48 protein-coding genes and 2 pseudogenes are annotated in these 56,817 nt (G+C 64.1%); 20 read left to right on the top strand and 30 right to left on the bottom strand.

The annotated features are described in order from the left end of the window. Window positions 1-144: 144 nt before the first annotated feature. Window positions 145-2,340 carry a catalase/peroxidase HPI gene (gene katG / locus NKI35_RS08105; protein WP_352739432.1) on the bottom strand — a complete coding sequence of 732 codons (2,196 nt, stop codon included), beginning with the start codon at window positions 2,338-2,340 and terminating at the stop codon, window positions 145-147. A 140-nt stretch (window positions 2,341-2,480) separates the two neighbouring features. Between katG and NKI35_RS08110 the strand changes: the two genes are divergently transcribed. After that, window positions 2,481-3,389: a hydrogen peroxide-inducible genes activator gene (locus NKI35_RS08110; protein ID WP_352739434.1), complete on the top strand. Its 909-nt coding sequence runs from the start codon at window positions 2,481-2,483 to the stop codon at window positions 3,387-3,389. A 107-nt stretch (window positions 3,390-3,496) separates the two neighbouring features. Here NKI35_RS08110 and NKI35_RS08115 read toward each other — a convergent pair whose 3' ends face one another. The 5 genes from NKI35_RS08115 to hisS all read right to left on the bottom strand — a co-directional run bounded on the left by NKI35_RS08115 (window position 3,497) and on the right by hisS (window position 10,189). Continuing rightward, window positions 3,497-4,600: a calcium:cation antiporter gene (locus NKI35_RS08115; RefSeq protein ID WP_352739436.1), complete on the bottom strand. Its 1,104-nt coding sequence runs from the start codon at window positions 4,598-4,600 to the stop codon at window positions 3,497-3,499. 96 nt (window positions 4,601-4,696) lie between these two features. Beyond that, window positions 4,697-6,457: an AMP-binding protein gene (locus tag NKI35_RS08120; RefSeq protein ID WP_352739438.1), complete on the bottom strand. Its 1,761-nt coding sequence runs from the start codon at window positions 6,455-6,457 to the stop codon at window positions 4,697-4,699. Window positions 6,458-6,688: 231 nt separating this feature from the next. Beyond that, window positions 6,689-7,390, bottom strand: coding sequence for an ATP phosphoribosyltransferase (hisG, locus tag NKI35_RS08125; protein ID WP_352712733.1), 702 nt, complete (start codon window positions 7,388-7,390; stop codon window positions 6,689-6,691). Beyond that, entirely contained in the window at window positions 7,387-8,505 is a 1,119-nt protein-coding gene (locus tag NKI35_RS08130) for an ATP phosphoribosyltransferase regulatory subunit (protein ID WP_352739440.1), read from the bottom strand. The genes hisG and NKI35_RS08130 overlap by 4 nt, the downstream gene beginning before the upstream one ends. A 178-nt stretch (window positions 8,506-8,683) precedes the next feature. Beyond that, window positions 8,684-10,189: a histidine--tRNA ligase gene (gene hisS, locus NKI35_RS08135; protein ID WP_352739442.1), complete on the bottom strand. Its 1,506-nt coding sequence runs from the start codon at window positions 10,187-10,189 to the stop codon at window positions 8,684-8,686. 203 nt (window positions 10,190-10,392) lie between these two features. Between hisS and NKI35_RS08140 the strand changes: the two genes are divergently transcribed. Further along, window positions 10,393-10,635: a hypothetical protein gene (locus NKI35_RS08140; protein ID WP_023732340.1), complete on the top strand. Its 243-nt coding sequence runs from the start codon at window positions 10,393-10,395 to the stop codon at window positions 10,633-10,635. 127 nt (window positions 10,636-10,762) lie between these two features. On the opposite strand, the gene NKI35_RS08145 is transcribed toward NKI35_RS08140, so the two are convergent. Next, complete coding sequence (locus tag NKI35_RS08145) at window positions 10,763-11,401, bottom strand: DNA-3-methyladenine glycosylase I (RefSeq protein WP_023670545.1); 639 nt, start codon at window positions 11,399-11,401, stop codon at window positions 10,763-10,765. Window positions 11,402-11,610: 209 nt separating this feature from the next. Here NKI35_RS08145 and NKI35_RS08150 point away from each other — a divergent pair, with 209 nt between their 5' ends. Both NKI35_RS08150 and NKI35_RS08155 read left to right on the top strand, forming a co-directional pair. Continuing rightward, window positions 11,611-12,357, top strand: coding sequence for a L,D-transpeptidase (locus NKI35_RS08150; RefSeq protein WP_352739445.1), 747 nt, complete (start codon window positions 11,611-11,613; stop codon window positions 12,355-12,357). 271 nt (window positions 12,358-12,628) lie between these two features. Continuing rightward, the gene (locus NKI35_RS08155; protein ID WP_352514657.1) at window positions 12,629-13,549 is read left to right on the top strand and encodes a bifunctional 5,10-methylenetetrahydrofolate dehydrogenase/5,10-methenyltetrahydrofolate cyclohydrolase; all 921 of its coding nucleotides are present in this window, start codon (window positions 12,629-12,631) and stop codon (window positions 13,547-13,549) included. A gap of 4 nt (window positions 13,550-13,553) precedes the next feature. Here NKI35_RS08155 and glcF read toward each other — a convergent pair whose 3' ends face one another. The 4 genes from glcF to NKI35_RS08175 form a co-directional block, all read right to left on the bottom strand. Beyond that, on the bottom strand, window positions 13,554-14,879 hold the full coding sequence (gene glcF / locus NKI35_RS08160; protein WP_352739447.1) for a glycolate oxidase subunit GlcF: 1,326 nt from the start codon (window positions 14,877-14,879) through the stop codon (window positions 13,554-13,556). A 4-nt stretch (window positions 14,880-14,883) separates the two neighbouring features. Then, window positions 14,884-16,095, bottom strand: a complete 1,212-nt coding sequence (locus tag NKI35_RS08165) for an FAD-binding protein (RefSeq protein ID WP_352739449.1) — start codon at window positions 16,093-16,095, stop codon at window positions 14,884-14,886. Between the two features lie 217 nt (window positions 16,096-16,312). After that, window positions 16,313-17,809: an FAD-linked oxidase C-terminal domain-containing protein gene (locus NKI35_RS08170; protein ID WP_352739451.1), complete on the bottom strand. Its 1,497-nt coding sequence runs from the start codon at window positions 17,807-17,809 to the stop codon at window positions 16,313-16,315. A 256-nt stretch (window positions 17,810-18,065) separates the two neighbouring features. Further along, window positions 18,066-19,388, bottom strand: a complete 1,323-nt coding sequence (locus NKI35_RS08175; protein ID WP_352739453.1) for a DUF3422 family protein — start codon at window positions 19,386-19,388, stop codon at window positions 18,066-18,068. Between the two features lie 205 nt (window positions 19,389-19,593). Here NKI35_RS08175 and NKI35_RS08180 point away from each other — a divergent pair, with 205 nt between their 5' ends. The 3 genes from NKI35_RS08180 to NKI35_RS08190 are packed head-to-tail and all read left to right on the top strand — an operon-like array spanning window position 19,594 to window position 22,363. Next, the gene (locus NKI35_RS08180) at window positions 19,594-20,391 is read left to right on the top strand and encodes an FCD domain-containing protein (protein WP_352739455.1); all 798 of its coding nucleotides are present in this window, start codon (window positions 19,594-19,596) and stop codon (window positions 20,389-20,391) included. A 12-nt stretch (window positions 20,392-20,403) separates the two neighbouring features. Then, window positions 20,404-21,540, top strand: a complete 1,137-nt coding sequence (locus tag NKI35_RS08185; RefSeq protein ID WP_023815110.1) for an alpha-hydroxy acid oxidase — start codon at window positions 20,404-20,406, stop codon at window positions 21,538-21,540. 55 nt (window positions 21,541-21,595) lie between these two features. Next, window positions 21,596-22,363, top strand: a complete 768-nt coding sequence (locus NKI35_RS08190) for a metallophosphoesterase family protein (protein ID WP_352739457.1) — start codon at window positions 21,596-21,598, stop codon at window positions 22,361-22,363. On the opposite strand, the gene NKI35_RS08195 is transcribed toward NKI35_RS08190, so the two are convergent. Together NKI35_RS08195 and NKI35_RS08200 are read right to left on the bottom strand one after the other, a co-directional pair. Continuing rightward, a complete protein-coding gene (locus NKI35_RS08195; RefSeq protein ID WP_280110155.1) occupies window positions 22,360-22,491 on the bottom strand; it encodes a hypothetical protein in 132 nt (43 codons plus the stop codon). The genes NKI35_RS08190 and NKI35_RS08195 overlap by 4 nt on opposite strands. 286 nt (window positions 22,492-22,777) lie before the next feature. Further along, entirely contained in the window at window positions 22,778-23,476 is a 699-nt protein-coding gene (locus tag NKI35_RS08200) for a type 1 glutamine amidotransferase (protein ID WP_023729095.1), read from the bottom strand. 86 nt (window positions 23,477-23,562) lie between these two features. On the opposite strand from NKI35_RS08200, the gene NKI35_RS08205 reads away from it, so the two are divergent. The 4 genes and pseudogenes from NKI35_RS08205 (at window position 23,563) to NKI35_RS08220 (ending at window position 27,602) form a co-directional block, all read left to right on the top strand. After that, the gene (locus tag NKI35_RS08205; protein ID WP_352739460.1) at window positions 23,563-24,210 is read left to right on the top strand and encodes a hypothetical protein; all 648 of its coding nucleotides are present in this window, start codon (window positions 23,563-23,565) and stop codon (window positions 24,208-24,210) included. A gap of 31 nt (window positions 24,211-24,241) precedes the next feature. Then, on the top strand, window positions 24,242-24,976 hold the full coding sequence (locus NKI35_RS08210) for a 16S rRNA (uracil(1498)-N(3))-methyltransferase (protein WP_023729093.1): 735 nt from the start codon (window positions 24,242-24,244) through the stop codon (window positions 24,974-24,976). 114 nt (window positions 24,977-25,090) lie between these two features. Further along, window positions 25,091-26,464 carry a glutamate--cysteine ligase gene (locus NKI35_RS08215; RefSeq protein WP_023670558.1) on the top strand — a complete coding sequence of 458 codons (1,374 nt, stop codon included), beginning with the start codon at window positions 25,091-25,093 and terminating at the stop codon, window positions 26,462-26,464. Between the two features lie 90 nt (window positions 26,465-26,554). Further along, window positions 26,555-27,602, top strand: a pseudogene (locus NKI35_RS08220) (DUF937 domain-containing protein). A gap of 233 nt (window positions 27,603-27,835) precedes the next feature. On the opposite strand, the gene NKI35_RS08225 reads toward NKI35_RS08220, so the two are convergent. Beyond that, on the bottom strand, window positions 27,836-28,126 hold the full coding sequence (locus NKI35_RS08225) for a DUF1127 domain-containing protein (protein WP_023670560.1): 291 nt from the start codon (window positions 28,124-28,126) through the stop codon (window positions 27,836-27,838). Window positions 28,127-28,304: 178 nt separating this feature from the next. Between NKI35_RS08225 and NKI35_RS08230 the strand changes: the two genes are divergently transcribed. Then, window positions 28,305-29,261, top strand: coding sequence for a LysR substrate-binding domain-containing protein (locus NKI35_RS08230; protein ID WP_023695095.1), 957 nt, complete (start codon window positions 28,305-28,307; stop codon window positions 29,259-29,261). 6 nt (window positions 29,262-29,267) lie between these two features. On the opposite strand, the gene NKI35_RS08235 is transcribed toward NKI35_RS08230, so the two are convergent. Next, a complete protein-coding gene (locus NKI35_RS08235) occupies window positions 29,268-31,466 on the bottom strand; it encodes a bifunctional diguanylate cyclase/phosphodiesterase (protein WP_352739462.1) in 2,199 nt (732 codons plus the stop codon). 91 nt (window positions 31,467-31,557) lie between these two features. Here NKI35_RS08235 and xseA point away from each other — a divergent pair, with 91 nt between their 5' ends. Together xseA and NKI35_RS08245 are read left to right on the top strand one after the other, a co-directional pair. Continuing rightward, complete coding sequence (gene xseA / locus NKI35_RS08240; protein WP_352739464.1) at window positions 31,558-33,231, top strand: exodeoxyribonuclease VII large subunit; 1,674 nt, start codon at window positions 31,558-31,560, stop codon at window positions 33,229-33,231. A gap of 8 nt (window positions 33,232-33,239) precedes the next feature. Further along, window positions 33,240-34,359: pseudogene (locus NKI35_RS08245) on the top strand (DmpA family aminopeptidase). Between the two features lie 33 nt (window positions 34,360-34,392). Here the strand turns inward: NKI35_RS08245 and NKI35_RS08250 are convergent. The 7 genes from NKI35_RS08250 to NKI35_RS08280 form a co-directional block, all read right to left on the bottom strand. After that, complete coding sequence (locus NKI35_RS08250) at window positions 34,393-34,635, bottom strand: DUF768 domain-containing protein (protein ID WP_023670565.1); 243 nt, start codon at window positions 34,633-34,635, stop codon at window positions 34,393-34,395. 621 nt (window positions 34,636-35,256) lie between these two features. Next, window positions 35,257-36,150: a sugar phosphate isomerase/epimerase family protein gene (locus tag NKI35_RS08255; protein WP_352739466.1), complete on the bottom strand. Its 894-nt coding sequence runs from the start codon at window positions 36,148-36,150 to the stop codon at window positions 35,257-35,259. A gap of 65 nt (window positions 36,151-36,215) precedes the next feature. Then, window positions 36,216-37,154 carry an ABC transporter substrate-binding protein gene (locus NKI35_RS08260; protein ID WP_023670567.1) on the bottom strand — a complete coding sequence of 313 codons (939 nt, stop codon included), beginning with the start codon at window positions 37,152-37,154 and terminating at the stop codon, window positions 36,216-36,218. Between the two features lie 76 nt (window positions 37,155-37,230). Next, complete coding sequence (locus NKI35_RS08265) at window positions 37,231-38,223, bottom strand: ABC transporter permease subunit (protein WP_023710139.1); 993 nt, start codon at window positions 38,221-38,223, stop codon at window positions 37,231-37,233. Beyond that, entirely contained in the window at window positions 38,220-39,716 is a 1,497-nt protein-coding gene (locus tag NKI35_RS08270; RefSeq protein WP_352739622.1) for a sugar ABC transporter ATP-binding protein, read from the bottom strand. The genes NKI35_RS08265 and NKI35_RS08270 overlap by 4 nt, the downstream gene beginning before the upstream one ends. 44 nt (window positions 39,717-39,760) lie before the next feature. Further along, a complete protein-coding gene (locus NKI35_RS08275; protein WP_023704481.1) occupies window positions 39,761-41,140 on the bottom strand; it encodes an FGGY-family carbohydrate kinase in 1,380 nt (459 codons plus the stop codon). Continuing rightward, window positions 41,137-41,919, bottom strand: a complete 783-nt coding sequence (locus NKI35_RS08280) for a DeoR/GlpR family DNA-binding transcription regulator (RefSeq protein WP_352739469.1) — start codon at window positions 41,917-41,919, stop codon at window positions 41,137-41,139. Before NKI35_RS08280 ends, NKI35_RS08275 begins: the two co-directional genes overlap by 4 nt. Before the next feature lie 193 nt (window positions 41,920-42,112). On the opposite strand from NKI35_RS08280, the gene NKI35_RS08285 reads away from it, so the two are divergent. From NKI35_RS08285 to NKI35_RS08295, 3 genes are read left to right on the top strand one after another with little or no spacing between them, the layout of a single operon-like run. Next, window positions 42,113-43,156 (top strand): class II aldolase/adducin family protein, encoded by a 1,044-nt coding sequence (locus NKI35_RS08285; protein ID WP_352739471.1) that lies wholly within the window; start codon window positions 42,113-42,115, stop codon window positions 43,154-43,156. Further along, window positions 43,140-44,429 carry an FGGY-family carbohydrate kinase gene (locus tag NKI35_RS08290; RefSeq protein ID WP_031196131.1) on the top strand — a complete coding sequence of 430 codons (1,290 nt, stop codon included), beginning with the start codon at window positions 43,140-43,142 and terminating at the stop codon, window positions 44,427-44,429. Before NKI35_RS08285 ends, NKI35_RS08290 begins: the two co-directional genes overlap by 17 nt. After that, window positions 44,426-45,277, top strand: coding sequence for a TIGR01459 family HAD-type hydrolase (locus NKI35_RS08295; RefSeq protein WP_352739473.1), 852 nt, complete (start codon window positions 44,426-44,428; stop codon window positions 45,275-45,277). The genes NKI35_RS08290 and NKI35_RS08295 overlap by 4 nt, the downstream gene beginning before the upstream one ends. A 74-nt stretch (window positions 45,278-45,351) precedes the next feature. Here NKI35_RS08295 and NKI35_RS08300 read toward each other — a convergent pair whose 3' ends face one another. The 4 genes from NKI35_RS08300 to NKI35_RS08315 are packed head-to-tail and all read right to left on the bottom strand — an operon-like array spanning window position 45,352 to window position 49,284. Next, window positions 45,352-46,533, bottom strand: coding sequence for a hypothetical protein (locus NKI35_RS08300; protein WP_352739475.1), 1,182 nt, complete (start codon window positions 46,531-46,533; stop codon window positions 45,352-45,354). A 30-nt stretch (window positions 46,534-46,563) separates the two neighbouring features. Continuing rightward, entirely contained in the window at window positions 46,564-47,574 is a 1,011-nt protein-coding gene (locus NKI35_RS08305) for a succinylglutamate desuccinylase/aspartoacylase family protein (protein ID WP_352739477.1), read from the bottom strand. Between the two features lie 2 nt (window positions 47,575-47,576). Further along, entirely contained in the window at window positions 47,577-47,921 is a 345-nt protein-coding gene (locus NKI35_RS08310; RefSeq protein WP_023670576.1) for a RidA family protein, read from the bottom strand. A 37-nt stretch (window positions 47,922-47,958) separates the two neighbouring features. Continuing rightward, window positions 47,959-49,284, bottom strand: coding sequence for an alanine racemase (locus NKI35_RS08315; protein ID WP_352739479.1), 1,326 nt, complete (start codon window positions 49,282-49,284; stop codon window positions 47,959-47,961). Between the two features lie 71 nt (window positions 49,285-49,355). Here NKI35_RS08315 and NKI35_RS08320 point away from each other — a divergent pair, with 71 nt between their 5' ends. Further along, a complete protein-coding gene (locus NKI35_RS08320) occupies window positions 49,356-50,297 on the top strand; it encodes an amidohydrolase family protein (RefSeq protein WP_023707958.1) in 942 nt (313 codons plus the stop codon). On the opposite strand, the gene NKI35_RS08325 is transcribed toward NKI35_RS08320, so the two are convergent. Genes NKI35_RS08325 through NKI35_RS08340 form a run of 4 tightly spaced genes read right to left on the bottom strand, consistent with a single transcriptional unit; the run spans window position 50,271 to window position 54,780 of the window. Continuing rightward, window positions 50,271-51,242 carry an ABC transporter permease gene (locus NKI35_RS08325; protein WP_023748645.1) on the bottom strand — a complete coding sequence of 324 codons (972 nt, stop codon included), beginning with the start codon at window positions 51,240-51,242 and terminating at the stop codon, window positions 50,271-50,273. The two genes, NKI35_RS08320 and NKI35_RS08325, sit on opposite strands and share 27 nt — an antisense overlap. Next, window positions 51,239-52,204 carry an ABC transporter permease gene (locus NKI35_RS08330; RefSeq protein ID WP_352652688.1) on the bottom strand — a complete coding sequence of 322 codons (966 nt, stop codon included), beginning with the start codon at window positions 52,202-52,204 and terminating at the stop codon, window positions 51,239-51,241. The genes NKI35_RS08325 and NKI35_RS08330 overlap by 4 nt, the downstream gene beginning before the upstream one ends. Beyond that, window positions 52,201-53,700: a sugar ABC transporter ATP-binding protein gene (locus tag NKI35_RS08335; protein WP_352739624.1), complete on the bottom strand. Its 1,500-nt coding sequence runs from the start codon at window positions 53,698-53,700 to the stop codon at window positions 52,201-52,203. Before NKI35_RS08335 ends, NKI35_RS08330 begins: the two co-directional genes overlap by 4 nt. Window positions 53,701-53,727: 27 nt before the next feature. After that, on the bottom strand, window positions 53,728-54,780 hold the full coding sequence (locus tag NKI35_RS08340; protein WP_352739481.1) for an ABC transporter substrate-binding protein: 1,053 nt from the start codon (window positions 54,778-54,780) through the stop codon (window positions 53,728-53,730). 236 nt (window positions 54,781-55,016) lie between these two features. Here NKI35_RS08340 and NKI35_RS08345 point away from each other — a divergent pair, with 236 nt between their 5' ends. Both NKI35_RS08345 and NKI35_RS08350 read left to right on the top strand, forming a co-directional pair. Beyond that, a complete protein-coding gene (locus NKI35_RS08345; protein WP_023670582.1) occupies window positions 55,017-55,817 on the top strand; it encodes an IclR family transcriptional regulator in 801 nt (266 codons plus the stop codon). A 247-nt stretch (window positions 55,818-56,064) separates the two neighbouring features. Further along, window positions 56,065-56,346, top strand: a complete 282-nt coding sequence (locus NKI35_RS08350) for a hypothetical protein (RefSeq protein ID WP_352739484.1) — start codon at window positions 56,065-56,067, stop codon at window positions 56,344-56,346. Window positions 56,347-56,817 lie beyond the last annotated feature (471 nt).

Consider the following 56,817-nt stretch of genomic DNA (forward strand, 5'->3'; position numbering starts at 1 on the left):
GTGTTGTTCTCTGGCCGCTGGTGCCGGCGCCCGCATGGCCGGGGGCCGCAGCCTGGCCCCTAATCTCCAAAACCGATTTTTACCCAGCCGCCAAAACCCCCGGGGGGCGCCCCTGCCCCCCCCCCCTTCGTTTGGGAGGTTGTATCAGGCAGCGATGTCGAAACGGTCGGCGTTCATCACCTTGGTCCACGCCTTGACGAAATCGCCAACGAATTTCTGCCCGGCATCCGCCGACCCGTAGACCTCGGCCAGCGCGCGCAGCTGCGCATGCGAGCCGAAGATCAGGTCGGCGCGTGTGGCGGTCCACCTGACTGCCCTGGTCTTGCGGTCGCGTGCTTCATAGACCTCATGCGAGCCCGGCTCGGAGGCCGGATCCCAGATGGTGCTCATCGAGAGCAGGTTGACGAAGAAGTCGTTCGTCAGCGTGCCCGGCCTGTCGGTCAACACACCATGCTTCGAGCCGCCGGTGTTGGCGCCGAGCACGCGCAGGCCACCAACCAGCACCGTCATCTCCGGCGCCGTCAGGTTGAGCAGTTGCGCCCGGTCGACCAGCATGGCTTCGACCGACATCGGCGGTTTGCCCCTGACAAAGTTGCGGAAGCCGTCAATTTTCGGCTCGAGCGCCGCAAAGGAATGGACGTCGGTCTGCGCCTGCGAGGCGTCGGTGCGGCCGGGCGTGAAGGGAACCTTCACCGCATTGCCGCCATCCGTTGCGGCTTTCTCGACCGCGGCGACGCCGCCGAGCACGATGAGGTCGGCCAGCGAGACCTTCTTGCCGCTTGCGTTGAACTCGTTCTGGATGGCTTCGAGCTTCGCCAGCACGCTAGCCAGTTCGACAGGCTGGTTGACCTCCCAGTCCTTCTGCGGCGCCAGGCGAATGCGCGCGCCATTGGCGCCGCCGCGCTTGTCGGAGTTGCGGAAGGTCGAGGCCGAGGCCCAGGCGGTCGAGACCAATTGCGAAACGCTGAGGCCCGAAGCCAGGATCTTGGCCTTCAGCAATGCAATGTCCTGGTCGCTGACCAGCTCATGGTCGACGGCCGGAACCGGATCCTGCCAGATCAGCTCTTCCTTCGGCACCAACGGGCCGAGATACCGCACGACCGGCCCCATGTCGCGATGGGTGAGCTTGTACCAGGCACGGGCGAAGGCATCGGCGAACTGCTCCGGATGCTCATGGAAGCGGCGGGAGATCTTCTCATAGGCCGGGTCGGCCCGCAGCGCGAGGTCGGTGGTCAGCATTGCCGGCGCATGACGCTTCGAGGGATTGTGCGCGTCCGGCACCGTAACCGCGCCAGAGCCGCCCTTCGGCGTCCACTGATGGGCCCCGGCCGGGCTCTTGGTCAGCTCCCATTCGAAGTTGAAGAGATTGTCGAAGAAGTTGTTGCTCCACTTGGTCGGCGTCGTCGTCCAGGTAACTTCGAGGCCGGACGTGATCGCATCGCCGGCAATGCCGGTGGCATGCTTGCTCGACCAGCCGAGGCCCTGCGCCTCGATGCCCGCGCCTTCCGGCTCGGCGCCGACCAGTGTTGCATCACCGGCGCCATGGGTCTTGCCGAAGGTGTGGCCGCCGGCGATCAGCGCCACGGTTTCCTCATCGTTCATTGCCATGCGTCCGAAGGTCTCGCGGATGTCGCGGGCCGAGGCCAGCGGATCCGGCTTGCCGTTCGGCCCTTCCGGGTTGACGTAGATCAGGCCCATCTGCACCGCGCCGAGATGGCCGTGCAACTCACGGTCGCCGGAATAGCGCTTGTCGTCGAGCCACTTGGTTTCCGAACCCCAGTCGACATCCTGCTCGGGCTCCCAGACATCGGCGCGGCCACCGGCGAAGCCAAAGGTCTTGAAGCCCATCGATTCCAGCGCGACGTTGCCGGTGAGAATCAACAGGTCGGCCCAGGAGATCTTGCGGCCGTATTTCTGCTTGACCGGCCACAGCAGCCGGCGCGCCTTGTCGAGATTGGCGTTGTCCGGCCAGCTGTTCAGCGGCGCGAAACGCTGCTGGCCCGCACCGGCGCCACCCCGGCCGTCGCCGATGCGATAGGTGCCGGCGCTGTGCCAGGCCATGCGGATGAACAGCGGCCCGTAATGGCCGAAATCGGCCGGCCACCAATCCTGCGAATCCGTCATCACCTTGTGCAAATCCTTGATCACCGCGTCGAGGTCGAGCGTCTTGAACTCCGCGGCGTAGTCGAAAGCTTCGCCCATCGGGTCCGAAAGGCTCGACTGCTGGTGGAGAACGCCGATGTCGAGCTGGTTCGGCCACCAGTCGCGGTTGGTCCTGGCGGAGGTTCCATGCGCGACCGGGCATTTGCCGGCGCTGTTGTCGTCGGTCATCGCGTCCATCTTGGCCTCCGAATTGCTGATTTATGTGTTGGTTTTTCCGGGCCGGCCGGGAGCCGCGCCACTCTGGAATAGTTCCAGACTAAGCCGTCTCTTCGATAAAAACAAATTGCCTTTCCTGTTTGTTGCGATAGGTTTTCCTTATGATTGGCCTGACGGTGCGGCAGATGCAGTATTTCGAGGCTTTGGCGCAAACGCTGCATTTCGGCCGCGCCGCAAAACTCGCCGGTGTCAGCCAGCCGGCGCTGTCCGCGCAGATCGCCGAGATGGAGCAAAGGCTGAACTGCCGGCTGTTCGAGCGCGGCGGCAAGACGGTGCGGATGACGGAAGAGGCGGAAGCGCTGCTGCCACGCATCGAGCGCATCCTGCGCGACATCAGTGATGTCGAGACGACGGCCCGGCGCGGCCGCCCGGCCATGGAAGGCCGCTTCCGGCTGGGCATCATCCCGACCGTGGCACCCTATCTGCTGCCGCATGTATTGCCGGAACTGAAACGGCATTTTCCGTCCCTGCAACTCGAACTGCGCGAAGCAGTCACCGCATCGCTAGTCGAGGACACGGCAACCGGACGGCTCGACGCCTTCATCGCCGCGCTGCCGCTCGACCAGCCCGGCCTGGTCACCGAGGAACTGTTCGCCGACCGCTTCTTCCTCGCCGTGCCATCCGGAGATCCAGCCTTCGCCTCGCCACCGGTGCCGCCGGAAAGCCTGGCGCTGGAGCGGTTGATGCTTTTGGAGGAAGGCCACTGCCTGCGCGAACAGGCGCTGGCCCTGTGCGGCAGCGTGCGTCCCGTAGCGATGGCAAGCTACGGCGCCACCAGCCTGACGACGCTGCTGCAGATGGTGGCGCATGGTCTCGGCGTCACGCTTATCCCGGAAATGGCGGCGAAGCCGGCCAGCGCCATGCCGGACCTCAAGATCGTGCCCTTCCAGGAGCCAATGCCGCAACGCACGATCTGCCTCGCCTGGCGCCGCAACAAGGTGCGGCATGATGAGTGCGTCGAGTTGGCGAAGATCATTCGCGGGCTGGATGGGGTGGTGATGGGGGTGTGAGTCGTTCGGGTCTTAGATGGCGCCTTGGGAACCCCGAAAAGAAACTCAAATCAGGCGCGTTCGAGAATACCCGCCTTGACGGCTGGTCGCCAGATCGCACCAAAGCCTCAAGGGATAAATACCAGAAATACATACGCGAAAAATACCACGGCATGGACGATTCCGGTCAGGAAGGTCGTCCTTTCGTTGCTAAAGCTTACGCCGCATATGAAAAGCGCTAAAACCAAAAGTACTGCGTCAGCTTCCGGGAGCCCCAGGGTCAACCCTCGTCCCGTAAGCAGGCTGGCTGCTGCGACCGCAGGTATCGTCAAACCAATCGTGGCGCAAGCCGAACCCATTGCGACATTCAGGCCGCGCTGCAGCTCATTGTTGAGTGAAGCGCGAACCGCCGAAATGGCTTCCGGCATCAAAACCAGACCCGCGATCATTGCCCCCACAATGCTGTCAGCCTGGGTCACCTGGTAAGCAACGAGCGCATTTTCAACACTTGCGGCAACCTGCTCGGCGAGCATGACAATTCCGATCAGTCCGATTGCCAGGAGCAGAGCGCTGGAAGAGATGCTTTTGTGAGGGGCGGTTCGCGCCGAAAGGTCGTGTGCCAGTCCTTCGATGAAGTCGTCCCGGTGCCGGACGGTTTGCGCGAACACAAAACTTGCATAGAGCAGCACGGAAAGTACGCTCACAAGGCCAAGCTGAGCTGCCGAAAATGTGCCGGGATCGGTGGTCCGTGTATAGGTCGGCAGGATAAGCGTCATGACGGTCAGTGCGGCCAGAACCGCCAGATATGCGCTTGTCCCTTGCCGGACAATTGCCTGCTTGCGATGACGCCAGCCGCCAAACGTGAGACACGTCCCCACAACGCCGGTGGAGGCAATCATCACCGTCGAGAAGACGGACTCACGTGCAAGCGTGGGGTTGTTCTCTCCATGCAGCATCATGGAAACGATGATCGACACCTCGATTGCCGTTACGGCAAAAGTCAGCACCAATGTGCCGTAGGGTTCCCCCACACGGTGGGCCACCGCCTCGGCGTGATCGAGCACCACGAAAATAGTGATGAACATGATCGCACTCGAGAGCGCTCCGACGAGAATCCTGACGCTCGGCGAACCTTCGTCCACCGGTAGCCCGCTGGCTCTGACCGCAACGGCCAGTGCCAGCGCGGCCAAAGGCATCGCATAGGAAGTCGCTGATCGTGCGAAACCAGTCATTCAAGCCCCAATGCGTTCGGCGAACCTTGCGGAAGCCTGTCGAGCACCCCAGTGTCGTTTCGAAGCCGGGCAGTCCCGTCCCCCGGCGTTCAACCCTCAAGCCGTCTTCTGCACCACCAGCCCCAGTTCCTCCACCATCGCCTCGCGCATCAGAAACTTCTGCGGTTTTCCCGTCACCGTCATCGGCAGTTCGGTGCGGAAGCGGATGTAGCGGGGGATTTTGTAGTGGGCGATCTGGCCGGCGCAGAAATTCTTGATCTCCTGCTCGGTGGCGATCTGGTTGGGCTTCAGCACGATCCAGGCGCACAGCTCCTCGCCATATTTGGCGTCGGGAATACCGAACACCTGCACCTCCTTGACCTTGGGATGGCGGTAGAGGAATTCCTCGACCTCTCTGGGATAGACGTTTTCGCCGCCGCGGATAACCATGTCCTTGACCCGGCCGACAATGTTGCAATAGCCCTCGGCATCTATGGTGGCGAGGTCGCCGGTGTGCATCCAGCCATCGGCGTCGATCGCCTCGCGGGTTTTTTCCCCGTCGTCCCAATAACCCTTCATCACGGAATAGCCGCGTGTGCAAAGCTCCCCGGGCGTGCCGATTGCGACGGTGGCGCCATCGGCGTCGATGGCCTTGACCTCGACATGCGGGTGGATGCGGCCGACCGTGGAGACGCGCTTTTCCAGCGGATCGTCGACGCTGCTCTGGAAGGAGACAGGACTCGTCTCCGTCATGCCATAGGCTATGGTCACCTCTTCCATATGCATCAGCGTCACCACCTTCTTCATCACCTCGATCGGGCATGGTGAGCCCGCCATGATGCCGGTGCGCAGGCTGGAGAGATCGAAGCTGGTGAAGTCGGCGTGGTCAAGCATGGCGACGAACATGGTCGGCACGCCGTAGAGGCCGGTGCAGCGTTCCTGCGCCACCGCCTTCAGCGTCGCGCCGGCGTCAAAACCCTCGCCAGGAAACACCATGGTCGCGCCCTTGGTGACGCAGCCCATCGTGCCCATCGACATGCCGAAGCAGTGGTAGAGCGGCACCGGGATGCAGAGCCGGTCGTCGACGGTGAGCTTGATCGCAGCGGTGACGAAATTGCCATTGTTGACGATGTTGGTGTGGGTCAGCGTCGCGCCCTTGGGCGCGCCCGTCGTGCCCGAAGTGAACTGGATGTTGATGGCTTCGCCCGGCTTCAGCCCTTCGGAGATGCGGTCGAGGCTGTCATGCTCGTCACGGCCGGCCATCGACAGCACGTCGGCGAAATTGAACATGCCGGGCGAGTTGTCATCACCCATGCGGATGACGATCTTCAGCGCCGGCAATTTCTGCGCCTTGAGCTTGCCGGGGGTGGCCTTGGCGAGCTCCGGCGCCAGCGTCTCGATCATGCCGAGATAGTCGGAGGTCTTGAAACTGGCGGCGGTGACCAGCGCCTTGCAGCCGACCTTGTTGAGGGCATATTCGAGCTCGGTCAGCCGGTAGGCCGGGTTGATGTTGACCAGGATCAGGCCGATGCGAGCGGTGGCGAATTGGGTGACCAGCCATTCCCAGCGGTTGGGCGACCAGATGCCGACACGGTCGCCTTTTTCGAGGCCGAGCGCCAGGAAGCCGGCGGCGAGCGTATCGACCGTGTCCGACAATTCGCTCCAGGTGAAGCGCTTGTCCTGGCCGACGAAGACGGCAGCATCCTGCGTGGCGTATCTGCCGACCGTGTCGGAGAAAAGCTGAGGGATCGTCTTGTCGAGCAGCGGCACCGAACGGTCGCCCGACACATGTGCCCGGCCGTCGAGCGGAGCGATGAACGCCCTGCCGCGCCCGCGCAGATTGGTGGCGTTCTTGAGCTCGTCGAGATTAATCGCCATCGCCGTTTCCTCCCGATGAGTGAGCCTAGCAGCCTGATGGGGTGGTGGAAAGTACAGGCGGTTCCCCTCCCCCTCGAGGGGAGGGTGCCTCGCGAAGCGAGGCGGGTGGGGTCCTCGGCGAAGTGCTCGACTTCCTTGGTCACGGTCGACCCGGCTTGGGTGGTCTCGCGTCGAGCACTGCCGGAGCGACCCCACCCGTCCATCCGCCTTTGGCGGCAGTCCACCCTCCCCTCAAGGGGGAGGGAGCGCGCTCATCTTCGCGGCTATTTCCCGCACTAGCGCCTCATCCGCAGCAGCACGATCTTTCCTGGCAGCCACGAGGCAGGCCTGCGACTTCAGCACAACCCCATCGGCCAGCACCTTGAGATGGTTGGCGCGCAGGGTCGAGCCGGTGGTGGTGATGTCGACGATGACGTCGGCGAGGCCTGCCGCCGGTGCGCCTTCGGTGGCCCCGAGGCTTTCGACGATGCGGTAGACCTGGATGCCGTGCTTTTGCGAGAAGAACTGCTGCGTGAGCCGCCAGTATTTGGTTGCGATCCTCAGTCGCCTGCCGTGGCGCTGGCGGAAATCGGCGGCGACATCGTCGAGATCGGCCATGGTATCGACGTCGAGCCAGATGCCGGGCACCGCGACCACGACATCGGCATGGCCGAAGCCGAGGCGAGCGACGATTTCGGCGCGCGCCTCCCAGTCGGCGAGGTTTTCGCGCAGCAGGTCCTCGCCGGTAATGCCGAGGTCGACCGAACCTTGCCCAATCTCGCCGGCGATTTCGGACGCCGACAGGAACGCCACCTCGATGCCCTCGGCGCCGTCGATGCGGGCGCGGTACTGGCGCTCATCGCCGGGCAGGCTGACGGCAAGCCCGGCCCTGGCCAGTAACTCCAAGGCCTGCTCCTTGAGCCGGCCTTTCGATGGGATCGCCAGCGTGATCATTGCGGCTCTCCCCGCAGCGCTTCGATGCGGTCGAGCCAGACAGAGAAGCCGACGCCGGGGATCGGCGTCTTGGCGCCGAGCAGGGTCAGCAGCCGGTCGTAGCGACCGCCGCCGGCCAGCGGCCGCTCGCCACCAAGTGCTTCGATCTCGAAAACGATGCCGGTGTAGTAATCCAGCGGACGGCCGAAGGCAGCGTCGTAGCGGATCGTCTTTGCAGGCAGGCCATGTGCCTCGATGGCTTTGGCGCGGGCGGCGAATTTTTCCAGCGCCGCGCCCAGCGAAAGCCCGGCAGAGGCCGCAAAACTTTCGAGCGCAGCACTCGCGCCGTCGAGCGGCACGTCAATGGCGAGGAAATCCCTGAGTGCTGCAAAGGCCTCGTTCGACAGCCGCACGCTGCGCAATTCGGCCTTTTCGATCAGCCGCCGGGCAATGTCGACTGGCGCGCGTCCGCCGGATGCCAAAAGGCCGGCCTCTTCCATGCCGCCGGCAATGTGGGCGGAAAGCGCTTCGAGATCGCCATCGAGCACCAGGGCCGCGACTTCGCCGTCAAGCTCACCGTTGCGTGGCGGGTTGGCGAGATCGGACAACGCTGCCTGCAGCATCGGCGCCGAACCGAAGGCACGCGCAAGTCGCATGCGCCAGCCGCGCGGCAGGCCGAGGGCCGCCAGCACCGCCTCGAAGATGGTCTGGTCGCCGAGCGTGATCGCAAGAGGTTGCGCCGGCAGCACCAGCTGCAGCAGCGCATGCGCATCGACCAGCGAACGCGCATCGGCCTCGGCCGTATCGCGGTCACCGAGATCCTCGATGCCGGCCTGAAAGAACTCGTTGCCGCCCTCGCGGCGCTGGCGGAACACTTCGCCGATGTAGGAATAGCGACGCGGCGTGCCCGCCTGCGAGGCGATGTGGTCGAGGCAGACGGGGATGGTGAATTCGGGCCGCAGACACAGCGTCTTGCCGGTCTCGCTTTCGGTGAGAAAGATGCGGCGGCGCAGATCCTCGCCGGCCATATCGAGGAATGGGTCGGCCGGCTGCAGCACCGCGACCTCAACCGCATGGGTGTTGCGGGTGGCGAAGAGCTTAGTGATTTCGGATGCGATGGCGGGATAGCGAGTCATCGGCTGGTTGGGTGCGAGGCACCCCCCTCTGGCCTGCCGGCCATCTCCCCCTCAAGGCGGGAGATTGGCAGCTTTAGCGTCGGATCGTTTCCTGCAGCGATGAAGATTTGCGAAAGCGCCGATGACATCCAATCTCCCCCCTTGAGGGGGAGATGGCCGGCAGGCCAGAGGGGGGTGTTCAAGCGCCACCCTTCGCACGGTCGGCCGCCTGCGCCGCCAGAATCTTCTTCACCTCGGCGACCAGCTCGCTCTCCGCCACGGTCACCTGCGCTGGCCTTGCGGCCCGCCATTCGGCGTTGTCGGTGATCTCGGCTGACATGCGTGCGCCTTCGATCAGATCCTTGATCTGCAGCTCGCCCTTGGCGCGCTCGTCGCCGCCCTGAATGATGGCAACCGGGCTGCCGCGGCGGTCGGCATATTTCAACTGCGCCTTCATGCCGGCGCCGCCGAGATACATTTCGGAGCGGATGCCGGCCGCGCGCAGGCCGGCCACCATCTTCTGGTAGCGGCCGAGGCTTTCGGTATCCTTGTCCATCACCAGCACGACGACCGGCGCGATCACGTCTGTGGTGTCCAGCTTGCCGAGGTTCTTCAGCGCCGTCATCAGGCGGGAGACGCCGATCGAAAAGCCGGTCGCCGGCACCGGCTCGCCACGGAAGCGCGAGACCAGCCCGTCATAGCGGCCGCCACCACCGACCGAACCGAAGCGCACGATCTGGCCGTCTTCGTTGGGGATTTCGGCCAGAAGCTCGGCCTCGAAAACCGGGCCGGTGTAGTATTCGAGGCCACGCACGACGGAGCGGTCCATGGCGATGCGATCTTCGCCATATCCGGCCGCCCTGACCAGGGCTTCAATCGTCGCGAGCTCGCCGACGCCTTCTTGGTAAGTCGGGTTCGAGCTCACTATGGAAACCTGGTCGACCTGTGCGTTCCTTGCCGTGGCGAGGAGAACTGCTTCAGCTTGCCCGTCGTCCAAACCAGCGCCCTTGGCGAAGTCGCCCTCGCCTTCCTTGCCGCCATCCCATCGGCCCGGCCCAAGCAGAAGCTTCACGCCTTCCGGCCCGAGCTTGTCCAGCTTGTCGATGGCGCGCAGCACGGTCAGCCGGCGGCCGGCATTGTTGTCACCGCCAAGGCCGATCGCCTCCAGCACGCCATCCAGCACCTTGCGGTTGTTGACCCGGATGACGTAGTCGCCACGCTTGATGCCAAGCGCTTCCATCACGTCGGCCATCATCATGGCCATCTCGGCGTCGGCTGCGACGCCCGGCGTACCGATCGTGTCGGCGTCGAACTGCATGAACTGGCGGAAGCGGCCCGGGCCGGGCTTTTCGTTGCGGAACACCCAGCCGGAGCGGTAGCTGCGATAGGGTTTCGGCAGCTTCTCAAAATTCTCGGCGACGTAGCGCGCTGTCGGCGCAGTCAAATCGTAGCGCAGCGACAGCCACTGCTCGTCATCGTCCTGGAAAGAAAATACGCCCTCATTAGGCCGGTCCTGGTCGGGCAGGAACTTGCCCAGCGCATCGGTGTATTCGATCAGCGGCTGGTCGGCCGGCTCGAAACCGTAGAGCTCATAGACCGAACGGATCGTCGCCATCATCTTTTCGACGGCACGGATGTCGTCCGCACTGCGGTCGGCAAAGCCGCGCGGCAGCCGCGCTTTCGTCTTTTCCGATTTGTCGGCCATGGGATGGGTCTTTTCGCTAAGTAATCGATGACTTATTTGGAGTCGGCGTGTCCTAACCGAAGCGGCTTGGTGCGGCAAGGGTTTGCGCTTTTTCCTTCTCCTCCGAAACAAAACGCACCAAAAGGAAACAATTCCGCCATCGGCGCGGCATCGTGCCGACACAATCAGAGCCGATAAGCGCGCCGAAACAAAGGGTTGGGGCCATGACTGCGGCACACAAGTTCGACATCAGAGACGACGGCTTGCATGAAGTTCGACTGCGGCCGGCCGAGAACCGTGCGCCGGTGACGGCGAGCCTCGGTCCGTTCGAGGTCACCGCCGACGAGCGCAAGCGTTCCACCATGCGCGAGGCGCTGATGACTGGATTGCTGGTGATTTATCCGACCTTTGCGGCACTGGCGGCGATTGTCGCCGGGCTTTTTCTGACGGGCGCCAGCGGGACGTGAGTTCCTTACCCTCCCCCTTGTGGGGAGGGTCGACGCGTAGCGTCGGGGTGGGGGTGCGGCGCCAAGATACCCCCACCCGCGCCCTTGGCGCGACCTCCCCACAAGGGGGAGGTAGGGGGACAGCGCCCTACTTCGGCCTCTTAAAGGCCTTGCGTTCCTTCTCCACCTGCTCCCGGCACACGCAGCCTTCGAGATGGTCGTTGACCAGACCCATCGCCTGCATGAAGGCGTAGACCGTCGTCGGGCCGACAAAGGTCCAGCCGCGCTTTTTCAACTCCTTCGAAATCCTGATCGAGACCCCTGTCGTCGGGTTGGCGCGTAGATGCGCCATGTCCACCACCGCCGGCCGCTCCTTCGGCCCCGGCTCGAACTTCCAGAACCAGGCGGCCAGCGAGCCGAACTCGTCGACCATTTCGCACGCCCGTTTGGCGTTGTTGATGGTCGAGACGATCTTGCCGCGGTGGCGGATGATGCCGGCATTGGCGACCAGGCGCTCGACATCCTCGTCGGTGAAGGCAGCGACCTTGTCGAAGTCGAAACCGGCGAAGGCCTCGCGGAAATTCTCGCGCTTGCGCAGAATGGTCAGCCAGGACAGGCCGGACTGAAAGCCTTCGAGGCAGATCTTTTCGAACAGCCTGCGGTCGTCGGCGACCGGCCGGCCCCATTCATGGTCGTGGTAGTGCAGATAGTCCGGCAGATTGCCGTGCCAGAAGCAGCGCGTGATCCCGTCGGAGCCGGTAAGCAGTCCGGTGTTGTCTTGCGCCATGGCCAATCCATCCGTTAACGCGCTTTCGCGCTGCATTTACCGCGGCTTTACCAGATTCCTGAACCCGGCGGTAACCACACCAAAAGGTTTACTGACAAAGCGGCATTTTACGCATTCCGATTCATGTTTCGGTTGTGGCTTCGCGCCAAGGATCGCGCAACCGGGGGCAAGTTCCGCCTCCGTCCGTTCGACGATCAAGGTGCGTTCCGATGAAGATCTTTTTGCGTTCCGTGCTCGGCGCCGTGGCCATTCTGGCCGCCGGCGTCACCTCGTCTGCCGCCAACGACCGCTATGCCGACAGGCCGCCGGTGATGGTGAGTCCCGACCTTTCCGCACCCTGGGTGCTGCAGCTCGGCCGCGCGCCCGGCATTGTGCGGCAGAGCAGCCGCCAGGTGATCCAGCAGCCGCGCATTCGCTATGCGCAGCCGGCGCGGCCTGACCGGGTGCGCACCGCTTCCCTGCAGGCGCCGGCCAAGCGCGTGGTGATGCGGCCGCAGATCAATCCGCTCTATCTGCCGCAGGAAGTCGCCTATGACGGCCCGCAGAGGCCGGGCACGATCGTCATCGATACGACGCAGAACTTCCTGTTCCTGGTCGAGAAGAACGGCAAGGCGCGGCGCTATGGCGTCGGCACCGGCAAACCTGGCTTCGAATGGTCTGGCACGCACAAGATCACCAACAAGCGCGTCTGGCCGGACTGGCGCCCGCCGGCGGAGATGATCAAGCGCGAGGCCGCCAAGGGCCGCTACCTCCCGACCTATCTGGCCGGTGGCGAAGAGAACCCGCTCGGCGCCCGCGCGCTCTATCTCGGCACGACGGAATACCGCATCCACGGCACCAACCAGCCATGGACCATCGGCGGCTCGGTGTCTTCCGGCTGCATCCGCATGCGCAACGAGGACGTGGTTGACCTTTACGAGAGGGTCAATGTTGGAACGACCGTGGTCGTGATATAGTCGGCTACCGAATCATCTGGTCCAGAAGGTTAGAGCTTCAGGATCGGGAAGAGTTTACGGGGGACGGGCCGTGTGGGGATGCGGCCAGTCAGGAAAGGGCAGCCCGGGAAACCGCGCTGCCCTTTCTCTTTGCGGCTATAGCTGAGCCAGGCTGCGCCAGAACGTCGCGCCAGGGGGATGACGGTTCGCTTTCACGCTGCCTTGCCGCATTTCCCCTGCTATAGGGACGGCCAAACTCCCCTGCGCCAAACTCCGCTGCAAAGGTCCAGCCATGTCTCCGCCAGACGATAGCCGCTATCTCCGGGGCGGCCCGGTCGCCCAGCGCATCATGGCATCCGTGCGCGAGGATGCCGCCATCGCCACCGCCGAAGGTTTTCCGCCCAAGCTGGTGTCGATCACCGTCGGCGATACCGCTGCCGTCGATGTCTATGTGCGCAACCAGCGCGCCAAGGCCGCCCTTGCCGGCATCGGTTTCGAGGAGCGGCGGTTCCCCGCCGACATCAGCGCCGGCGAACTCGAGGCGGCGATCCACGGCCTGAACGCCGACCCGCGCGTCACCGGCATCATCATCCAGCGGCCGGTGCCGGCGCATATCCCGATCAAGACGCTGCAAGCGGCGGTGCATCCACTGAAGGACGTCGAGGGCATGCATCCGGCGTCGATCGGCAACATCGTCTACAATCAGCTCGACCTCGCGCCTTGCACGGCTGCGGCCTCGGTCGAGCTGCTCAAGGAAACCGGCCTTGACCTCAAGGGGCTGGAAGTCGTCGTCGTCGGCCATTCTGAAATCGTCGGCAAGCCGATTGCCTTCCTGCTGATGAGCGAAGGCGCAACGGTGACGGTGTGCCATCACATGACGCGCTCGGTGGCCGCCCATGCGCGCCGCGCCGACGCACTGTTCGTCGCCGTCGGCAAGCCCAGGCTGATCAAGGCCGACATGGTGAAGCCCGGTGCGGCCGTCATCGACATCGGCATCAATTCCGAGATCGGCCCGGACGGCACGAGCCGCATCGTCGGCGACGTCGACACCGAGAGCGTGAAGGAAGTCGCGTCCTGGATCACGCCGGTGCCCGGCGGCGTCGGTCCGATCACCGTGGCGATCTTGCTGCGCAACACAATGGTAGCGCTCAGCCGCCAGCGCGCGCGCTACCAGGCGACGTATGGCGTGGTGGGCCGGCTGGCAGCGGAATAGCTGCTTACTCGGCGGCGACCAGGTTTCCTTCGGAGACGCCCTCCGGCTTCGGACCACCATAGGCCCAGTCGAGCAGCTTGATCGTGTGCACCACCGGCAGCTTCGCGGCGGAAGCGATCTGGGTGATGCAGCCGATGTTGCCGGTGGCGACGATTTCGGCGTCGGTCGCCTCGATGTTCTTCACCTTGCGGTCACGCAACCTTGCGGAAATCTCCGGCTGCAGGATGTTGTAGGTGCCGGCGGAGCCGCAGCACAGATGCCCCTCGCGCGGTTCGCGCACGACGAAGCCCGCCTTGGACAGCAATTCCTTCGGCTGGCGGATGATCTTCTGACCGTGCTGCATCGAGCAGGCGGAGTGATAGGCGACGACGGTGCCGGGTTTGCGCACCGGCTCGGGCAGGTCGAGGCTTGCGAGATATTCGGTAATGTCCCTGGCCAGCGCCGAGACCCGCGCGGCCTTGTCGGCATAGGCCGGATCGAGGCGCAGCATGAAGCCGTAGTCCTTGATCGTTGTGCCGCAGCCGGACGCGGTGATGACGATGGCATCGAGCCCGCCCTGGTCGATGGCACGCGTCCACGCATCGACATTCTGCCGGGCCGAGGCAAGGGCTGCTGCCTCGCGGCCCATATGATGGACAAGCGCGCCACAGCAGGCTTCGCCCTGCGGCACCACGACCTCGACGCCAAGCCTGGTCAGCAATGCAATCGTCGTCTCGTTGATGGCGGGGTCGAGTACCGATTGGGCGCAGCCGGTGAGGATGGCGACGCGGCCTCTCTTCGTCCCCTGCCCGGCATGAATGCCGGAAGAGGCCATTGGCGAGACCGTCGGGATCGAGGCCGGTGCCAGCTTCAGCATCGCGCTGAGCGGCTTCAGGGCCGACACCTTTTCGAACAGACGAATGAATGGCTTGCCGAGTCTCGCCAATTTCAGCGCGGCGCGAAAGCGCGCGGGATAGGGCAGCACGAAGGCCAGCATGGCGCGGGTGAGCCGGTCGAGCAGCGGCCGCTTGTAAGTTTCCTCGATATGGGCGCGGGCATGGTCGACCAAGTGCATGTAATTGACGCCCGACGGGCAGGTCGTCATGCAGGCGAGGCAGGACAGGCAGCGGTCGATATGGGTGACGATCTCCTTGTCGGCCGGGCGGCCATTCTCCAGCATGTCCTTGATGAGATAGATGCGGCCGCGCGGCGAATCCAGTTCGTTGCCAAGCGTCACATAGGTCGGGCAGGTGGCGGTGCAGAAGCCGCAATGCACGCATTTGCGCAGGATCTTCTCCGATTCCGCGACATGCGGATCGGCGAGCTGGGCAAGGGAGAAGTTGGTTTGCATTATCTTAGCCTTGGGCCATGCGGCCGGGATTGAGGATGGACTTGGGATCGAACTCGGCCTTGAGCCGCGCCGACAGTGCGGCCTTATGCGGTGCCTGCGGCTCGAACACCGGGACGGCGGCGCGATGCGAAGGGGTGGCGCGCACCAGCGTGGCGTGGCCGCCGCCAAGCTTTCTGATCAGCCCGCGCAGCAGGGCGGCCTCGGGATCGCCCTCCTCCATGCGCAGCCAGACCAGCCCGCCCTGCCAGTCGTAGAAGGCGCTGACACCGATCTGCATGCGCAGCGTCAGCACCATCTGATGGGCCTGAGACGGCGCCATGGAGACGCGCCAGACCGGCTTTTCGCTACGGTCGGCGAAGGGCGTGCAGTCCCTTATGTCACGCCAGAGGGTATGTGATGTCTCGCCTGCGATCTCCTGCAGCGGGCCGGCATTTTTCAGCAGGGTCTTCAGCGCCTCAATGCGATAGGCGACCGATGGGCCAAACCCTTCGACGCGCAGCAGCGTTGCAGCGTCGGTGCCTAGACTGCCCCCGGCAACGCGCGCGGCGATGCGTTCGGGCAGATGGGCCGCGCTCGACACTTCGGCGCTGGAGCCGAGCGCCAGCGCCATGGCGGCAGAGGCGGCATCGTCGAGTAGGCCACGCATGGCAAGCGTCACCTCGGTCTCGGCCGCCGGCAGCACCTTGAAGGTGACATCGGTGAACACGGCCAGCGTGCCCCAGCTGTTGGCCATCAGCTTCGACAGATCGTAGCCGGTGACATTCTTGACGACGCGGCCGCCGGACTTGAAGGCCTCGCCGCGTCCGGCAACCGCATTGATTCCCAGAATATGGTCTCGTGCAGCCCCCGCCTTCAGCCGGCGCGGGCCGGACAGGTTCGCGGCGAGCACGCCGCCGATGGTGCCCTTGCCGGGCTCGCCGCCGAGTAAAGGACCATAATCCATCGGTTCGAAGGCGAGTTGCTGGCCGCTTTCGGCGAGCAGGTTTTCGATCTCGGAAAGCGGCGTGCCGGCCTTGGCCGACAGTACCAACTCGGCCGGCTCGTAGAGCGTGACGGCGGTGAGCTTCGAAAGATCGAGCGTGTGTTCGCTCTGCTGTGGCCGGCCGATGCCGCGCTTGGAGCCGTGGCCGATGATTTCCAAAGGTGACTCTTCCGCCGCCGCCCATTGGACGGTGGAGAGGATCTCGGCCGATGTGGTGGGGGTGAAGGTCGTCATGGCGAAGATGGGTCGAGTTCCTTCGCGCCCCCCTCTGTCCTGCCGGACATCTCCCCCACTTGGGGGGAGATTAGCAGCTTTGGCGACCGCGCCTCTCTAGCAACGTCGAAGATTGGCGAAGGCAGAGATGACTGGTGATCTCCCCCCTTGTGGGGGAGATGTCCGGCAGGACAGAGGGGGGCGCGAAGGATCGCCGACGTGAGACATTCCGCCCCCATCAAAACCTCGGAATGTCCGGAAACGCCACCTGGCCGCGATGCACATGCATGCGTCCAAGCTCCGCGCAGCGGCGCAGTTGCGGGAACACTTTTCCCGGGTTGAGCAGATGGTTGGGGTCGAAGGCGCATTTGACGCGCATTTGTTGGTCGAGGTCGATCTGGTTGAACATCTCCGGCATCAAATCGCGCTTCTCGACGCCGACGCCATGCTCACCGGTCAGGACGCCGCCGACCTTGACGCAGAGCCGCAAAATGTCGGCGCCAAAGCTTTCCGCCTTGTCGAGTTCGCCCGGCACGTTGGCGTCGTAAAGGATCAGCGGGTGCAGATTGCCATCGCCGGCGTGGAAGACGTTGGCGACGCCGAGGCCATATTTTTCCGACAGTTCGCGCATGCCGGCGAGCACGCGCGGCAGTTCCTTGCGCGGGATGGTGCCATCCATGCAGTAATAGTCGGGCGAGATGCGGCCGACCGCCGGGAAGGCCGCCTTGCGACCGGCCCAGAAGCTCAGCCGCTCCTGTTCGGATTGCGAGACGCGGCATGTGGTGGAGCCGTTCCTGTAGGCGATCGCTTCGACGAGACCGATCAGGTGATCGACCTCGACGCCCGGCCCGTCGAGTTCGACGATCAGCAGCGCCTCGACATCAAGGGGATAGCCGGCGTGGACGAAATCTTCCGCGGCATGGATCGCCGGCCGGTCCATCATCTCCATGCCGCCAGGGATAATGCCGGCGCCGATGATGTCGGCGACGCATTGGCCGCCCTGCTCGCTGGTCGGAAAGCCGATCAGCAGAGCGCGGGCCGTCTCTGGCTTTTTCAGGATGCGCACGGTGACCTCGGTGACGACGCCGAGCAGGCCTTCGGACCCCGTCATGACGCCGAGGAGATCATAGCCTTCCGAGTCCAGATGATTGCCGCCAAGCCGCACCACCTCGCCATTCATCAGCACCATTTCGATGCCGAGCACATTGTTGGCGGTCAGGCCGTATTTCAGGCAGTGCACGCCGCCGGAATTTTCCGCGACATTGCCACCGATCGAGCAGGCGATCTGGGAGGATGGATCGGGGGCGTAATAAAAGCCCTCCTGCTCGACGGCAGTAGTGATGCCGAGATTGGTGACGCCCGGCTGGGCGACGACGACGCGGTCGGGATAGTCGATGGCAAGGATGCGGTTGAAGCGGCTCATGACCAGCAGCACGGCATCTTCAAGCGGCAACGCGCCGCCGGAGAGCGAGGTCCCGGAGCCTCGCGGCACGACACGGATGTTGCGGTCGTTGCAGTATTTCAGCACCCGCGACACCTGCATCACCGTCTCGGGCAGTACCACGACCAGCGGCAATTGCCGGTAGGCGGTGAGGCCGTCGCTTTCGAAGGCGCGCATTTCATTGGTGGCGTCGACGACGCCCTCGCCCGGCACGATGATGCGCATGTCGGCGACGATCTCCGCCCGCCTTCGCATCGTGGCGTCGTCTGGCTTGGGCATGACAAGGCCGGACATCGGCAGCGTCCTCCGCTTGGCTGGTAAAAATCTTTTACCAGTTACATTCGGATGTTGCAAACACCGCGTCGGGCAAAGAGCGTACTGCCAGCCTTCCGCAGCGGCAATCTGCCGCTATTCACCCTCCCCCTTGTGGGGAGGGTCGCGAACGCAGTGAGCGGGGTGGGGGTCCGCGCGACGAAGCTTTACGAGCACCCCCACCCCGATCCGCTATGCGGATCGACCCTCCCCACAAGGGGGAGGGTAAAGTGCGCTCCTACTCCCCCGGATGTTTCGCCGGCTCGGAATGCATCCGCCTGACTCGCCGCACGCCCCACCAGACCAGCACGATGGCGACCGGCACCGCCGCGGCAGTGACGATTTCGGGTGCAAAGGCATGGCCGAAGATCGAGGCGCCCTTGGCGAGATAGGAGATCAGGCCGACGACATAGTAGGACACTGCTGCCACCGACAGGCCTTCCACCGTCTGTTGCAGCCGCAGTTGCAGCCGGGCGCGGTTGTTCATCGACGCCAGCAGATCGCGGTTCTGCTTCTCGACCTCGACATCGACCCAGGTGCGCAGCAGCGTGGTGGCGCGGGTTAGTTTGCGCGACAGGTTGGCCTGGCGCTCCTCGACCGAACGGCAGGTGCGCATGGCAGGCGCCACCCGCCGCTGCAGGAAGCCGCCCCAAGTGTCGTAGCCGGGCACGGCTTCTTCCTCCAGCGCTTCCAGCCGCTCGACAACGATACCGTCATAGGCGCGGCTGGCGCCGAAGCGATAGAGGCTGGAGGCGGCATCAGCCTCGAGTTCAGCGGCAAGCTCGGTCAGGTCGGCGAGCAGCGTCTGGCTGTCGCGGGTTTCAGCGACCTTCATTTCCAGCGTGGTCTGCGCCAGCCGGTCCTCGATGCGGCGGGCGCGGCCCGACAGCGTCAGCGCCAGCGGCAGGCCGAGCATGGCAAGCGTGCGATACGTCTCGACGTCGATCAGCCGCTGCGACAGCGCGCCGGTCCGCGCCGGCGTCAGGCCGCGATCAAGCACCAGGATGCGGGTCAGGCCGTCGCCGTCCTGGCGGAAATCGGTGACGATGGCCGCATTGCCGCGCTCGACCAGCGAATAGCAGAGGCTCGTCGGGTCGAAGGCCGCAATCAGCTTCTCGCTTGCCGGCGTCCATTTGCGGATCTCCAGCCTTATGCCTGAGATCACCGTTCCCGGCGGCGAGAAGCCGTTGCCGAAAGGAGAATCCTCCTGCGCCCTGCTGCTTTCGGCCAGCGGCCCTTCCCACAGATAGGTCGAAAATTCCGTATGCCGCTCCCAGCGCAGCGTGCCCTTGCCCCACTTCATGGCGTGGTGGCGGGCATGACGGTCGGGCGCGGCAATGCCGAGGCGCCGCGACAGTTCGGAGAGCACGGCCATGTCGACGCCGGAGCCGCCCTCGGTCATGAAGGCGAGTTGCACGAGCACGCGCGGCTTCTCGATCAGCGGATGCGGCCGGGCATGGACCTCGCCGATCGCGCCGGGCCGTCCCTCATGCGCGGGAAAGCCCATCACGCTGCCCTGGGCGCGCGGCTGGAATTCGAGGTTGGACGTCTCGTCCGACACGGTGGTCCCCCTGTTCTCGACCCTTCGTGTGATGGCGTCCTCTAAAGGCAATCCATGAGGCGCGTAAACACCAAAGTCTAGCATCGTAGGTCCTGCCGGCGCGACGCGCAGACCGGCCCGATTGGGCGAATTGGATAAATAATTTGACCAGTTGGCGACGCTGGCTTTATCTTGCGCGACACAGGTTCAATTTCCCAGGCCCCCGTTGAGCGATATTTTCTCCAGGATCGAGCATTCGCGCACCGCCGACGAGGTGGTGCAGCAGATCGAAAGCCTGATCCTTGAAGGCGTGCTGCGCACCGGCGACCGGCTGCCGGGCGAGCGCGAGCTGGCGCGCCAGTTCGACGTGTCGCGGCCGATCCTGCGCGACGCGCTGAAGGCGCTGGAAGGGCGCGGGCTGCTGATCACCAAGGCCGGCGGGGGCACCCATGTCGCCGACGTCATCGGCCAGCTGTTCACCAAGCCGGTGACCGACCTCATCTCGATGCACCGCAAGGCGGTGACCGACTATCTGGAATACCGCCGCGAGATCGAAGGCGTGGCGGCCGAATATGCGGCGCGGCGCGCGACAGCGGACGACATTGCGCTGCTCGACCGCATCATGGCGCGCATGGACGAGGCGCACCGCACCGGCGATTTCGACGACGAGGCGGAAATCGACGTCGAGTTCCACCATGCTGTGTGCGAATGCGCGCACAACATCATCCTCTTGCACACGCTGCGCTCCTGCTACCGGCTGCTGTCTGAAGGCGTGTTCCAGAACCGGCTTCTGGTGTTCAGCGTGCCCGGAGCGCGGGAGGCGCTGCTGGACCAGCACCGCGCGATCTACAAAGCCGTGAAGGCCGGCGATCCCTCAGCTGCCCGCCAAGCGGCGATGGACCATATCTCCTATGTCGAGCGCTCGATGCTCGAGGCCGAACGCAGCGGCGACTGGCAGCGCGTGTCGCGGCTCAGGCTTAAGCAGCGCTCCGACGCCGACGACGGCTTCAAGACGACTGGCTAACGAGGAACCACCATGAGCGACATCCTCACCATTGCCGATCTCAAGGACCTGGCGCGCCGGCGGGTGCCGAAGATGTTCTACGACTATGCCGATTCCGGCGCCTGGACCGAAAGCACCTACCGCGCCAACGAGGAGGACTTCCAGAAGATAAAATTCCGTCAGCGCGTGCTGGTCGACATGAGCAACCGCTCGCTGGAATCGACCATGATCGGCGAGAAAGTGGCGATGCCGGTGGCGCTTGCCCCAACTGGAATGACCGGCATGCAGCATGCCGATGGCGAGATGCTGGCGGCGCAGGCGGCAGAGGAATTCGGCGTGCCGTTCACGCTGTCGACGATGAGCATCTGCTCGATCGAGGATGTCGCGTCGGTGACGAAGAAGCCGTTCTGGTTCCAGCTCTACGTGCTTCGCGACAAGGATTTCGTGCTCGACCTGATCGACAGGGCGAAGGCTGCAAAATGCTCGGCGCTGGTGTTGACGCTCGACCTGCAGATCCTGGGGCAGCGCCACAAGGATGTCCGCAACGGGCTGTCGGCGCCGCCCAAGATGACGCTGGCCAACATTGCCAACATCGCCATGCGGCCGCGCTGGCTGATGGGCATTGCCGGCACCAAGCGCCGCACCTTCCGCAACATTGTCGGCCATGCCAAGGGCGTCGGCGACGTCGCTTCGCTGGCATCGTGGACGACGGAGCAGTTCGACCCGCACCTGTCGTGGAAGGACGTCGCCTGGATCAAGGAGCGCTGGGGCGGCAAGCTGATCCTGAAAGGTATTCTCGACAAAGAGGACGCGCTGATGGCGGTCGAGACCGGCGCCGACGCCATCATCGTTTCCAACCATGGCGGGCGCCAGCTCGACGGCGCATCGTCGTCAATCATGGCGCTGGAGGAGATCGCCGATGCCGTCGGCGACAGGATCGAGGTGCATATGGACGGCGGCATCCGCTCGGGCCAGGACGTGCTGAAGGCGCTTTGCCTCGGCGCCAAGGGCACCTATATCGGCCGCCCGTTCCTGTACGGGTTGGGCGCCATGGGCAAGCAAGGCGTGACCCTGGCGCTGGACATCATCCGCAAGGAGATGGACATCACGCTGGCACTGTGCGGCAAACGGCTGGTGACCGAGATGGGCAAGGACCAGTTGCGGCGATAGGGTCTTGTTCACCGATTAGACCCTAGCCTCGCTGGATCACGGAGACGAAGCCGCCTTGATCGAGACCGGCATCCACTACCTCGACGCGCGCGCGCCCGATGGCATGCGCCTCTATGCGATCGGCGACGTGCATGGCCGGCTCGATCTGCTCGCCGCCATGCATCGCCGCATCGAGAGCGAACTCGAATACAAGCCGACCAGCGATTGGCGCGTCATCCACCTCGGCGACTATGTCGACCGCGGACCAGAGTCCAAGGGCGTCATAGACTTCCTGATCGAGGCACAGAAACGCGATCCACGGCATCTGATGCTCGCCGGCAACCACGATATCGGCTTCCTCGATTTTCTCGACGAGCCTGACCCGGAAGGGCTGTTCATCCGCTATGGCGGCGTGAAGACGGCACAATCCTATGGCGTCGACCTAGCGGGACACGCAAGCTGGTTCGGCAAGGCCGAGGCGTTACGGCGGGGACACCAGGCACTGGTCAATGCTGTACCGCAAGCCCATGTCGACTTCCTGCGGTCGCTGCAATTGTCACTGATATCAGGTGATTTCTTCTTCTGCCATGCTGGCGTCAGGCCTGACGTGCCGCTGGAGAGCCAGAGCCCGCAGGATCTGGTCTGGATACGCGACGTCTTCCACAACCATCCAGGGCTTTACCCGAAGGTGATCGTGCACGGCCACACACCGGTGCCGGAGGCGGAGGTGATGCCGAACCGCGTCAATGTCGACACGCTCGCCTGGCAGTCAGGCATGCTCAGCGCGCTCGCCGTGGACGGCGCGGACAAGCGTATCCTGACTGTGCAGGGAAAAGCGTTTTAGCGAAGCGCGGCGGTGACGCCGTAGCCGTCGACGGCCTGATGGTTGTTGGCTGCATCGGCGGAATAAATGCCGAGACCGCACAAAACGATGGCAGACAGCATGACAAAGGACAGAAGCGCTGCTTTCACGGACATCATCTCTAGTTGAGCTTCCTGCATCTGGGCACGAGGCGGTTACCAATGGGTTGAAACCGAGAATTCGTCTGAAAGTTTCGACGATTTCGCGCTTGTAGGTCGATTCTGTATCGGCGGTGTGTCGCGCGGATCACACAGAAGGTTCATCGCGGTTGCATTGCCGATGCAAAGCGCGCGCCTTGTAGGATAGCGTTCGGCCACAAACCAAGAACGAAAGAAGTTGTCCCCGGCAGATTCCCCGCCGCGTGCCAATTATGCAACGGCCGCGCGTTGGCTGGGCTCAGATTGTCGCCACCCAGGCGCGGGCAATGGCCAAGCCCGCGGCGTCGGCCTCGGGGCCGTTGCGTGCCATTTCGCTGTCGAGGCGATCCTGCCAGTCGGGATGGCGATCGGCAATCAGCGGCGCGAAGGATGCGCTCCAGTCCCTCACAATCGGCTGGTCGGCCTCGAAATGGAACTGGAAGCCGTAGACGGCGCGGCCGATACGGAACGCCTGGTTCTCAGCAATTTCGCTGCCGGCAAGCCGCACCGCATTTGATGGCAGCGCGAAAGTGTCGTCGTGCCATTCGAAGATGGGGAAATCCTGGGGAAGTGCGCCAAGCACCGGATCGGTTCTGGCGTCCGGCGTCAGCGATACCTTGTGCCAGCCGAATTCCGAGGCGCCGCCGATCTGGTTCTCACCGCCGAAAGTGCGGGCAACCAACTGGCTGCCCAGGCAGATACCGAGAACCGAGCGATCCTTGGCGGCGAAATCGCGGGTCAGTTCGAGCAGCGCCGGGAAATACGGGTAGTCATCGTCGGCCAGCGCATTCTGACCGCCGCCCAGCATCACCATGGCATCGTGTCCGGTCGCGTCGTCCGGCAGCGCATCGCCCTTGTAGGGCCGGCGCAGGTCGAGATCGGCGCCGGCTTCGGCGAGCGCGGCACCAACCTGGCCAAGGCCGGTGTTGTCGTAGTTCTGGACCACCAGCACCCGCATCGCAAAACCCTGCTGACATGAAATGACGCGACGAGCGATATCATGTCGCCCGTATTGCAGCCAAGATGCGTATTCGGGAGAGAGCTATGCCACTGCAGAACCGGGTCGATCCGTTCGGCGCCATCCATGCCATATCGGAGCGCGGCCTGTTCACCGGCAATCGCGGCATCATCCACGATCCTGAGACCAAGACGCTGCTGAAAAAGCGTTGGGCCTTGCCGGCCTGGATCATCTGCGTCTGCCAATTCCGCAATGTGCGGCGCGAGCCGATGGGCAGGAACAGGCCGGGCGGCAGGGCCGGCTGGACCGAGTTGTTCTTCTTCGACGAGGTGACGGCGCTGGCCGCCGGGCACCGTCCCTGTTTCTATTGCCGGCGTGAGCGAGCCACGGATTTTGTCGGGCGTTTCGGCAAAGTCTTCGGTGTAAACGAACCGCGCGCGCCAATGGTGGACAAGCGGCTGCACAAGGAGCGGCTGGCTTCCGGCGGCAAGCCACCTGATGTCACCATGGGAGAGCTTGCCGAATTGCCGGACGGAGCGATGATCGCGGATGGCGGCTCGGCCTATGCGCTGCGCGGCGGCAACGCGCTGCCCTGGTCGTTCGCAGGCTATGGCGATGCGGCGGCCTTCGACAGCCTTGCCGGCCGGTCGCTGCGCCTGCTCACACCGACCACGACCGTTTCGGTGCTGCGGCACGGTTTTGAACCGGTGTGGCATCGTTCCGCCGAGACTTGACGCCAGGCACCGCCTCGCCCATTCCTCGGCGATGCGCGCCAATTACAAGATGCAGCGGCTGTTCGTGCCGGACGACCTCGCGGCAGGCATCGAATTCGATGCCGGCCAGCAGCAGAGCCATTATCTCACGCATGTGCTGCGGCTCGGCGAAGGCGCCGAGATCCTGGTCTTCAACGGCCGCGACGGCGAGTGGTCGGCGGCGATTGCCACCAGGTCGAAAAGGGCGGTGCGGCTGAAGGTGCTGGCCTCGCAGAGACCGCAACCGCCCCTGCCTGACCTGATCTATTGCTTCGCGCCGCTGAAACAGGGCCGGCTCGACTATCTCGTGCAGAAGGCGGTCGAGATGGGCGCCGGCATCCTGCAGCCGGTGATCACCCAGCACACGCAAGTGGCAAAACCCTCCATCGACCGGCTGCGCGCCAATGTCGTCGAGGCGGCCGAGCAATGCGGCATACTGGCGGTGCCGGAAGTGCGCGAGGCCGAGAAATTCGAGCGCCTGCTCTCCGGCTGGGACAAGGAACGCCGGCTTATCTTCTGCGACGAGGATGCCTCGACCAACAACCCGCTGCCGGCATTGCAGGCGGTGCCGGAGAGGAAGCTGGCGCTGCTGGTCGGGCCGGAAGGCGGCTTTTCCGACGACGAACGCAAGATGCTGCGGGCGCTCCCCTTCGTCACTGCCATCCCGCTCGGACCGCGCATCCTGCGCGCTGACACAGCAGCTGTAGCGGCGCTTGCGGTGATGCAGGCGACGGTCGGAGACTGGTAAGAAGCGTAAAGATCAATTCCTGTTGACCTGTGGCTCAGGATTTTTCGCTTGATCGGCTGCTGACATTTCGTCCATTTAGCGCCGGCGGGCTCCGAGAGCCGCAGAGGGGGCCCCATGGCGCGCGACACAACCGATTTCCGGCCAATCGAAGGCATCGACGAACTGGTCGAGCATCTGGCCGAAGGCAACAAGCCGCGCGACAAGTGGCGCATCGGGACCGAGCACGAGAAGTTCCCCTTCTATGTCGACGGCAACGCGCCGGTGCCTTATGGCGGCGAGCGCGGCATCCGCGCCATCCTCGAAGGCATGCAGCAAAAGCTCGGCTGGGACCCGATCATCGATGACGGCCGCATCATCGGCCTGGTCGAGCCGACCGGACAGGGCGCGATCTCGCTGGAGCCTGGCGGCCAGTTCGAGCTGTCGGGCGCGCCGCTGGAAACGATCCACCAGACCTGCCGGGAGGGCAATGCGCATCTGGCGCAGGTCCGCGAGATCGCCGAGCCGATGGGCATCCGCTTTCTCGGCCTCGGCGGCAGCCCGAAATGGTCGCTGGCCGAGACGCCGAAAATGCCGAAATCGCGCTACGAAATCATGACCCGCTACATGCCCAAGGTCGGCACCAAGGGTCTCGACATGATGTATCGCACCTGCACCATCCAGGTGAACCTCGACTTCGAAAGCGAAGCCGACATGCGCCGCAAGATGCAGGTGTCGCTGAAGCTGCAGCCACTGTCGACGGCGCTGTTTGCCAACTCGCCCTTCACCGACAGCCGGCCGAACGGGCTGCAGAGCTGGCGCGGCGACATCTGGCGCGACACCGACAACCAGCGCTCGGGCCTGCTCGAATTCTGCTTCTCGCCCGAGTTCGGCTTTGCCGACTATGTCGAATGGGCGCTCGACGTGCCGATGTATTTCGTCATCCGCGACGGCCACTATCACGACATGACGCACATCACCTTCCGCCAGTTCATGGCCGGCGTTGCCCGCAATGAAGTACCGGACGGACTGCCCACCATGGGCGACTGGGCGAACCATCTGTCGACCCTGTTCCCTGACGTCAGGCTGAAGCGCTTCCTCGAAATGCGCGGCGCCGATGGCGGGCCGTGGCGCCGCATCTGCGCGCTGCCGGCCTTCTGGGTCGGGCTGCTCTATGACGAGGCCGCGCTCGACGCCGCCGAGGCGCTGACTTCGAGCTGGACCTATGAAGAAACGCTGGCGATGCGCAATGCGGTGCCGGAACAAGGCATTTCCGCGCCGTTCCGCAACACGACGCTGCGTGAGATCGGCCGCGATGTAATGACCATTTCGCGCCTTGGGCTGAAAAATCGCGGCAGGAAGAACCGCGACGGCTATGACGAGACCTCGTTCCTCAACACGCTGGACGAAGTCGTGGCGCGCGGTACCACCAGTGCCGAGGAAATGCTGTCGGCCTACCACACGCGCTGGGGCGGCTCGATCGAGCCGGTGTTCATGGAATATGCGTATTAGCGTCGCGCCTTGAGCAGCGGCAAAAGCCGCTTCAATCGAACATCGAAACGAACTAGGTTCTCCCTCGAGGATTTCCGGGAGGAGAAACCGATGCCTACCTTGTTCGACATATTGGCGCAGGCGCAGAACGGCAACGGCATGCAGGCGCTTGCCCAGCAGTACGGGCTTTCCATGCAGCAGACGCAGGCGGCTGTCGCCGCTCTGCTGCCGGCCTTCTCGCAACACCGCCGATCCCTATGGGCTAGGCGCCTTCATGACGGCGATGGCGAGCGGCCAGCACGCCAAATACTTCGAGGACGCGACCAGGGCTTTCTCACCGCAAGGCGTCAATGAGGGCAATGGCATTCTGGGTCATCTGTTCGGCTCGAAGGAGCTGTCGCGCGCGGTGGCCAGCCAGGCCGCGCAGGCGACCGGCGTCAGCCAGCAGATCCTGCAGCAGATGCTGCCGGCCATCGCTTCGATGGTGATGGGCGGATTGTTCAAGCAGACGACAAACCAGTTGACCGGGGGTCAGATGCAGGCCGCCGGTGGCTTCGGCGCCGGCAGCAATCCGCTCGGCGAGATCATCGAACAGATGATGCGGCAGGCGGGCGGCGGGGCACAGCCTGCGCCGCAGCCAGCACCCAATCCTTACGGTGAGAACCCGCTGGGCAAAGTGCTGCAGGACATGTTCGGCGGCGGCGCCCAACAGCCGCAAAGCCAGCCGCAACAGGCGCCCAACCCCTATGGCGACAATCCGCTGGGCAAGGTGCTGCAGGATATGTTCGGCGGTGGCGCGGCACAGCAACCGCAGGGCCGGCCGCAGCAGCCAACACAGCCGCAACAGACGCAGAGCCCTTACGGCGACAACCCGCTGGGCAAGATTTTTGAAGAGATGATGCGGCAAGGCGGTGGTGGCGGCTTCGGCCTGCCCGGTGGGCAGCCGGCGCCGCAGCAGCCGCAAGCACCCCAGCCGCGACAGGCACCGCAGGAGCGCCAGGCGCCGCAACCGCAGGCCAATCCGAGCGGCAGGCCACGCAATCCGTTCGACGATATTTTCGGCAAGATGTTCGAGACCGGCGCCAAGCAGCGCGACGACTATCAGAAGGGCGTGGAAACGATCTTCGACCAGTTCAAGCGGGACATGGACCGGCGGTAGTTGGCGGTAGTTGGGCGCTGACCTTCGCGGCTTCGGAGCAAGGAACGAAGCGACGCGGCGCAGACCGCACGATGACGACGGAGCTTTAAAAGAAAAGCCCGGTCCTGGAGGAGGACCGGGCCAGTGTGCAGGCTGGCCGGCGGGGAACCGGTAGGGAGTGGGGAGCCTGCTATACTCGTTGGTCGCAGCGAGCCTGAGAAAGGTTCACGGCAACCGAAACAATGCGCCCGATATCACGCTATCTGGCGGGCGAGATCTTCGATCGTATCGGCACGATCGCTCGCAATCGCACGCAGCTTCACGGTCGGATCGGCGCCGAACGGCACATCGATGGCGACATGGAGATCCGCGCGCGTCAGGCCGATATCGGCGAGTTCGGCGTCCGACATCTCGCCGAGGCGATAGAAGGCCCGGCGATTTTTCCAGGCCTGGTAGGCATTGAGAAGGGTGTTGGCCACGCGCGTCGCAACGGCCGGACGCGAGGTTATGCGCGAGGTCTCGGTGGCGAAATCAAACGTGGTCATGTCGGTCTCCTTCAGACTCGAACTGGACAAGACCAGGCGATCGGCGCTGGGGACAGCGGCCGTTCCGGTCTCGATTCACATGCCTTCATGTGGACAATGTGAATTTGCCACGCACCGATTGATTAATCCAACGAATGTTTCTAATCTTTAGCATCAACGCTACTGATGGATTGGACCGATGAAAGCGCCACTCGATCTCGACCAGTTGCAGACCTTCATCTCGATTGCCGATACCGGCAGCTTTACCCGCGCGGCCGAGGAAGTGCTGCGCACGCAATCGGCGGTGTCGATGCAGATGCGCCGGCTGGAAGAGCGGATCGGCAAGCCGCTGTTCGAAAAGGACGGCCGCACCAACAGGCTGACCGAGGAAGGCGACAAGCTGCTCTCCTACGCGCGCCGCCTGCTCTATCTCAACCGCGAAACGCTGGCCGCCTTCGATGACCAGCGGCTCGAAGGCACCATCCGCATCGGCACCCCCGACGACTATGCCGACCGGTTCCTGCCCGAAATCATGGCACGCTTCACACGGTCAAACCCGCGCGTCGAACTGACCGTCATCTGCGAGCCTACGCCAGGCTTGGTCGAGCATATCAAGCGCGGCAATCTCGATCTTGCGCTGGTGACGCACAACGATACGCGCGGCCAGTCGGAAGTGGTGCGGCGCGAGCCGCTGCTATGGGTGACCTCGGCCAACCATGCCACGCACGAACAGGAAGTGCTGCCGATGGCCTTCGGCCGGCCGAACTGCATCTGGCGGCGCGCCGCCGTCGATGTGCTCGACCGGCAAAACCGCGACTATCGAATCCTGTTCACCAGCTTCTCGGCCACCGTCATCACCGCCGCGGTGCTGTCGGGGCTGGCGATCTCGGTGCTGCCGGAATGCGCGCTGCGGCCCGGCATGCGAGTGCTGGGCGAAGCCGACGGTTTTGGCGCCCTGCCCGACTGCCGCATCGGCATCATGCGCGGCCAGACCTCGCGTCCCGAAATCGTCGACGCGCTGGCCCGGCACATCTCGGAAAGCCTCGACAATATTTCCGTGCCGCTCGGCGAAGAAACGGGAAGCTTCGATTTCGCCTCGCTCGCCTTCGCCAAGATGAAGCGGAGCAAGCCGAACCAGATCCTGCCTGGCTGGTAGGAACGATCAGGCCGACGCTGCCGCCTCCGTCGTTGCGTTGGCCGACGACAGGCCGGGCAGCGCCACCAATTGCGCCGGCTCCAGCGGCGGCGACAAGAGGTAGCCCTGCAGCTGCTGGCAGCCCATGGCGACCAGCAGCGCCTTTTGCACCTCGGTCTCTACGCCCTCGGCGGTGACCTCGACCTTGAGCGCGCCGGCGAGATCGATCAGCGCCTTGACGATGGCGCCCGAATTGCCGTCGCCGTCGAGAAGCCGCACGAAGGAGCGGTCGATCTTGAGCTTGTCGATGGCATGGCGGCGCAGATAGCTCAGCGACGAATAGCCGGTGCCGAAATCGTCGAGCACAATGCCGACGCCCGACTGGCGCAAGGCTGCCAGAGCCGCTCTGGTGGTGTCGTTGTTTTCCAGGAGAACGTTTTCGGTGATCTCGAGCTGCAGGCGCTTCGGCGCCAGTCCCGTTTCGGCGAGGATCGAGGCAACCTCTTCGGCAAAGCCGGCGTCGCGCAATTGCAGCGGCGAGACATTGACGGCGAGCCACGGCAGTTTGGTCTTCACGGCGAAGTGGCAGGCTTCCAGCAGGGCCCATGCGCCGAGCTGCCCGATCATGCCGCGTTCCTCGGCGATGGCGATGAACTGCGCCGCCGGCAGTGCGCCATGGACCTCATGCGCCCAGCGGATCAGCGCCTCGGCGCCGACAATGGTCTTGCCGTCGCTGGCAAAGACCGGCTGGTAGGCGAGCTTGATACCGGTGCCGCCATTTAGCGCGCTGCGCAGCTCGCTCTCGACCTTGCGCTTGCGCAGCAAAAGGTCGTCCATGTCGCCGGCGAAGACCTGGTAGCGGCCACGGCCGTTCTTCTTGGCTTCGTAGAGCGCGATGTCGGCCTTGCGCAGCAGATCGTCTGCATCGGCATCAGGGCCTGTCGACAAGGCTATGCCGATGCTGGCGCTGACAAAGACCTGATCGTCCATCAGTTTGAACGGCTCCTGCAGTTTCTGCAGCACCCTCTCGGAAATATCCTCTGCGTTCCTGACGTCGCGGACATCGATCAGGATTACCGCGAATTCGTCGCCACCCAACCTTGCCACCGTGTCGACGTCGCGAACCGTATGCTGAAGCCTGGCCGCCGTCTGGCGCACGAGTTCGTCGCCTGCCGGGTGACCAAGCGTGTCGTTGACATGCTTGAAGCGATCTAGATCGAGATAAAGCAGCGCGACCTTGCTTTCATTGCCGGAGGTAAGCAAGGCACGCCGCAGCCTGTCCTCGAACAGTGCCCGGTTGGGCAGGCCGGTGAGCGTGTCGTGAAAGGCGAGATATTGCGCCTGGGCCTGGCTGGTCTGCAGCGCCGATGACGCACGGCGCAGACGCCGGAGCAGAAAGGCGAGCACGCTCGCCGCAACCAGCGCGGCCAGAGCCAGGGCCGGGCTGGCCTTGCCCACCAGCGTCAGGCCGGGCCGTTCCTGGTCCCAGGCAATATAGCCGAGGATGACACCCTGTTTGTCGATAAGCGGAATGGCAGCCGAGCCAAGCGGCTGAGCCATCGGCAGGAGATGCGCCCCCGCCAGAAGATATTTCTGCGCGATCTTGCCGATCACCGCGTCGTTGATGAACTCTATGGAGACATGCAGATATTCGCTGCCGGATGCCTGGGTGACGCGATCCGAACTCGGCACCAGAGGCATGACGCTGAGTATGGCAGGCTGACCGCCAAGCGAGACCAGATCGTCGGCAACGAATTTTGCGCCGGCCTGGCTTGCGTCCTTGCTCATCATCTGGCGCAACCTGGCGATTGTCGGCCGCAAAGCGGGTTCGTCCTCGCCAAAGACGGCAGGCGAGACGACCTTCCCTTCGCGCATGGCGTGGACCGGCCGGTTGGCGTCGTCCAGCACATAGACCCGGTTGTGGCCGTAATACGAGGACATCCAGACGCTGAGATTCTCTGCCATCCAGGTCTGGTTGCCGGCCTTGGCGTTGATAACGGAATCATCCCAGACGGCGACGCTTTCCTGCTCGCGCTTTACCGCGGCGACCTGGTCCTGCAGGCCGTTGGCCAGGAAAACCTTCTGCCGCTCGAGCGAGACCCGGTCGGCCTGCATGGTGGCGTAAAGGCCGAAGCCGACAACGATGGCCAGTGCAAAAACGGCAAGCGTCAGCACCGTCAGGGTGACCTGGAACGTCAACGGGCTGCGTTGTCTGCGGGCGCTCATGCGTCCTCCTTGGCCCAGAGTCAATCAGGACAGGCTTAAGATCAAGTTATGGAATCTTGACGCGGAGCGACAACAGCCGCTCAATCGGCCGATGAGCGACGCAGAATCCGAATCACGAACCAATGCCACCGAATACACGGTGAGCGAGATTTCCGGCGCGCTGAAGCGCACGGTCGAGGATGTCTTCGGCCATGTGCGGGTGCGCGGCGAAATTTCCGGCTATCGCGGGCCGCACTCTTCCGGCCATGCCTATTTCACCCTGAAGGACGACCGCGCGCGGCTCGATGCCGTGGTCTGGAAAGGCACGATGAGCCGGCTGAAATTCCGTCCCGAAGAGGGGATGGAGGTGATCGCCACCGGCAAACTCACCACCTATCCCGGCAAATCCAACTACCAGATCGTCATCGACAATCTAGAACCCGCCGGCGCCGGGGCGCTGATGGCGCTTTTGGAAGAGCGCAAGCGGCGACTGCAGGCCGAAGGACTTTTCGATGCCGGCCGCAAGCGGCGGCTGCCGTTCATGCCGCGCACCATCGGCGTCGTCACCTCGCCGACCGGATCGGTGATCCGTGACATCATCCATCGCATCAAGGACCGCTTTCCGCTGCATGTGCTGGTCTGGCCGGTAAGAGTGCAGGGCGAGACGGCGGGGGCGGAAGTGACGGCGGCCGTCAACGGCTTCAACGCGCTGGCCTGGGATGGAGCGATCGTGCCGCCCGACCTTCTGATCGTGGCGCGCGGCGGCGGCAGCCTCGAGGACCTCTGGGGGTTCAACGATGAAGGGCTGGCGCGCGCCGTCGCCGCCTCGCGCATCCCGGTGATTTCGGCCGTCGGGCACGAGACCGACTGGACCTTGATCGATCTCGTCGCCGACATGCGGGCACCGACGCCGACAGGTGCGGCGGAGATCGCGGTGCCGGTGAAAGCGGACCTCGAAGCGACACTAGCCAGTCTTGGCGCACGGCTCAAAGCAGCCACCTTGCGCAATTTCGAACGCAAGCGGCAGGCCTCGCGTGCGGCCGCCCGCGCGCTGCCCTCGCCCGACCAGTTGCTGGCGCTGCCGCGACGGCGGCTGGACGAGGCGGCCAGCCGGCTTAGCCGGGGGCTGATGGTCTCCACCGAAAGAAAGCAAGCTCGGTTCTTCGCCGTGAAGCTCACTCCGGCAACGCTGTCCCGGCGGATTGCCGAGGCGCGACGCACCAACGACCGCAACCTTTTGCGCGCCCAAGGGGCGCTGCGAGCATTGGCGAGAGCTCGGCGCGCGGAGTTGAATCGTGCGGCGGATCAGTTGCCAAAATGTGCGAAAGCATCCCTGCAACGGCACAGGCAGCAACTGGCTTTGCTGCAAGGCCGCATTACGATCGAGCCAACGGCACGGCGGCAAACCGTGCAGAGGCATCTTCTGACGGCTTTGACGAGACGCGGCACGCAAGCGGTACTGCTCAGGCTGGAGCGACTGCGCGGCCGCATCGTCCAATCCGAGAGGCTGATGGCAACGCTGTCGCACAAGGCTGTGCTGGCGCGCGGCTTCGCGCTGGTCAAGGATGCCGACGGCGCGGTGATCAAACTGGCAGTTGATGTGGCGCCGGGCGCTGGCCTGCAGCTGGAGTTCGCCGACGGCACCGTAAATGCAGTCGCGACCGGCGACGCCGAGCGGGTGCAGGCCGTTGCCAAACCAGCGGCCACGCCGCCCGCCAGCAAACCCGCCGCAAAGCCGACGGCCAGCAAACCGAAAGAACCGGGCAATCAGGGCTCGCTTTTTTAGAGGACCGCATGACCGGACATGACCCGCATCTTCAAACGCCGGCGGGCAAGCCGCGCGCCCGTGCTTTCGGCATTGCCTTCGAGGGCACGCCGGGCGGCTTCAACACCATCACCGATGTGCCCGGCGTATCGGTCGGCTATGCGACGCTGATTTCCGGCGAGGGTCTGCTCGAGGTTGGCACGGGGCCGGTGCGCACCGGCGTCACCGCCATCCTGCCGCGGCCGTTGGCTGAGCTCGCCACGCCGGTGTTTGCCGGTGTCTTCAGCCAGAACGGCAATGGCGAGTTGACGGGGTCGCACATTATCGAGGAAGTCGGCGCCTTCAACCTGCCCGTCACGATCACCAACACGCATTCCTGCGGCGTCACCCGCGACGGCACGCTGCGCTGGATGCAACGCGTGCTGCCGGCGGCGCTCGACAGCGGCTGGGGCCTGCCGGTTGCGGCGGAGACCTATGATGGTTTCCTCAACGACATCAACGGTCATCACGTCGGCTTCGAAGATGTCGAAGCCGCGCTCGACGGTGCCGCCGGTGGAGCGATCGAGGAAGGCAGTGTCGGCGGCGGCACCGGCATGATTGCCTTTGGCTTCAAGGCCGGCTCGGGCACGGCATCGCGCATCGTCGAGTGGCAGGGCATCAGGCATACGGTCGGCGTATTCGTGCAGGCGAATTTCGGCAAGCGGCGCAATTTCACACTGCGCGGCGCCCGCGTCGGGCCCGATCTGGTAGAGCCGGCGATGCGCGAAGGCACGCCGCGTGCCGAAAAGGGCTCGATCATCGCCATCGTCGCCACCGATGCGCCATTTCTGCCGCACCAGATGAAGCGGCTGGCAAAGCGCGTGCCGCTCGGCATCGCCATGACAGGCGGCTTCGGCTACCACAGTTCGGGCGACATTTTTCTGGCCTTCACCACCGCCAATCCGCAAGCAGCACTTGCACCGTCGGGACGAACCGCAAACGCCGCTTACATCCCGGACGTCGAATATCGATCCGTTCTTCGATGCGGTGGCGCAAGGCGTAGAGGAGGCGATCCTCAATGCAATGGTCGCCAATGAGGATATGAGCGGACGCGACGGCAATTTCGTGCCGGCGCTGCCGAAGGCCTGGCTGAAAGATCGATTTGGATAGAGGACAAGGCCTGGCGGCGCCAGGCCTGTTGGGTCACGGCTTGGCCGCGTTGCTCTGGTCGGCCTCGGCCGCCTCTTCGAGCCGCGATGCGATCAGTTCCTGGATGTCGCCGACTTCTTCCTGGATATCTTCCAGCGGAATGCCGACCTCAGCGGCCTTGGCCGCGCACTCCTTGGCGAGGGTCTCGGCCTGCTTCTCGATCTTTACCGGCGAGTGCTGGCAGTGGACCTTTTCACCGATCCATCCGCGCAAGAACTCGATCGCATGTTCACTCATACTGCTTTTCCCTGGCGGCTATGCCGGTTGGTAACCGTAAACGTCCGCACCCGGTAAAGGATGCATGCTGCCATTCGAACCGAGTCGGCATCGCCCGGCAAGTTGATCTTGTCGGAGGTCCGAAGAGCCGAATGAAGGGAAGGGTTCAATGAGCACGTTCTGATTGTTTGATAGAGTGGTACGTTGGCCGGGATCGGCTTCGGCTCTATGCTATTGTTCTTACGATCTTTTCCTGCTGTCAACGGCCGATTTGTATCACAATAGGGATCACAACGCGTAACACATTTTCTGCTGCTTCGTGGTACACCGCCACAGCTACACGGTCGAAGCCGCCGCTATATAGTGACATCATTATGCGATGTCGACTCTATCAGCCATCCTGCTTCTTTCCGCCGCGCTGTGTCAAACGTCATCCCCGTCCAGTATGGAGATTGGATGACCCCGGAGGGCGTATGAAGATGTTGATTTTATTGCGTTTCGTGAGCCAAAAACAGAAAGCTCTCGTCAGCGTCACCCCGCTCGACTGCCTCCGCCACACTCAGCGCCTCCGACGTCGATTCCTTGCACGTAAGGCGCGGGCCGGATGAACGACAACATTGGCGCTTTGGCAGCGCGCTCCTGCTAAGGACGATGTCTCGATGCAACAAGGTCTGCCTTTCGCTGCGCCGTCTCCAGACCGATTGAGATGAAGGCGCGCGCATGCCGGGCCAATTCCATATTGTCGGACCACAGATTGCGCCAGATCGCGGTCTTCCGTGACAGGTTCTCGTCGACGATCTTCGACGAGAAGGATTCAAAGCTGAGGTCGTCCCTATAGCCGATCGCGGTCAGCGCATCGAAGATGGCGGCAAAGTCGATATTGCCGGTGCCGAGGAAACCGCGATGGCTCTCGCCGATATGGACATAACCGATCTTGTCAGCGGCATGGCGGATAGCCAGTCCGACATCGGCCTCCTCGATGTTCATGTGGAAGGTATCGAGGTGCAGGAAGATGTTGTCGGAGCCGGTGTCCGCGATGAAGGCCAGGCCTTGTGAAGCGGTGTTGAGCAGATTGCTTTCGAAGCGGTTGACGATCTCCAGATTGAGCGTGACGCCGGCGGCCTTGGCCGTCTCCGCAACCTTCGCAAGTGTACCCGCGCTGCGGTTCCACTGATCGCGCGTCGGCGCCTGCGTCTGCAAGCCGTGGCTGGTACTGAGGATGCCGCCAATCTTCTGGCCGCCGAGATCGCGGGTGAGCGCGATCGTCTCGTTGAGGATCTCGACGCCGCGCGCGGCAACCGCCTTGTCGGCACTCGAAATGTCGCCGTCGGCCGGCAGGCCGATGCTGATCGCGACGCCGAGCTTGAGGTCGGCGATGCGCCTGGCCAACCCGCCAACGTCGACATTGGCGGGGTCAAGATAGGAGAACTCGATCAGGTCGAAACCGGCCTCCTTGGTGTTGGCCAGCGTCCGTTCGAGGTCGCCTTGCGCCGAACTCGCCGACCAGACGAAGGAATGAATACCGATGCGCGACATGATCGTCTCCCGTTTCTGAATTGAGATGCGGCCGGGTTGCCCCGGCCGCATCGGCCTTGGGAGGCTTAGCGGGCTGCGGTCCAGCCCTTGTAGTCTTTCAGGTTCTCGGCCGTGATCAGCTTCGGGTCGAGCAGCACGGTCGGCTCCGCCGGCTTCTTGCCGGCAAGCAGCTCAGCCGCCATCGTCAGCGACTGGCCAGCCATCACGTAGGGATCCTGCGAAGCCGAGGCCTTGATCATCGAGGTGCCGGAAGCGAGTTCCTTCTCGATATCGGGAGCGCCATCCACTGCGGTGAAGATGAACTCCGAGCGATTGAGCTGCTTGGCCGCAAGCTGGGCGCCGATCGCCGTCGGATCGTTGATGGCAAACACCGCATCGATCTTGTCGAAGCGGGTCAGCAGCGACTGAAAGACCTTCAGGCCGCCGTCGCGCGAGCCTTCGGCATTCTGGTCGTCGGAGAGGATCTTGATGTCGGGGTGTTTTGCAAGGACGTCCTTGCAGCCCTTGACCCGCTCCAGGATCGACGACGACGCCGGGCCGTTGAGGATGACGTAGTCGCCCTTGCCGCCGGTGTGGTCGACCAGATACTGGCAGGCCTCTTCGCCGGCCTTGACGTTGTTGGTCATGACGGTGACGTCGGCGCCTGGCGCCGAAACGTCGAAGGCGGCAACGACGATGCCCGCTGCTTGCGCCTTCTTCACCGCCGGGCCGATCGCCTTGGCATCGACCGCATTGAGCATGATGACGTCGACGCCGGCGGCGATGAAGGAATCGACCTGAGAGACCTGCTTATTGAGGTCGTAGTCGGCCGACACTGACGTCACCTCGACCTTCGGGTTGATCTTCTTGGCCGCGTCCTCGATGCCCTTGATGGTGGCGACGAAGAAGGGGTTGCCGAGCAGGCCGACCGAGATGCCGACCTTGTTGAGGTCCTTGGCCGATGCGGGCGCGATGGCGGCAGCCGCGAGTGCGACGCCGCAGAGCAGTTTAGCGATGGTCTTCATTGCTTTCCTCCAATTGCCCCGCGCCTCTCACGGTGCGTTACACAAACCGGTCGTTTACGCCGGCGACCAAGGTCAATCACGTTCTCGCTCCTGCCTGGAGCCTGTAGCGGTCGAGGGCGACTGCCACGATGATGACCAATCCCTTGATGATGTACTGCCAGATGTCCGAGACACCGGCCAAGATAAGCCCGTTGGAGAGCACCGCTATGATCAGGCCACCGATCAGCGTACCCCAGATCGAGCCGACGCCGCCGACGAAGCTGGTGCCGCCGAGAATGACCGCGGCAATGGCGTCGAGTTCGTAAGACTGCCCAAGCTGCAGCCCGTTGGCCGCATAGAGCCGGGCCGCTGACATGGCGCCGCCAAGGCCGGCCAGCAGGCCGGAAACGCCATAGACAAAGAGCAGCACCAGCGGCACCTTGATGCCGGTCAGCCGCGCCGCTTCGGCATTGCCGCCGACGGCATAGATCCAGGTGCCGAGCACGGTGCGCTTGAGCACCAGCCAGGACAGCACCACGACCGACAAGGCGATGATGACCAGCCAGGGAATGCCGAACAGCGTACCGTTGCCGATGAAGTCGAACGGCAGGTCCGAGTTGAACACCGTGGTGTCCTGGCCGAGCAGGCGGGCGACGCCGCGCACAGCGGTCAGCGACCCCAGCGTGACGATGAAGGGCGGCAGTCTGATATAGGCGATCAGCAGCCCGTTGATGACGCCGAAGCCGAGGCCGACGAGAATGGCCGCCGGCACGCCCAGCAGTCCCCAATCAGGCACCAGCGACACCATCACCGCCACCATCGCCGAGGCGGCAAGTATCGAGCCAACGGACAGGTCGATCCCGCCGGTCAGGATGACGAAGGTCATGCCCGCTGCCAGCACAATGTTGATCGACGATTGCTGCATGACGATCAGCAAATTGGTCTGGGTGAAGAAGCGCGCGTTCATCAACTGAAAGCCGACCGCCAGCAGGATCAGGATCGGCAGCATGCCAAGGGCGGCGAAGGCGGTGCGCAACCGCCGGCTCCTGCCGACAGCCTGGCCACTGATCTCGGTCGCCTTGTCGGTCATCCCTTGGCCGCTCCCGTTGCAAGTTCCATGATTGCTTCCTGGCGCAGCGGCTGGTCTTTGGACGCCGTCACCTCGCCGGCGATCGTGCCGTCGCGCATTACCAGCACGCGGTCGGCGACGCCGATCACCTCCGGCAGTTCGCTGGAGATCATCAGGATGGCGATGCCCTTTTTGGCGAGATTGTCGATCAGCCGGTAGATTTCCGACTTCGCTCCGACATCGACGCCGCGCGTCGGTTCATCCAGGATGACCACTTGCGGCTCGGTCTCGAGCAGGCGGGCAAGCAACACTTTCTGCTGGTTGCCGCCCGACAGCGAACCGGCATTGGCCTGTACCGACCTGGTGCGGATGGAGAGATCCGAAACGGCCGTGGCAGCACGTCTCTCGGCGGCTTTGAAATCGCGCAAGCCGCCGGGCCGCGCATCCCTAGCCAGCACGCCCATGCTGATGTTGTCGGATATCGACATGTCGAGGAACAGGCCGAGCTCCTTACGGTCCTCGGTGAGATAGGCGATGCCGGCATTCAGTGCCTCGCTTGGCGAGCCGATGGTTACGGGCTTGCCGTCGAGTTCCAGCGTGCCGGCGATGGGTCTGTCGGCACCGAAGATCAGTCGCGCGAGTTCGGTGCGGCCCGAGCCGACAAGGCCAGCCAAAGCCAGCACCTCGCCCTTATACAGTTCGAAGGAGCAGTTCTTCAGGAGATTGCCGTCAGCCATGCCGCGCACCGACAAGGCGACCGCGCGCTTGCTGTCCGGCGGGCGATGATCCTTCCTGTAAAAAGCCGACAGGTCGCGGCCAACCATCATCGAGACGAGGCGCGAGGCGTTCAGCTCGGCGCGCTCGAGTGTGCCGACATAGCCGCTGTCGCGCAGCACGCTGACACGGTCGGCCAACTGGTAGACCTCTTCCATGCGGTGGCTGATGTAGATGATCGCGATGCCTTGCGACTTCAGCGTCGCGATGACCTCGAACAGACGGTCGGTCTCGCGCGAGGTCAGCGAGGTGGTTGGCTCGTCCATGACGATGATGCGCGCGCTGGTCGAAAGCGCGCGGGCGATTTCGACCAGCTGACGCTCGCCGAGCGACAGGCTGGAAGCCTGGGCCCGTGCGGAGAAGGACACGCCGAGACGCTTGATGATCTCATTGCTGCGCCGGTAGCATTGGTCGCGGTCGACGATGCCGAAACGCCTCGGCTCATTGCCGAGGAAGATGTTCTGCGCGACCGTCAGGTTGGGCGCCAGCGACAGTTCCTGATAGATAACCGCAATGCCATGAGCCCGCGCCTTGATCGGGTCGCCGGTGGCGACCGGCACGCCGTCAATCAGTATCTCGCCGCCGGCATCAGGCCGATAGGCGCCGGACAGCACCTTCATCAAAGTCGACTTGCCGGCACCGTTTTCACCCATCAGCGCATGGACTTCGCCGGCATGGACGGTCAGCGACACGTCCTGCAAGGCGCGGACTGGCCCGAACGTCTTCGAGATGTGCCGCATTTCCAGCACTGGCTGGCGCGTGACTTCGGCCTGAGCAGCGACGATCACCGTGCGCCTCCCGCTGCGGCGCGGGGGATGCCCTGCTCGCCGATGAGGCCACGCCATGTGTCGCGATATCGGGCAAGTCCGGTGAAGCTTGCGGCACGCACGGGCTCCGGCACTTCCGCGGCAAATTCGCGGCCGACGGTCTCGAAGGCCAGCGCCGCCGCCCCGGTGGCGCTGCCCTCCAGTGTGGCCCCTTGCAGGAAGGCCTGGCTGGGACGCAGTTGCGCCACTAGCCCGGCGAGCAGGCCGCCAGCGTTCAGTCCGCCATCGACGATCACGGTGTTGTCCGAATGGATCTGGTCGAGGCAGAGGTCGACCATCAGCGCGACGTAGAGCAGCGCCACGGCTGCGCGTTCCTCGGCGCTTGGCATGCGGCCGACCAATTTGCCGGCGCGGCCGGGCATTGGTCCGCCCGGCGCGAAGCTCGGCAGCGCCATGCTGCCGGCGTTGATCACCCGCTGCACTGCCGCCGGCGCGATCGCGCCTTGCCAGCCGTCGCTGATCGTGGCGAATTCGCGCCCGCCCATGAAGCGGATGGTCGGCACAGGGCCGCCGTCGATATCGACATTGACCAGCATGTCGCGCTGGCCATCGAGCGCGTCGAGCAGGCAATCCGGATTAAGCACGACGACCCAGGTGCCGGTCGAGACGACGGTGACCGGGCCAAGCTCCTGCCGGCGATAGGCATGGAGCGCGGCATTGCTGTCATGGACACCATTGTGGATGGCGATCCGCCGCTTCGTGTCGCCGAGGCGTTGCTCGCCGACAACCGAGCCCGCCCGCTCGAAAGCGGGCATCCGGTCGCGCCAGCCCTCAATATCGACCAGCGAACTGAAGTCGCGCTTGCGCGGCGCCCATAAATGCGAGTGGCAGCCGAGATAGGACACTTCCGAGACCGCCCGGCCGCCAAACCGCCAGCTCCAGTATTGTGGATAGCCGAGGATCGATTTCGCGGCCGTGAATGCACCGGGTTGCACCGCCTGTAGCCACAGCATGTGGCGACCGTAGTTGAAGCCGAGCGGCAATCGCGGCGAGAAGGTCTCGGTGAAATCCGGAACGAGGCGATCTATTTGCGCGGCAATATCAGCCGGCGGCTCTTGCTCGTAGTCGAGTATCGGATGCGTCAGCGCCGCCTCGTCGACCAGGGCAAAGGTGCAGCCATGGCCCGACACCATCACGCCCTCTACGCCATGGACGTCGGTGGCCTCGCTTACGGCGCGAACCGCCCAATTGTGAAGTGCTGCCTCATCAAGCACGCTGAAGCCATCTTTGCGCATCCAGTTCGGCCGGGTCCGGCGCTCGTCGACGATGCGCCCGTCCTGAGCGAAGACGAACAGCTTCGAATTGGTCTTGCCGAAATCGAGGACGGCCATCTTCACTGGATGGCTCCCGAAGCCGAAGCGATGCGCACCATGACGCCCGCGTCTTCCAGCATGCGCGCGTCAACGTCGGACAGGCCGTCATCGGTCACCAGCGTGCCGATGCGCGACAAGGGCAGCGCGATGTTACGGGCGTGGATCGACAGTTTGCGGCTGTCGGCCAGCACCACGATCTGGTCGGCACACAGGCTGAGATCGGCGATGGAGCGGACCAGCAGCGGGTGCGATTCCAGCACGCCCTCCTGGCCAAGGCCTTGCGCGCCGAGAAAGAACTTCGATGCGTAGAACGGCTCCGCCTGGGTCGGTGAATGGATGATGCCCGGCTCACGATGCAGATCGCCGCCGGCAACGGCCAGGCTGCAATGGCCGTGGTCGCTCAGATAGGCCGCGAGCGGCATCGAATTGGTATAGAGACGGATGCTGCGCTCAGCCAGCTTGACCCCAAGGTGGAAGCAGGTCGAACCGCCATGCACGATGACCGCATCGCCGTCGCGCACCATCGTGGCCGCGAGAGCGGCGATCTGCCGCTTGGCCTCGACCGCGAGGTCGCGGTTCTCGTCATAGGGCCTGGCATAGGCAACACCCGCCTGTGAAGCGCCGTCGAGCGCCGAGATGCCGCCATAGACCTTCCGTGCTTCACCGGCCTCGTCGATCTTGTCGATGTCGCGCCGCACCGTCGCCGCCGACACGCCGAGCTGCTCCTGCAGTTCGCGCACCGACGCGAAGGGGCGATCCCGCAGCAACTCGACGATCTGACGCTGGCGGCCGGAGTCGCTCAATCGGTTTTCCTCCCAGGAGCCGTTTTTGCCACGGCATTTGACGTAACTTACTCAACATCTTTCCGATTGCAAGAACCTTTGATGACATTAGATCACTATTGACGTAAGTCGCTCGCATCTGCGATACACATCAACATCCCACGACGGGTATCCGAAGCTGCGAGGCTGACGGAGCTGATAGAGGAAATGCGCCATGGCGACCTATGCGGATGCGCAGGAAATGGCTGCTTTGCGGGCGCTTTCGGCCAGCATTGGGCGCAATCCAAACCTGACCCAGGCCGCCGGCGGCAACACCTCGCTGAAAGCCGGCGACACGCTGTGGATCAAGGCTTCCGGCACATGGCTGAAGGATGCGCTCTCCGAAGATATCATGGTGCCGGTGGCGATGGCGCCGCTGCTCAGGGCTGTCGAACAGCGCGACAGCGCCGCCGACCAGCCGCAGATCTTCGCCATCGAGACGCTCAACGCCCGGCGCCTGCGCCCTTCGATTGAAACCACCGTTCACGCGCTGATGCCGCAGCGCGTCGTCCTGCATGTCCATTGCGTCGAAACCATTTCGCTGGCGGTACAGGCCAATTGCGAGGTGGAAGCCGCCAGACGCCTTGATGGTCTCAAATGGGCGTATGTTCCTTATTTCCGGCCAGGCCTGCCGCTTGCCCAGGGTATTGCCGAGCGGCTTCAGGCTGGGGTCGACGTGCTGATCCTTGCCAATCACGGGCTGGTCGTCGCGGCCGATACCGTCGCCGAGGCCGAAGTGCTGCTGCGCCGCGTCACGCTGCTTCTGGCGCGGCCGGCGCGCCAAGTGGCGGAACCGGATGTTGCGGGATTGGCGGCGCTGGCCGGGAAAACCGGTTACAGGCTGCCGGCGGAAATCGAGGCGCACGCGGTAGCCATCGATCCCGAAAGCCGCCGCATGGCGTCGGGGGGCAGCCTCTACCCCGATCACGTCATCTTTCTGGGTCGGGGGTCGGTGGTGGCAAAGCCCGGTGAGGATGTGCCGCGCGTCATCGAGCGGTGCGGTGCAAAGCCCGTGGCGATCCTGTTTCCCGGGCTGGGCGTGCTGATGCGCGGCGACGCCAGTGCCGGCGCCGACGCCATGCAACGCTGCCTTGCCGACGTGACGGCACGCATCGACATTGCAGCGCGGCTGAACTACCTCACCGCCGCCGAGAACGATGAACTGGTCAACTGGGACGCCGAGAAGTATCGACAGAAACTCAATGCCGCCAGCCGCTGACACGCCGCTTGCCATAGGCATCGACATCGGCACCTCCGGCGCGCGCGCGGTCGCCATGCGTCCAGATTTTTCCATTGCCGCGCGTTCCGCCGTTTCGCTCGAGTTGTTTGGCCGGAATGCCCGCGACCCTGCAGTGTGGTGGTCAGCGGTCGGCGCAGCGCTGGCGGAACTGCTTTCGGGCATCGACCGAACAGCGGTCCGGTCGATCGCTGTTGACGGCACTTCAGGTACGTTGCTGCCGGTCGACGGCGCCGGGCGGCCGCTGGCCGAGCCGCTGATGTACAACGATACGGTCGCCGACAACGCCATTCTGGTCGCGATCGCTCGCGAAGCCCCAGCGACCAGTGCCGCACTTGGGGCGACGTCCGGTCTCGCCAAGGCGCTCTGGTTCCAGCGCACGCCCGGTGTTGCCGCGGTGCTGCATCAGGCGGACTGGATCGCGGGACAATTCTCCGGTCGCTTCGATGTCAGCGACGAGAACAATGCCTTGAAAACCGGTTACGACATCACGGCCCGCTGCTGGCCGGACTGGATTGCGGCCACCGAAATGCGCATGGAGTTGCTGCCCGGCGTCGTCAGGCCGGGCGATGTCGTCGGCAAGCTAACCGCGGATGCCGCGGATATGTTCGGCTTACCGCGCGAAATCGCCGTCGTCGCCGGAACGACCGATGGCTGCGCCTCGTTCCTGGCGACAGGTGCCGCGGCAATAGGCGACGGCGTCACCGTGCTGGGGTCGTCGTTGACCGTCAAGATCCTGTCCGACCGGCCTATCTCGGCGCCACGCTTCGGCATCTACAGCCATCGGCTTGGAGATGTCTGGCTGGCGGGCGGCGCATCGAACTCCGGCGGCAAGGTGCTGACACAGCATTTCCCTCTGGCGCGCATCGTCGAGCTGAGCATGGCGATCGACCCGATGACCGAGACCGGCCTCGACTACTATCCTCTTGCCACTGCAGGTGAACGCTTTCCGATCGCCGATCCGGCACTGCCGCCGCGTCTTGTGCCGCGACCGGTCGAGGACGCCGACTATCTGAAAGCCATGTTGGAGGGTATCGCCGCGATCGAGGCGCTCGGTTATGACAGGCTCGCCGAGCTCGGCGCGCCGCAGCTGACGTCGGTCAGAAGCGTCGGCGGCGGTGCGGCGAATGCCGCCTGGACGGCGATCCGGCAGCGCAGACTTGGTGTTGATTTCCTGCCGGCACTTTCGGACGAAGCCGCCGCCGGCACAGCGCGGCTGGCGCTGACGGGCGCAAGCGCGGCGGGGCTTCTATGAGCGCGAAAACAGTCGAACACCTCAACGGCGTCAACCAGCTGGCCGAGCGCTATGATGTTTTCCTGCTCGATCAGTTCGGCGTGCTGCATGACGGCACCAGCCCCTATCCAGGGGCGGTGGAAGCACTGTCGGCGCTGAAGCGCGCCGGCAAGACCATTGTGCTGATCTCGAACTCCGGCAAGCGGGCGGGGCCCAACGAGAGCCGGCTGCTAAAGCTCGGCTTCGTACCGGGAAGCTGGGACCATTTTGTTTCTTCCGGCGAGGTCGCGTGGGAGTTCTTCCACGACATGGCCGTATCCGGAAAGCTACTGCCAAACACGAAATGCCTGTTGATAAGCCGCGACGATGACCGCTCGGCGATCGAAGGTCTGCCCTTCGCATTGACCAAGGACGGTGACGATGCCGGGCTGGTGCTGATTTCGGCCAGCGAGGGCGACCGCTACGATCTTGAGCACTATCGCCGGCTTCTTGCGCCGGCTGCGGTGCGGCAGGTGCCATGCTTCTGCACCAACCCTGACAAGATCATGCTGACGGCAGTGGGGCCGCGCTTCGGCGCCGGCCGGCTGGCGGATCTCTACGAGGACCTCGGTGGTAGCGTCACGCGTATCGGCAAGCCTTACCCCACTATATTCGGCGCTGCGCTAGCGGTGGCAGGCAATCCAGACCGCAGCACTGTGGTCTGCGTCGGCGACAGCGTCGAACACGACATCGCCGGCGGACTTGCTGCCGGCGTGGCCACGGTGCTGGTTCTGTCAGGAATATTGGCGGACACACCTGACCTGTTCGACCTATTCGACACGATGGACGCCTACCCGGATTACACCATGGATGGCTTCAGGTTTCGCTGATTTGATTAACCTGGCAGCGCTCGCGCCCGAATCCGGCCTCAACGCCTCGTGGCCACGAGCATTGGCCGGCTGGCTCAAGACTGCCGAACAGCGCGGATCCAGTCGAGCCGCGCGGCTGGAATGAGGCCGTAATTGTAGAAATTGACGCCGTCCACACCGGGCGCCAGCGCCGGCTTCACCTTGGCCGCGAGGATGTCGGGGCGGGCCATTTCCGGATAGAACAGCCGGTAGCCGGCGCCGAGGAATTTGTCCGCACCCAGTGCCGCACGGCCGGCCGCCATCAGGCTGGCGACATCGCCGGCCTGCATGTCGTAGGCGCACAGGATCGCCCCGTCGCAGACCTTGCCCAGCGCTGCCAGATCGCAACCGCCAAGCCAGCCGTCTTTCAGATCGATAATGACGACCCGCGTCGTGGGATCGGCTACCTCGCGCAGTTCGGCGACCAGGCTGGTCACTGGCTCGAATCGCCACAAGAGAAAGGCATGGAACTCCGGCCACGGCGCAAAGGCGTCGAGGCCGCAGGCGGGGAAATCGGGAAAGCGCCGCTCAGGCACCGCACGCTCGCAGGTCTCGACGATCCACTGCCTGGTGAGCTTGCGCGCCGCCTCGGCATCGATGCCGGCTTTTGCCGCACGGGCGACGCAGGACGGACAGAAGCACAGAGACAAAAGAAAATCGTCTTCCGGCGTCAGCCCGACACCGTCCTTCTCGTGATGGTATTCATGGGCAAAGCCCATGAAGGACGGGCTTTCAAGTTCTATCCGGTCCGGCCGATAGCTGTGCGAGATGTCGGCGATCAGCGCGCGGACATAGGCGCGCGCATCGGGATGGGACGGGCAGAGATTGTAGTAGTTGGCATCGCCGAAGGCGTTGCGGGTGACGGCCTGCGGATGCAGCATGCCCAGGCGGGTGTTGTGCAGGCAGACCGTCCAGCACGAAACGCCTAGCCCGCCCGCGTCGCGACGGCGGATGAGCTGACCGAGCACGTCGCCGCCCTCGGTGATCACGTCAGCCACCTTCGGCTGGATGGCGAGACTTCCCCAGCGCGCAGCGGTCGGCTTGAAATAGATGGTGCCGTCCTCAGGGAAATAGGCCTTGCGGCGCGGGCTGCGCGGCTGCAGGAAGCGCCCGGCATGATAGGATGTCGCCAGGCTGATCATGTTGAGCCCGGCGCGCTCGACAAGATCACGTTCGACCGTCTCCAGGCCGAGATCCTGGATGTCCCAGGGATAGGTCCACATGGACAGTTGCTGCATGGAATATCCTCTGCCTGATCCTGGTTTGGCTCAGCCGTCGACCGGCTCTGCGACCTGCATGAGGCAGTCGCCCGCCTCGCACATCGTGTGCAGCCGGCGCGACAGCACCAAGCCGCTTTCGGCGAAATGCTGGGCCTCCTCGGCAACATCGAGCCGTTCGAGATCGTGGTACCAGCCGGCCAATTGTCCTGAAGTGACACTGTCGCCGAGCCTGGCGGCGGGCTCGAACCAGCCGCGGCGGGTGGCATAGAGGCCCTGGCTGTGCCTGGACAGGGACAGCAGCCTTGTCGGCGCCGAAGACTTTTCGCCTGCGCCAAGGACCGGCGCGTCGACCACACCCATTGCTATCATCAGACGGTCGAGCGCGCGGGCCGTGATCGCCATCGAATCGACCGTTGCGGTGCCGCCGCCGCCGAACTCGCCGCTGACGCCGATGGCGCCGGCGCGGCGCGCTGCGCCCATCGAGGTTGGCGAGGCCTGGCCGTTGTCAGCGATAAAGCCGTAGGGCATGCCGAGCATGCGCATCAGCTCGACGCCACGCCGGTGGCGCTCGGGATCGGCGTTGCGTTCGACCAGCGCGGTCGGCAGATGCTCCATCGACGTGCCGCCCGAATGGATATCGAAGACGACGTCGTGACGGGGGAACAGCTCCGTCTCAAGGAAATTGGCGAGCCGGCTTGTCGGCGTTCCCGAGGGATCGCCGGGAAAGGCCCGGTTGAGATTGCCGCCGTCGAGCGGCGAGCAGCGCTTGGCGGCCATCACCGCAGGGGCGTTGGCCATCGGCATGATGGTGATGCGGCCCTTGATCCGCCTCGGATCGAGCCGGCGCGCCAGTTTTGCCAGCGACAGCTCGCCCTCATATTCGTCGCCGTGATTGCCGGCCATCAAAAGCAGTGACGGGCCGTCGCCATTGCGGATGAGGCAGATCGGCACCTTGACCTGAAAGTAGGGCGAGCGATCGATCGAGAACGGAATGCTTAGATGGCTGAGCGTCTTGCCGTCGCGGTCGAAATCGAGCGTGTGGGCGAGGCCGGTGTGCATGGTCAGACCGCCGCGACCGCGGTGATTTCGATGCGTAAATCAGGGTCGGCAAGCCGCGCCTCGACGCAGGCCCGCGCCGGCAGCCGGGCAGGATCGATCCAGGCGTCGTAGATGCTGTTCATGGCCTCGAAATCACCGATCTGCGGCAGGAAGATGTTGACCGCCACCAGCTTCGACTTGCTGCTGCCGGCCTCGACCAGCAGCGCCTCGACTTTGGCCAGCACGTCGCTGGTCTGGCCTTCGATGCCGGCCTTGCGATCGTTGGCCACCTGGCCGGCTATGTGAACGAGGCCGCCATAGACGACTGCCTGCGACATGCGCGAGCCGGACTGAAAATACTTGATCATATCGGATCCTTTCGAGGTTCTCTTTTTGGGGATCTGGTCAGCCGAACCAGGTGGGAAAAGCGTGGCGGACGTGGCCGGTCGCGTCGACGCCGAAGATCACGCGATAACGGTCGAGGCAGGTGCAGGGATGCGAGATGCCGAATTCGACGACGTCGCCGACGGCGATGTCGTCGCTCGGCGCAATCGACAGGAAGGCATGCTGGTCGTTGAGCTTGACCACCTCGGCGCGCGCCGCCGGCATCGGCAGCGGCTTGCGGGCACGAAAGACGGTGAGCGGCGTTGGAAAGCCCTGGTCGAACGACACGTCGCGCATGCCCATGCCGCAGATGGCAAGGCCCGGCTCCGGCCGCGACAGCACTTCGGCCCACAGGCGTAGCGCAGGGCGAAAGGAATGCCGCGCCGAAGCGCTGATGCCGCCTATGGCAAAACCCTTGCGGGCATCGAGGGCGCCGAGCGAACGGTCATAGGTGCCGTGGTCGTGGAAGAAGATGGCGCCGCTGCGCAGCACCAGCGTTGCGTTGCCGTCGCTGGAAACGAGGGGTGCAAGCGCCGCGACCGCCTGGTCGAAGAAGGCGGAGCCGCCGGCCGTGACGATCAGGGGTGCGTCGCCGCCGACGCGGGCACGCAGCCGCAGGAACATGTCGGCGGTCATCGCCAGCAGGCCGGATATCACCTCATCGGTGCGACCGGGCTCGGGTTGCGCCGCCGCCCCTTCATAGGTCGCAACGCCGGCTATCAGCAGCCGCCCGCCGGCAGCCGTGATCGCATCGGCGATGGCCTCGGCTTGCGCGGTGGTGCGGGCGCCCGCCCTGCCCGCACCAAGTTCGACCAGCACATGCAAAGGCGGCAGTGCCGCATTGGCGCGCCAAGCCTCGGAAAGCGCGTTCACGGCATCGACCGAGTCGGCAAAGACATAGAGCTCGGCATCCGGCCAGGCACCAGCAAGCACGGCCAGCCGGTTGGCGCCGCCGGCTCCGCCAACCTCATTGGCGATGATCAGCCGTGTCAAGCCGGCCTTCAGCATCACTGTCGCTTGCCTGATGTCGGCGACCGTCGTGCCCCATGCGCCGGCCTCGACCAGCGACCGGGCAAGGTCGGGCGCCATCGGCGTCTTGGCATGCGGAGCGATCGCAACATTGTGTTCGCGCGCATAGCGCAGGAACAGGTCGCGATTGGCGGAGAAGGCCGCCTCGTCGAGGGTCAGCACCGGAAGCGCCATGCGTCCATCGGCCGGATGCCAGTCCTCGGCCGCGACAAGGCTGCTGTCAAGCCCGGTTGTGCCGGGAGGCACGCCGCGGATGCGGTCGTCGAGCTGAAAATTTTCGTGCACCGAAAGGGCTGGAACCGGTGAGTTTTCAGTCATCCGATGCTAACCCTTTCACCGCCGCAGAACGAAGCCAGAATCGATCGCCGGTCACAGCCTGAGAGAGATACGTGCCAGAACCTTACGCCGGACCGATCATCGACGCCCATCATCATCTTTGGGATCTCAGCCTGGGACGGCATCCCTGGCTCGCCGCCACGGCCGGCGAGCGCGGCGGCCTGGGCGAGCTTGGCCCCTTGCGGCGGAACTATCTGCCCGGGGATTATGCGCGCGATGCCATAGGGCATAATGTCGTCGCCACCGTCCATGTCGAAGCCGGCTGGGCGAGTGGCGACTGCATCGGAGAAACGCGCTGGCTTGAAGCACTCGACAAATCGCGCGGCGTCGCCGCCCGCTATGTCGTTCACGTGCCGCTCGCCGATCGCCAGGCGCCTGCGCTGATCGAAGCGCAAGCCGCGTTCGAGCGTGTCGCCGGCGTGCGCGACATATTGAGCTGGGATCCCGACCCTGCCCGCCGTTTTGCGGCCCGTGACAGCATCATGGACGATCCGGCCTGGCGCGCCGGGCTTGCCTTGCTTGGCCAGCATCGGCTGGCCTTCGACCTGATGGTGTTTCCGCGCCAGCTCGCCGACGCGGGGCGGCTTGCCAGGGCCCTCCCCAACCAGCAATTCGTGCTCAACCATTGCGGTAGCCCGATCGACCGCGACGCCGATGGCATGCAGGTGTGGCGCGACGGGCTGCGGCTTCTGTCGCAATGCGACAACGTCGCCATCAAAATATCGGATCTGGTCGCCTACGATCATGACTGGACGCTCGACAGTCTGGAGCCCGTCGTCCTGCATTGCATCGATTGTTTCGGCACCGGTCGCGCTATGTTCGGCAGCGACTTTCCGGTCGCCGGCCTGCATGCCTCGTTCGATGACATATATGACGGCTTCAAAACCATCACAGCGGACTTTTCCGCCGACGAGCAGACGGCGCTGTTCTTCGGCAACGCAAAGCGCATCTATCGGCTCGACGATGTGTCATCGGCGCGCCTGCTCCCGGCCTGAGAGCAGCAGCAGGCCGAGGATCAGCGAGCCGAACAGGATGCTGCGCCAGCCGGGCGATGCGTTGACGACGGTGATCAGCGCGGTGATGGTGACCAGCAGGATGGCGCCGGGGATGGTGCCGGCATAGGTGCCGAGCCCGCCGAGGATCGAGGTGCCACCGAGGACCACGGCGGCAATCGAGGCGAGCAGATAGGGATCGCCGATGCCGACATAGCCCTGTCCGTTCATGCCCAACACGAGCACGCCGGCAAGTCCCGAGCAGAAGCCGCTGATGCCGTAGACCGCAAGCGTCGTGGACGTGACCGGAACACCGGACAATGCCGCGGCAAGTGGGTTGGCGCCCATGGCGAAAATCCGGGCGCCGAGCGATGTCGCATGCATCGTGGTCAGCACGATCACCGAGACGACCACCCACAACAATACGCCAGCGGGAATGCCGGCCGGCCGGCCATTGCCGAGCCAGTGGACCAGCGGGTTCTCGGCGGTCACGGCGCTGCCGCCGGCGATGATGATCAACAGACCCTGCAAGAATGTCGCCATGGCCAATGTCATGATCATCGGGTGGACGCGCAGCAAAGCGACGCCGAGCCCGTTGACCAGGCCGATTGCCGTGGTCAGCACCAGAACGGCAAGAATGGCGGTGATGCCGGTCGGATCCACCTGCCACGACAGCAGCGGCAGGCTGACGGCGCTGACCGTGACGATGGCCGCGACGGAAAGGTCGATGCCGCCGGCGATCACCACAAAAGTCTGGCCCGCGGCAACCAGGCCGATGACGGCGCCGAGCTCCACCAGATAGCGCAGATGGCCATAAGCGCCGAAGCCGCGCGAAACGAAGCTCGCCACGATCCAGACCGCGGCAACGATGGCAACGGTGAGAAACGGCCGGCTGCGCAGGACCGTCAGGGCGCGTTTGCCGCCCGCGCTGTCATTCCATGCTGTCATTGCTGTGCCTTGCGGAATTGCGGGATGGCGACCGCGCCGATGATGATCAGGCCCTGGGCCACATATTGTGCGACCGGCGTGAAGCCGAGGAAGAACATGACGCTGATCATCAGGCTGAGCAGCAGGCTGCCGGCAAGCGCGCCGCGCATCGTGCCCTGGCCGCCGAGGAAGCCGATGCCGCCGAGCACCGCAGCGGCAATCGAGTTCAGGGTAAAGGCGGCGCCGATGACCGGGTCGCCCGAACCGGTCTGTGCGGCGACGAACAAGCCGGCGCCAGTGGAGAGCAGACCGCTGATCGCATAGGCCGCAATGCGCGCGCCGTCGACCGGCACGCCGGAGCGATAGGCGCCGACCGGATTCTCGCCGGCGGCATAGAGGCTCAAGCCAAGCGGCGTGGCGAGATAGAGCTTCCACAGGAGAATGATGACCACCAGCAGCACGAATGCCGCCGGTGTGTTGCCGGCAAGCAGGTCGGACAGCCACGCCGGGATTGCGCCGCCGGGCCGCGGCAGGATCAGCAGTGCGGCGCCGCCGATGATGAACGACCCGGCAAGCGTCACCACGATCGCCGGCAGGCGAAGCCGTACCACGATGAAGCCGGTCGCCGCCCCGATGCCGAGGCCCGTCAGCGCCACTGCGGCAGTGCCCCCGGCGACGCCCAGCGGCCCGGCCATCGTCGTCGCGGCGATGACCGCGCCCAAGCTGACCGTCGCGCCGATGGCTAGGCTGATGCCGCCGGTGAGCATCAGGATCGCCTGCGCCATCGCGACCAGCGCCAATGGAAACCAGCTCTGCGTGAATTTGGCGAAGCCGGACGCCGTGAACAGGCCCGGAAAGAGGACGCCATAGGCGATGAGAAACACCAGGACGACGGCAAACAGGCTGCGCACGCCGACATTGCGACGCATCTGCACCGGCCAGTAGAGCGCATCGGTCTGCCGGGCGGAGGAAGATCCGTTCATGCCGCAACCTTCCGCTGTTCGGCGCCCATCGCCGCGGAGACGATGGCTTCCTCGCTCAGCGCTCCACGCGCCAGCATGGCGACGATGCGGCCTTCGCGGACGATGGCTACACGGTCGCAAAGGTGCACGAGTTCGGGCGTGTCGGAACTGAGCAGCACGACCGCCTTGCCGGCGGCGGCGAAATTGCGAAGCATCATGTAGATCTCACGTTTTGTTTCGACGTCGACGCCGCGCGTCGGATCGTTGAGCAGAAGCACCAGCGGGTCGTGCGGCATCCATTTCGCCAGCGCCACCTTCTGCTGGTTGCCGCCCGATAGAGCCTGCGCCGCCCGCCCGAGGTGACCCTTGATGCCGAGTTGGGCGGCAAGGCTTTTGGCCGTCTCGCGCTCTGCGCGGCGGCTGCGCAGCTTCAGCGCCGGCAGCCTGGCAAAGGCGGGCAGCATCATGTTGGTGATGATGGGATGGATCAGGTGCAGGCCCTCGCGCTTGCGATCCGCGGGCACATAGGCCAACCCCAGCGCGTTGGCTTTCGGCACGCCGCCGGGCAGGCCGGAGGCGCCGTTGACGGTCGCCGACGCCGTCCGTGCCGGAATGGCGCCGTAGAGACCGAGCAGCAGATCTTCCTGCCCTTGCCCGACCAGACCGCCAATGCCAAGCACTTCGCCCGTTTTGATATCCAGATCGACGTCGCGCATCAGGCCGGCCGAAAGATTTCGGACGGAGATAGCGTCGGCAGGCAAACTGGAAGGCTGCCATTGCGGAAAAAGATCACCGGGATCGCGGCCGACCATCAGCCGAACCAACCCGGCGGCGTCGGTGCCTTCCAGGGTGCGGTCGGCCGTGCAGTTGCCGTCCTTCAGAACGGTGACGTGCTGGCACAGCGCCATGACTTCGTTCAGTCGGTGCGAGATGTAGAGAATGGCGATGCCTTCGCCGCGCAACCGCTGCAGCAGATCGGTGAGGATTTTGGTTTCGGTTGCCGATAGCGACGATGTCGGTTCGTCGAGAATGAGCACGCGCGGCCGGCGGTAGAGCGCCTTGGCGATCTCCACCATTTGGCGGCGGCCGAGCGACAGATGCCCGACCGGCGTCGACAGCGGCTCGTGCAGCCCGACAAGTTCGCATGCGGCCCTCGCCCGCGCAGCGAGTTCGCGGTAGTCGATCAGGCCGAACCGTTTGGGATAGGCGCCGAGACCAACATTTTCGGCGATGGAAAGACTGGCCGTCAGGCTGAGTTCCTGCTGGACGACGGCGATGCCGGCCTGCCGCGCAACAGCTGGCGTCATGCGTGAGACCGCGCTTCCATCGACCTCGATGGTCCCGCCATCCGGTCTCAAGGCGCCGGACAAAAGGTTGATCAAGGTCGACTTTCCGGCGCCGTTCTCGCCGAGCAGCGCATGCACGCGGCCCGGCTGGAGAGCGATTGAAACGTCGCGCAGGACGGGGTTGCCGAAGAAAGACTTCGACACCCCGCGCGCCGCGAGCAGCGGAGCCATGGTTGTCAACGCTACAACCCTTCAGGCTTATTTCTGAGCCAGCAGCTTCTTGAACAGCTCCTCATCGTAAGGAGAAAAGATGTAGCCGTCAGCCGGGAAGTCCTTGGCCCGGGCGAGGTATTCGTCGATGTTGGAATTGTCGATCACCGGCAGCGGAATCTTGACGAAAGCCGGCACATCCTTGCCTTCCAGCGCCTGAACGGCGGTGTAGGTGGCGAAGGCGCCGAGCCAGTTCGGCTGCATCGTCGCCCAGCTCTTCAAGCCCTTTTCTTTCCAGAGTTCCAAAAACTGCCGGGCGTTCTCACCGGTGATCGGCACCTGTTCACGGCCCTGCTTGTCGAGGGCCAGCACGGCGCCTGCCGACAGAGCGCCGCCGAGCGACAGGATGCCGTCGATCTCGGGGTTGGCGAAGAGCAGGCTGGTGACGGCTTCCTGTGCCGGCGCGACGTTGTAGGGCGTGTTGGTCTCGGCAAGCACCGTCACGTCGGGATGGGCCTTGAGCTCAGCGTCGGCGCCTTTGCGCCTGTCATCGCTGACCGAAACCCCGGCGGGGCCATTGAGGATCAGGATCTTGCCCCTGCCGCCGATGGCGTCGATCAGGAACTTGGCGGCCTGGCCGCCCCATTGCGAAGAATCGGTGTTGACCTTGGCGGTGACCTTGTCGGTGTCGACGAGGCTGTCGAAGTTGATGATGGCGATGCCCTTGGCGCAGGCATCGGCCAGAACGCGTGCAGGTGCGGTCGACGAACCGGCGATCAGGATGATGGCGTCGACATCGGAATCGATCATCGACTGGATCTGCTGGATCTGGACGTTGGCATCGCCCTGAGCGTCGGTGACGACGAGCTTGTCGACCAGTCCCTGCTTCTTCAGGGTCTCGACTTCGGCTTCGATCGTGCCTTGGGTCTGCTTCATCCAGGTCGGCACGGAATAGATGTTGGCCCAGCCGATCGTGTACGGCGCCTTGCGGTCGCCCTTGATGCAGTTGGCGGCGGCATTGGCTTCCGAGCCGGCGCCAAAGCTCAGCACGAGACCGAGGCAAAGCGCGCTGGCGGATGCGAAAAACGGTGATTTCATCATGACTGTTCCCTTCAGAGGTTGTGGCCTCGACGTGCAGAACAAGGGCGAGGAAACCCGTCGGTCGCCGGATCTTGGAAACCGTGTGTCCTCTCGGGATTTGTCTGCGTCAGGCTCGTTAGTTTGTCTGGTATTTCAGACAATGTGTCTGTATATCGGACAAATTGGATGCTAGACCGAGCCTTGACATCTTTCAAGCGCCTTGAGACGAGAACCGAAATGATTTTGGCGGATGGTCCATGAGCGACGGCACTAACGATGCGATCGGGAAGGAAGCCGGCGCGGAGCCGCGCAATGGCGAACGACGACGCGGCATTGACCGCGTCATCATGCTGCTCGAGGCTTTGCTGCGGCACCGCGCGCCAATGCGCGTCGGCGACATCGCCAAGATGATCGGCGCGCCGCGTTCGACCACCTACGAGATCGTCAACAGCCTGCTCGACGCCGAAATGCTCGAAAACGTCGGCGGTGAAGGTTACGTCTATTTCGGACGCGCCATGCATCTGTTCGGCTGGGCCTACTCACATCACAACGCCCATTACCGTCGCATCATCGAGACCTTGGATAAGTTGGCCGCCGAGACAGGCGAGACGGTCCAGCTATGCGGCCTGCGTGGCAACAAATACGTCGTTCTTGACTGCCGAGATTCGCCGGGCCCGTTCCGGATTTCAAGCGATGTCGGGGTTGAGGTGCCGATCCCATGGACGGCATCCGGACGGCTGCTCCTCGGCCATATGAACGAGCAAGAGTTGAGGGATTTCATCCCATCTGGCGACTACAAGCTTCCCGACGGCCGCATCATTGCACCAGCCGAATTCTTTGCCGATGTTGCCTTGGCCCACCGGCAGGGTTTCAGCGAGACCACAGCCCTGGCCGACCGTTTCACCTGGTGCATGGCGGCCCCGATCCGTGACGGCCACGGCGTCATCAAAAGGACCTTGTGTTTGGTGTTACCCGTCGACACGCCGGAGCCACGGCGCGACGAACTGCTTGCGTTGCTGCGCGAGCGCGCCCGTGGACTGTCTCTGGCGGGAGGCTGACGATCAGCCGTCGTGCCCTCTGGCTGAAGCCTCTTAAAGGCACATGGATTCCGCTCTTCCCCATTGGTTCCATTTAGGTTCGGGACCTTAGTCCCATAGTCGGTGGATAAGGTCCGAACCAGGGAACACGCAACCGGAAGCCACATTAGGAGAAGACCGTCGATCAACGTCCCTTCATCGCCGGTTGAGGATCCCGCCGCTCTTACTGTCGAGAGCGCGGCGGGATCCTTATGCGCGGAGCGAGCACATGAGATTTGTCGAAATTTTCACAGATGTGCTTACGGCCCTGCTTCTCGCTTTATTCGTGTGCGGGATATTCGCTGTTTTCGGAGTGGAGGAACCAGATGGCCTCTACGCAAAGATGGTGTTGCTGCCGGACCTCGATAAGATGACGACTGCGTCATCTACACCCAGCTTGCCCGATTCCATCGACTTGCAAGTTCAAAAGCGCCCAGAGGTGCAAAGGTCTGCCGGCGTGACACAGCGCGCAGTCGGTCTGGAGCCGCCAGTGCCATCCAGCAAGCGGTAAGAATCAGCGGAGGTTTTCGTGGCTCCCCAGCTATCAGAGAGCGCCGGCGATTATTGACAGACCCGGCTCTTGAAATTGGCTGAAATCGCCGCTCCACATTTCCGCATCTGTTTGAATTGTGTTTATCAACTAGTGCGAACGCTATGGCGAAGCAGGTTGAGTTGGCGGCGTTCCTGGCTGATCCCCGCCAGTGCTTGATCGCGGCGTGGGATCCTTGTCGAGCTTGGGATTTCGGTCCACCGGTTCGCCATTCACATCGTCGGCCTTGGAGTTTGCAGGGTCCGTTTGGCCAGGATTTGGGCTGTAAGTATCTGGCGATGGAACCCGGCTGTTTTGTTGTGTCGCCGGTGTCTTAGCCTGCTCGCCATAGATTTCAGCGATCCCCCAGGCAACGAGCGCCAAGACAAGGCCTGCCAAGAGCACGCCAAGGACCGGTCGCCCCAAGCCACCCTGCCTGGCCCGCTTTTCCGG

The organism is Mesorhizobium sp. M0676 (assembly GCF_040320535.1).
Classification (GTDB): domain Bacteria; phylum Pseudomonadota; class Alphaproteobacteria; order Rhizobiales; family Rhizobiaceae; genus Mesorhizobium.

Coding starts and splice junctions, on each gene's coding strand:
- katG (WP_352739432.1), bottom strand. CDS start 2,340: ATGGACGCGATGACCGACGACAACAGCGCCGGCAAATGCCCGGTCGCG.
- NKI35_RS08110 (WP_352739434.1), top strand. CDS start 2,481: ATGATTGGCCTGACGGTGCGGCAGATGCAGTATTTCGAGGCTTTGGCG.
- NKI35_RS08115 (WP_352739436.1), bottom strand. CDS start 4,600: ATGACTGGTTTCGCACGATCAGCGACTTCCTATGCGATGCCTTTGGCC.
- NKI35_RS08120 (WP_352739438.1), bottom strand. CDS start 6,457: ATGGCGATTAATCTCGACGAGCTCAAGAACGCCACCAATCTGCGCGGG.
- hisG (WP_352712733.1), bottom strand. CDS start 7,390: ATGATCACGCTGGCGATCCCATCGAAAGGCCGGCTCAAGGAGCAGGCC.
- NKI35_RS08130 (WP_352739440.1), bottom strand. CDS start 8,505: ATGACTCGCTATCCCGCCATCGCATCCGAAATCACTAAGCTCTTCGCC.
- hisS (WP_352739442.1), bottom strand. CDS start 10,189: ATGGCCGACAAATCGGAAAAGACGAAAGCGCGGCTGCCGCGCGGCTTT.
- NKI35_RS08140 (WP_023732340.1), top strand. CDS start 10,393: ATGACTGCGGCACACAAGTTCGACATCAGAGACGACGGCTTGCATGAA.
- NKI35_RS08145 (WP_023670545.1), bottom strand. CDS start 11,401: ATGGCGCAAGACAACACCGGACTGCTTACCGGCTCCGACGGGATCACG.
- NKI35_RS08150 (WP_352739445.1), top strand. CDS start 11,611: ATGAAGATCTTTTTGCGTTCCGTGCTCGGCGCCGTGGCCATTCTGGCC.
- NKI35_RS08155 (WP_352514657.1), top strand. CDS start 12,629: ATGTCTCCGCCAGACGATAGCCGCTATCTCCGGGGCGGCCCGGTCGCC.
- glcF (WP_352739447.1), bottom strand. CDS start 14,879: ATGCAAACCAACTTCTCCCTTGCCCAGCTCGCCGATCCGCATGTCGCG.
- NKI35_RS08165 (WP_352739449.1), bottom strand. CDS start 16,095: ATGACGACCTTCACCCCCACCACATCGGCCGAGATCCTCTCCACCGTC.
- NKI35_RS08170 (WP_352739451.1), bottom strand. CDS start 17,809: ATGTCCGGCCTTGTCATGCCCAAGCCAGACGACGCCACGATGCGAAGG.
- NKI35_RS08185 (WP_023815110.1), top strand. CDS start 20,404: ATGAGCGACATCCTCACCATTGCCGATCTCAAGGACCTGGCGCGCCGG.
- NKI35_RS08200 (WP_023729095.1), bottom strand. CDS start 23,476: ATGCGGGTGCTGGTGGTCCAGAACTACGACAACACCGGCCTTGGCCAG.
- NKI35_RS08205 (WP_352739460.1), top strand. CDS start 23,563: ATGCCACTGCAGAACCGGGTCGATCCGTTCGGCGCCATCCATGCCATA.
- NKI35_RS08210 (WP_023729093.1), top strand. CDS start 24,242: ATGCGCGCCAATTACAAGATGCAGCGGCTGTTCGTGCCGGACGACCTC.
- NKI35_RS08215 (WP_023670558.1), top strand. CDS start 25,091: ATGGCGCGCGACACAACCGATTTCCGGCCAATCGAAGGCATCGACGAA.
- NKI35_RS08225 (WP_023670560.1), bottom strand. CDS start 28,126: ATGACCACGTTTGATTTCGCCACCGAGACCTCGCGCATAACCTCGCGT.
- NKI35_RS08230 (WP_023695095.1), top strand. CDS start 28,305: ATGAAAGCGCCACTCGATCTCGACCAGTTGCAGACCTTCATCTCGATT.
- NKI35_RS08235 (WP_352739462.1), bottom strand. CDS start 31,466: ATGAGCGCCCGCAGACAACGCAGCCCGTTGACGTTCCAGGTCACCCTG.
- xseA (WP_352739464.1), top strand. CDS start 31,558: ATGAGCGACGCAGAATCCGAATCACGAACCAATGCCACCGAATACACG.
- NKI35_RS08250 (WP_023670565.1), bottom strand. CDS start 34,635: ATGAGTGAACATGCGATCGAGTTCTTGCGCGGATGGATCGGTGAAAAG.
- NKI35_RS08255 (WP_352739466.1), bottom strand. CDS start 36,150: ATGTCGCGCATCGGTATTCATTCCTTCGTCTGGTCGGCGAGTTCGGCG.
- NKI35_RS08260 (WP_023670567.1), bottom strand. CDS start 37,154: ATGAAGACCATCGCTAAACTGCTCTGCGGCGTCGCACTCGCGGCTGCC.
- NKI35_RS08265 (WP_023710139.1), bottom strand. CDS start 38,223: ATGACCGACAAGGCGACCGAGATCAGTGGCCAGGCTGTCGGCAGGAGC.
- NKI35_RS08270 (WP_352739622.1), bottom strand. CDS start 39,716: ATGCGGCACATCTCGAAGACGTTCGGGCCAGTCCGCGCCTTGCAGGAC.
- NKI35_RS08285 (WP_352739471.1), top strand. CDS start 42,113: ATGGCGACCTATGCGGATGCGCAGGAAATGGCTGCTTTGCGGGCGCTT.
- NKI35_RS08290 (WP_031196131.1), top strand. CDS start 43,140: ATGCCGCCAGCCGCTGACACGCCGCTTGCCATAGGCATCGACATCGGC.
- NKI35_RS08295 (WP_352739473.1), top strand. CDS start 44,426: ATGAGCGCGAAAACAGTCGAACACCTCAACGGCGTCAACCAGCTGGCC.
- NKI35_RS08300 (WP_352739475.1), bottom strand. CDS start 46,533: ATGCAGCAACTGTCCATGTGGACCTATCCCTGGGACATCCAGGATCTC.
- NKI35_RS08305 (WP_352739477.1), bottom strand. CDS start 47,574: ATGCACACCGGCCTCGCCCACACGCTCGATTTCGACCGCGACGGCAAG.
- NKI35_RS08310 (WP_023670576.1), bottom strand. CDS start 47,921: ATGATCAAGTATTTTCAGTCCGGCTCGCGCATGTCGCAGGCAGTCGTC.
- NKI35_RS08315 (WP_352739479.1), bottom strand. CDS start 49,284: ATGACTGAAAACTCACCGGTTCCAGCCCTTTCGGTGCACGAAAATTTT.
- NKI35_RS08325 (WP_023748645.1), bottom strand. CDS start 51,242: ATGACAGCATGGAATGACAGCGCGGGCGGCAAACGCGCCCTGACGGTC.
- NKI35_RS08330 (WP_352652688.1), bottom strand. CDS start 52,204: ATGAACGGATCTTCCTCCGCCCGGCAGACCGATGCGCTCTACTGGCCG.
- NKI35_RS08335 (WP_352739624.1), bottom strand. CDS start 53,700: ATGGCTCCGCTGCTCGCGGCGCGCGGGGTGTCGAAGTCTTTCTTCGGC.
- NKI35_RS08340 (WP_352739481.1), bottom strand. CDS start 54,780: ATGATGAAATCACCGTTTTTCGCATCCGCCAGCGCGCTTTGCCTCGGT.
- NKI35_RS08345 (WP_023670582.1), top strand. CDS start 55,017: ATGAGCGACGGCACTAACGATGCGATCGGGAAGGAAGCCGGCGCGGAG.
- NKI35_RS08350 (WP_352739484.1), top strand. CDS start 56,065: ATGAGATTTGTCGAAATTTTCACAGATGTGCTTACGGCCCTGCTTCTC.